At 67.1% G+C, this 55,213-nt stretch carries 46 protein-coding genes and 1 rRNA gene (1 of these 47 running past the window's edge); 38 read left to right on the top strand and 9 right to left on the bottom strand.

Annotation, left to right across the window (positions count from 1 at the left end; genetic code table 11):
* The 8 genes from rrf to EAX62_RS13015 all read left to right on the top strand — a co-directional run.
* A 5S ribosomal RNA gene (gene rrf, locus EAX62_RS13050) occupies positions 1-87 on the top strand; the annotation flags it as partial.
* Positions 88-171: 84 nt separating this feature from the next.
* Entirely contained in the window at positions 172-2,838 is a 2,667-nt protein-coding gene (locus tag EAX62_RS16565) for a hypothetical protein (protein ID WP_147454105.1), read from the top strand.
* On the top strand, positions 2,835-3,827 hold the full coding sequence (locus EAX62_RS13035) for an HAD-IIA family hydrolase (RefSeq protein WP_121902129.1): 993 nt from the start codon (positions 2,835-2,837) through the stop codon (positions 3,825-3,827). The genes EAX62_RS16565 and EAX62_RS13035 overlap by 4 nt, the downstream gene beginning before the upstream one ends.
* A 20-nt stretch (positions 3,828-3,847) precedes the next feature.
* Entirely contained in the window at positions 3,848-4,063 is a 216-nt protein-coding gene (locus EAX62_RS17180) for a hypothetical protein (RefSeq protein WP_233557946.1), read from the top strand.
* Positions 4,060-4,776 (top strand): TlyA family RNA methyltransferase, encoded by a 717-nt coding sequence (locus EAX62_RS13030; RefSeq protein WP_233557945.1) that lies wholly within the window; start codon positions 4,060-4,062, stop codon positions 4,774-4,776. Before EAX62_RS17180 ends, EAX62_RS13030 begins: the two co-directional genes overlap by 4 nt.
* 4 nt (positions 4,777-4,780) lie before the next feature.
* Complete coding sequence (locus EAX62_RS13025; protein ID WP_121902127.1) at positions 4,781-5,692, top strand: NAD kinase; 912 nt, start codon at positions 4,781-4,783, stop codon at positions 5,690-5,692.
* Positions 5,686-7,359 (top strand): DNA repair protein RecN, encoded by a 1,674-nt coding sequence (gene recN / locus EAX62_RS13020; RefSeq protein ID WP_121902126.1) that lies wholly within the window; start codon positions 5,686-5,688, stop codon positions 7,357-7,359. The genes EAX62_RS13025 and recN overlap by 7 nt, the downstream gene beginning before the upstream one ends.
* 387 nt (positions 7,360-7,746) lie before the next feature.
* Positions 7,747-8,313, top strand: coding sequence for an isochorismatase family protein (locus EAX62_RS13015; RefSeq protein ID WP_121902125.1), 567 nt, complete (start codon positions 7,747-7,749; stop codon positions 8,311-8,313).
* A 7-nt stretch (positions 8,314-8,320) separates the two neighbouring features.
* Here the strand turns inward: EAX62_RS13015 and EAX62_RS13010 are convergent, their stop codons facing one another.
* From EAX62_RS13010 to EAX62_RS12995, 4 genes are read right to left on the bottom strand one after another with little or no spacing between them, the layout of a single operon-like run.
* The gene (locus EAX62_RS13010) at positions 8,321-9,364 is read right to left on the bottom strand and encodes an ATP-dependent DNA ligase (RefSeq protein ID WP_199711283.1); all 1,044 of its coding nucleotides are present in this window, start codon (positions 9,362-9,364) and stop codon (positions 8,321-8,323) included.
* Complete coding sequence (locus EAX62_RS13005) at positions 9,361-10,221, bottom strand: 5-oxoprolinase subunit C family protein (protein ID WP_121902123.1); 861 nt, start codon at positions 10,219-10,221, stop codon at positions 9,361-9,363. The genes EAX62_RS13010 and EAX62_RS13005 overlap by 4 nt, the downstream gene beginning before the upstream one ends.
* Complete coding sequence (locus tag EAX62_RS13000) at positions 10,218-10,847, bottom strand: 5-oxoprolinase subunit B family protein (RefSeq protein ID WP_121902122.1); 630 nt, start codon at positions 10,845-10,847, stop codon at positions 10,218-10,220. Before EAX62_RS13000 ends, EAX62_RS13005 begins: the two co-directional genes overlap by 4 nt.
* Positions 10,844-11,584, bottom strand: a complete 741-nt coding sequence (locus EAX62_RS12995; protein ID WP_121902121.1) for a LamB/YcsF family protein — start codon at positions 11,582-11,584, stop codon at positions 10,844-10,846. The genes EAX62_RS13000 and EAX62_RS12995 overlap by 4 nt, the downstream gene beginning before the upstream one ends.
* A 94-nt stretch (positions 11,585-11,678) precedes the next feature.
* On the opposite strand from EAX62_RS12995, the gene EAX62_RS12990 reads away from it, so the two are divergent.
* From EAX62_RS12990 to ilvC, 27 genes are all read left to right on the top strand, one after another.
* On the top strand, positions 11,679-13,325 hold the full coding sequence (locus tag EAX62_RS12990) for a CTP synthase (RefSeq protein WP_325048831.1): 1,647 nt from the start codon (positions 11,679-11,681) through the stop codon (positions 13,323-13,325).
* Positions 13,322-13,957: an NUDIX domain-containing protein gene (locus EAX62_RS12985; RefSeq protein WP_121902120.1), complete on the top strand. Its 636-nt coding sequence runs from the start codon at positions 13,322-13,324 to the stop codon at positions 13,955-13,957. Before EAX62_RS12990 ends, EAX62_RS12985 begins: the two co-directional genes overlap by 4 nt.
* Positions 13,954-14,874, top strand: coding sequence for a site-specific tyrosine recombinase XerD (locus tag EAX62_RS12980; RefSeq protein ID WP_121902119.1), 921 nt, complete (start codon positions 13,954-13,956; stop codon positions 14,872-14,874). Before EAX62_RS12985 ends, EAX62_RS12980 begins: the two co-directional genes overlap by 4 nt.
* A gap of 220 nt (positions 14,875-15,094) precedes the next feature.
* A complete protein-coding gene (locus EAX62_RS12975; protein WP_121902118.1) occupies positions 15,095-16,765 on the top strand; it encodes an ABC transporter substrate-binding protein in 1,671 nt (556 codons plus the stop codon).
* A gap of 58 nt (positions 16,766-16,823) precedes the next feature.
* Positions 16,824-17,792 (top strand): ABC transporter permease, encoded by a 969-nt coding sequence (locus EAX62_RS12970; protein ID WP_233557944.1) that lies wholly within the window; start codon positions 16,824-16,826, stop codon positions 17,790-17,792.
* A 9-nt stretch (positions 17,793-17,801) separates the two neighbouring features.
* Entirely contained in the window at positions 17,802-18,755 is a 954-nt protein-coding gene (locus EAX62_RS12965; RefSeq protein ID WP_121902116.1) for an ABC transporter permease, read from the top strand.
* On the top strand, positions 18,752-19,615 hold the full coding sequence (locus EAX62_RS12960) for an ABC transporter ATP-binding protein (RefSeq protein WP_121902115.1): 864 nt from the start codon (positions 18,752-18,754) through the stop codon (positions 19,613-19,615). Before EAX62_RS12965 ends, EAX62_RS12960 begins: the two co-directional genes overlap by 4 nt.
* Positions 19,616-19,617: 2 nt before the next feature.
* Complete coding sequence (locus tag EAX62_RS12955) at positions 19,618-20,490, top strand: ABC transporter ATP-binding protein (protein WP_121902114.1); 873 nt, start codon at positions 19,618-19,620, stop codon at positions 20,488-20,490.
* Between the two features lie 244 nt (positions 20,491-20,734).
* On the top strand, positions 20,735-21,577 hold the full coding sequence (locus EAX62_RS12950; protein WP_121902178.1) for a ParA family protein: 843 nt from the start codon (positions 20,735-20,737) through the stop codon (positions 21,575-21,577).
* Positions 21,562-21,975 (top strand): hypothetical protein, encoded by a 414-nt coding sequence (locus EAX62_RS12945; RefSeq protein WP_233557943.1) that lies wholly within the window; start codon positions 21,562-21,564, stop codon positions 21,973-21,975. The genes EAX62_RS12950 and EAX62_RS12945 overlap by 16 nt, the downstream gene beginning before the upstream one ends.
* An 11-nt stretch (positions 21,976-21,986) precedes the next feature.
* On the top strand, positions 21,987-22,829 hold the full coding sequence (locus EAX62_RS12940; RefSeq protein WP_121902112.1) for a segregation and condensation protein A: 843 nt from the start codon (positions 21,987-21,989) through the stop codon (positions 22,827-22,829).
* A complete protein-coding gene (gene scpB, locus EAX62_RS12935) occupies positions 22,826-23,386 on the top strand; it encodes an SMC-Scp complex subunit ScpB (protein WP_121902111.1) in 561 nt (186 codons plus the stop codon). Before EAX62_RS12940 ends, scpB begins: the two co-directional genes overlap by 4 nt.
* A gap of 14 nt (positions 23,387-23,400) precedes the next feature.
* Positions 23,401-24,138 (top strand): pseudouridine synthase, encoded by a 738-nt coding sequence (locus EAX62_RS12930; RefSeq protein WP_121902110.1) that lies wholly within the window; start codon positions 23,401-23,403, stop codon positions 24,136-24,138.
* 35 nt (positions 24,139-24,173) lie between these two features.
* Positions 24,174-25,196, top strand: a complete 1,023-nt coding sequence (locus EAX62_RS12925; protein WP_233557942.1) for an FKBP-type peptidyl-prolyl cis-trans isomerase — start codon at positions 24,174-24,176, stop codon at positions 25,194-25,196.
* Positions 25,197-25,440: 244 nt separating this feature from the next.
* Complete coding sequence (locus tag EAX62_RS12920) at positions 25,441-26,391, top strand: helix-turn-helix transcriptional regulator (RefSeq protein ID WP_121902177.1); 951 nt, start codon at positions 25,441-25,443, stop codon at positions 26,389-26,391.
* The gene (locus EAX62_RS12915) at positions 26,388-27,329 is read left to right on the top strand and encodes a helix-turn-helix transcriptional regulator (protein WP_121902108.1); all 942 of its coding nucleotides are present in this window, start codon (positions 26,388-26,390) and stop codon (positions 27,327-27,329) included. Before EAX62_RS12920 ends, EAX62_RS12915 begins: the two co-directional genes overlap by 4 nt.
* Positions 27,330-27,373: 44 nt before the next feature.
* Positions 27,374-27,559, top strand: coding sequence for a hypothetical protein (locus EAX62_RS12910; protein WP_121902107.1), 186 nt, complete (start codon positions 27,374-27,376; stop codon positions 27,557-27,559).
* Positions 27,560-27,617: 58 nt separating this feature from the next.
* Complete coding sequence (locus EAX62_RS12905) at positions 27,618-27,926, top strand: twin-arginine translocase TatA/TatE family subunit (RefSeq protein WP_121902106.1); 309 nt, start codon at positions 27,618-27,620, stop codon at positions 27,924-27,926.
* 2 nt (positions 27,927-27,928) lie between these two features.
* Entirely contained in the window at positions 27,929-28,801 is an 873-nt protein-coding gene (gene tatC, locus EAX62_RS12900; protein ID WP_121902105.1) for a twin-arginine translocase subunit TatC, read from the top strand.
* A 12-nt stretch (positions 28,802-28,813) separates the two neighbouring features.
* Complete coding sequence (locus EAX62_RS12895; protein WP_121902104.1) at positions 28,814-29,761, top strand: diacylglycerol/lipid kinase family protein; 948 nt, start codon at positions 28,814-28,816, stop codon at positions 29,759-29,761.
* Positions 29,762-29,778: 17 nt separating this feature from the next.
* Complete coding sequence (locus EAX62_RS12890) at positions 29,779-32,532, top strand: DEAD/DEAH box helicase (protein ID WP_121902176.1); 2,754 nt, start codon at positions 29,779-29,781, stop codon at positions 32,530-32,532.
* A 13-nt stretch (positions 32,533-32,545) separates the two neighbouring features.
* A complete protein-coding gene (gene hisF / locus EAX62_RS12885; RefSeq protein ID WP_121902103.1) occupies positions 32,546-33,307 on the top strand; it encodes an imidazole glycerol phosphate synthase subunit HisF in 762 nt (253 codons plus the stop codon).
* 19 nt (positions 33,308-33,326) lie between these two features.
* A complete protein-coding gene (locus tag EAX62_RS12880; protein ID WP_121902102.1) occupies positions 33,327-33,743 on the top strand; it encodes an HIT family protein in 417 nt (138 codons plus the stop codon).
* Positions 33,744-33,847: 104 nt separating this feature from the next.
* The gene (locus tag EAX62_RS12875; RefSeq protein WP_121902101.1) at positions 33,848-34,336 is read left to right on the top strand and encodes an aromatic ring-opening dioxygenase LigA; all 489 of its coding nucleotides are present in this window, start codon (positions 33,848-33,850) and stop codon (positions 34,334-34,336) included.
* 251 nt (positions 34,337-34,587) lie between these two features.
* Positions 34,588-36,330, top strand: coding sequence for an acetolactate synthase large subunit (locus tag EAX62_RS12870; protein ID WP_121902100.1), 1,743 nt, complete (start codon positions 34,588-34,590; stop codon positions 36,328-36,330).
* A complete protein-coding gene (ilvN, locus tag EAX62_RS12865) occupies positions 36,327-36,833 on the top strand; it encodes an acetolactate synthase small subunit (RefSeq protein WP_121902099.1) in 507 nt (168 codons plus the stop codon). Before EAX62_RS12870 ends, ilvN begins: the two co-directional genes overlap by 4 nt.
* A gap of 71 nt (positions 36,834-36,904) precedes the next feature.
* Positions 36,905-37,936 (top strand): ketol-acid reductoisomerase, encoded by a 1,032-nt coding sequence (gene ilvC / locus EAX62_RS12860; RefSeq protein WP_121902098.1) that lies wholly within the window; start codon positions 36,905-36,907, stop codon positions 37,934-37,936.
* Between the two features lie 87 nt (positions 37,937-38,023).
* On the opposite strand, the gene EAX62_RS12855 is transcribed toward ilvC, so the two are convergent.
* A complete protein-coding gene (locus EAX62_RS12855) occupies positions 38,024-39,781 on the bottom strand; it encodes an ABC transporter ATP-binding protein (protein WP_121902097.1) in 1,758 nt (585 codons plus the stop codon).
* A gap of 414 nt (positions 39,782-40,195) precedes the next feature.
* On the opposite strand from EAX62_RS12855, the gene EAX62_RS12850 reads away from it, so the two are divergent.
* Positions 40,196-43,375, top strand: coding sequence for a glycoside hydrolase domain-containing protein (locus EAX62_RS12850; protein ID WP_199711282.1), 3,180 nt, complete (start codon positions 40,196-40,198; stop codon positions 43,373-43,375).
* Here the strand turns inward: EAX62_RS12850 and EAX62_RS12845 are convergent.
* The 3 genes from EAX62_RS12845 to EAX62_RS12835 are packed head-to-tail and all read right to left on the bottom strand — an operon-like array spanning position 43,369 to position 48,592.
* Entirely contained in the window at positions 43,369-44,799 is a 1,431-nt protein-coding gene (locus EAX62_RS12845) for a sulfatase family protein (RefSeq protein ID WP_121902095.1), read from the bottom strand. The genes EAX62_RS12850 and EAX62_RS12845 overlap by 7 nt on opposite strands.
* Complete coding sequence (locus EAX62_RS17400; protein WP_325048830.1) at positions 44,796-45,074, bottom strand: hypothetical protein; 279 nt, start codon at positions 45,072-45,074, stop codon at positions 44,796-44,798. Before EAX62_RS17400 ends, EAX62_RS12845 begins: the two co-directional genes overlap by 4 nt.
* On the bottom strand, positions 45,071-48,592 hold the full coding sequence (locus tag EAX62_RS12835) for a glycoside hydrolase family 38 N-terminal domain-containing protein (RefSeq protein ID WP_121902094.1): 3,522 nt from the start codon (positions 48,590-48,592) through the stop codon (positions 45,071-45,073). The genes EAX62_RS17400 and EAX62_RS12835 overlap by 4 nt, the downstream gene beginning before the upstream one ends.
* A 167-nt stretch (positions 48,593-48,759) precedes the next feature.
* On the opposite strand from EAX62_RS12835, the gene EAX62_RS12830 reads away from it, so the two are divergent.
* Both EAX62_RS12830 and EAX62_RS12825 read left to right on the top strand, forming a co-directional pair.
* Positions 48,760-51,993, top strand: a complete 3,234-nt coding sequence (locus EAX62_RS12830) for a glycosyl hydrolase (RefSeq protein WP_121902093.1) — start codon at positions 48,760-48,762, stop codon at positions 51,991-51,993.
* A 163-nt stretch (positions 51,994-52,156) separates the two neighbouring features.
* Positions 52,157-54,760 carry a glycosyl hydrolase gene (locus tag EAX62_RS12825; protein WP_158600673.1) on the top strand — a complete coding sequence of 868 codons (2,604 nt, stop codon included), beginning with the start codon at positions 52,157-52,159 and terminating at the stop codon, positions 54,758-54,760.
* 69 nt (positions 54,761-54,829) lie between these two features.
* Here the strand turns inward: EAX62_RS12825 and EAX62_RS12820 are convergent, their stop codons facing one another.
* On the bottom strand, positions 54,830-55,213 hold the end of the coding sequence (locus EAX62_RS12820; RefSeq protein WP_121902091.1) for a glycoside hydrolase family 28 protein. 984 nt of this gene lie beyond the right edge of the window; 384 of the gene's 1,368 nt are visible here — the last part of the coding sequence; its start codon lies beyond the right edge, outside the window — the gene reads right to left on this strand; it ends in the stop codon at positions 54,830-54,832.

Raw genomic sequence — 55,213 nt, 5'->3', positions numbered from 1 at the left:
GGTCCCATCCCGAACCCGGAAGTTAAGCCTCTCAGCGCCGATGGTACTGCAGCGGGGACGCTGTGGGAGACTAGGACGCCGCCGGACTTACAAAATACCCCCTGGTAACCCCAGGGGGTATTTTTTTTGCCCACTTTTGGTGGGTGGCCCCACTTTTGAGAGAATCGACACATGCCTTCTTCTGACTACCCCTCCCGCGACCGCAACGAGCGTCCTCAAAGACGAGATGACGCCGGCCACGGCCGCCCCAGTGGGGGTGATGGAAGCTCCGAGCGCCGTGGTGGCTCAGGTGATCGCCGCGAGGGTGGATACCAGGGGCGCAGCGATGACAGTCGCAGCTCGGGTGATCGCCGCGAGGGCGGTTACCAGGGTGGGCGCTCCGACGGACCCCGTCAGGGTGGATACCAGGGTGGACGCTCGGACAGCCGTGGTGGCTCAGGTGACCGCCGCGAAGGTGGATACCAGGGTGGACGCTCCGACGGACCCCGTCAGGGTGGATACCAGGGTGGACGCTCCGACGGACCCCGTCAGGGTGGATACCAGGGTGGACGCCCGGACAGCCGTGGTGGCTCAAGCGATCGCCGCGAGGGTGGATACCAGGGGCGCAGCGATGACAGTCGCAGCTCGGGTGATCGCCGCGAGGGCGGTTACCAGAGTGGGCGCTCCGACGGACCCCGTCAGGGTGGCTATCAGGGTGGACGTTCCGACAGCCGCGGTGGATCAAGCGACCGCCGCGAAGGCGGCTACCAGGGTGGACGCTCGGACAGCCGGGGCGGATCAAGCGACCGCCGCGAAGGCGGCTACCAGGGTGGACGCTCGGACAGCCGGGGCGGCTCGAGCGACCGCCGCGAAGGCGGCTACCAGGGTGGACGCTCGGACAGCCGGGGCGGCTCGAGCGACCGCCGCGAAGGCGGCTACCAGGGTGGACGCTCGGACAGCCGCGGTGGCTCGAGCGACCGCCGCGAAGGCGGATACCAGGGCGGACGCTCCGACGGACCCCGTCAGGGTGGCTACCAGGGTGGACGTAGCGACAGCCGCGGTGGCTCAAGCGACCGCAGAGAAGGCGGCTACCAGGGCGGACGCTCCGACGGAGCCCGTCAGGGTGGCTACCAGGGTGGACGCCCCGACGGACCCCGCCAGGGTGGCTACCAGGGTGGACGCTCCGACGGAGCCCGTCAGGGTGGCTACCAGGGTGGACGCCCCGACGGACCCCGCCAGGGTGGCTACCAGGGTGGACGTAGCGACAGCCGCGGTGGCTCAAGCGACCGCAGAGAAGGCGGCTACCAGGGTGGACGCTCCGACGGACCCCGTCAGGGTGGATACCAGGGTGGACGCCCCGACAGCCGCGAGGGCGGATACCAGGGTGGACGCTCCGACGGACCCCGGCAGGGTGGCTACCAGGGTGGACGTTCCGACAGCCGTGGTGGCTCAAGCGACCGCCGCGAGGGCGGATACCAAGGCGGACGCCCCGATAGCCGCGGTGGCTCAAGCGACCGCCGCGAAGGTGGTTACCAGGGCGGACGCTCCGACGGACCCCGTCAGGGTGGCTACCAGGGTGGACGCTCCGACGGTCCCCGCCAGGGCGCGTATCAGGGTGGACGACAAGACGACAGTCGTGGTTCAGGTGATCGCCGTGAGGGTGGCTACCAGGGACGCAGCGACGACCGCCGATCCGATCGTCGCTTCGATGACACCCACGAGGTGTACGTGCCCAAGCCCGGCACGGCAGCTGCCGCCGACGAGCCCGAGACACCTCAGGACTTCGACCCGAAGGCGTTGCCGTTCCCTGTCCGCGCTGAGATGCGCGGACTTCCCAAGGAACTTGCACACACCGTCGCAGCGCACATTTTTGCTGCCGGCGAACTGATCGACATTGATCCTGAACTCGCGTACAAGCATGCGGAGGCGGCACGTCGTCGCGCCGGACGCCTGCCGGTGGTGCGCGAGGCTGCTGCGGAGACCGCCTACGCGGCTGGCCACTTCGACGTGGCCCTTCGTGAGTACCGTGCCATCCGGCGCATGAACGGTGGCGACGAACTCGTCCCCGTCATGGCCGATTGCGAACGTGCGCTGGGCCGTCCGCGCGAAGCGCTGGAACTTCTGGCGAGCATCAAGCCGCTGGACGAGACACTGCGCGTTGAATGCCTCCTTGTGGAAGCGGGCGTTCGTGACGACCTTGGGCAGAGGGCCGAGGCACTGCGCATCCTGAAGGCTGCCATCGCGGAACGGCTCGGTTCACGGGACTCGCAGGCTCGCCTGCGGTATGCCTACGCAAACCTCCTGGAGGAGGGTGGGAACACCGAGCCTGCAATCGAGTGGTTCAACAACGCTTCGCAGCTCGATCCGACAGGTGAGCTGAACACGGCTGACCGCATCGCCACACTCGAAGGCGTCACGTTGCCGGAATCCATGGGACTCGAGGACGAGGAGTTTGACGAGGACGAGGAGTCCGACGAGGACGAGGCCGGGGACGAAAGCGTTGGTGAGCAAGATGACGAGTTCGTTGGGGAATCTGACGCCGCTGACCCGTATGAGGTTGCTGACGAGTCCGGGTTTGCCGACGAGTCCGGGGTTGTCGAGGAGTTTGAGGTTGCCGAGGAGTCTGAGGTTGCTGACGAGTCTGCGGTTGTCGAGGAGTCTGCGGTTGTCGAGGAGTCTGAGGTTGTCGAGGAGTCTGAGGTTGCTGACGAGTCTGCGGTTGCTGACGAGTCTGCGGTTGTCGAGGAGTCCGGGGGTGCTGACGAGTCTGAGGTTGCTGACGAGTCTGAGGTTGCCGAGGAGTCTGAGGTTGCTGACGAGTCCGACGTCGCTCCGGTCACGCAGGAGGACCAGGCGTGACCAGACTCGTCGATGCCCATGATGCGGCGTTGTTCGACCTCGATGGTGTGATCTACCTCGGGCCCCACGTGATCGACGGCGTGACCAGCACGCTGTCGGAACTCCGTGCAACGGGGATCAAGGTGGGATTCGTCACCAACAACGCTGCCCGCACACCGGAGGCGGTCGCTGCGCACCTCGTGGAACTGGACATCGAGGCTGTGGGCACGGATGTTGTCAACAGCACGCAGGCCACCGTCAGGATGTTGCAGGCGGACCTGGAGCCCGGCTCCTCCGTACTGGTGGTGGGGACCGAGGCGCTGGAGTCGCAGCTGCGCGAAGGTGGTTTCCACCCGGTGCGTTCCCTGCACGACCATCCGTCTGCCGTGGTGCAGGGCTATCACCCGGCCATCGAGTGGAACCAACTCGAGACCGGGGCCATAGCCGTCCAGAATGGCGTCCCGTGGTACGCCACCAATCCGGACATGACCAGGCCAACGGAGCGGGGCATCCTTCCCGGGTGCGGCTCGCAGGTGGCCGTCATCCGGGCATGCGTCAACGTCGAGCCGCGCATGGCCGGAAAACCGTACCGGCCGCTCATGGACGAGACCGTGCTGCGCCTCGGGGCCGACCACCCGATCTTCGTCGGTGACAGGCTCGACACGGACATCATGGGCGCCAACGCCGTGGGGATGGCGTCGCTGTTCGTCTTCACGGGCGCCCACGGCAAGGCCGACCTCGTTGCCGCTGATGAATCCAGCCGGCCCACGCACATCGGGTTCGACGTCACTGCCCTGCTGCAGCCCACCCGCGTCGTCGACACCCTCGATGACGGCCGCGTGCGCTGTGGGCACCAGGTGCTGGACGTGTCCTCGGGTCAGGTCGTTGTGCTCGAGGACCCCGTGGACGTCGAGTCGCAGCTGGATGCGCTGTGGGCGACACTGCACGCCGTTTGGCATCTGGGATGCACCGCCGATGCCGTGCTGGACCGTCTCGACCTTCTCCGCTGATCGGGAGGACACCAGTGACCATGGACACGCCCTCACCGATGCAGGCCGCACCCGCCGGGGTGCGGCGGCAGCAGGCCGTGCACGATGCCATGGCCTCCGTCGATGGCATCACCGAGCTGCCCGTGGCCGAACAGTTCCAGCGCCTCGACGAGGCACAGCAGGTGCTCTCGGCCGTGCTGCAGAAGTCCTCCGACATCCCGCAGCCCGGGATCCCCGGCGTTGCCAACCGACCGTGAGGCTTGATCTGGCGCTGGTGTCGCGGGGCCTGGCGCGTTCGCGGAACCACGCAGCCACGCTCATCCGCACGGGGAGGGTGAGTGTCGACGGTGCCGCGGTGACACGGGCCTCTAGGCTCGTCACCGACCAGAGCGTGATCCACGCCGACGCCGACCGCTGGGTCTCGCGCGCCGCACTCAAGCTACTGGGGGCGCTGGAGGAGTCGGGAACCCCCGTCGGTGCCCGGGTGCTGGATGCCGGCGCCAGCACGGGAGGATTCACGCAGGTGTGTCTGGAGCGTGGCGCGGAACGGGTGTACGCCATTGACGTGGGGCATGACCAGCTCGTGCCCGAACTCCGCAGCGACCCGCGGGTGGTGGTGAGGGAGGGGTTGAATCTACGCAACCTCGTTCTCGACGACGTGGACGGGGAACCCGTGGACCTCGTGGTGGGTGACGTCTCCTTCATCTCCCTGACCCTCGTCCTGGAACCGCTGCTGTCGGTTCTGGCGCCGGGTGGATCCGCGCTGCTGCTCGTGAAACCACAGTTCGAGGTGGGCAGACACCTGCTCGGTGGCGGCGGTGTGGTCCGGGATCCGGCGCTCAGACAGGCAGCCGTGGACGCCGTCGTGGACGCCGCGATGACTCTGGGGTGGGCATGTGACTGGTGGGCGGAAAGCATACTGCCGGGCACCTCAGGCAACGTCGAGTTCTTCGTTCGCCTGACTGGATAGGCTGGTGGGCGTGGAGAATCGACGCGTGGCCGTGCTGCTGCACCCTGAGAGGGCTGAGGCGCTGCACGCAGCGTGTGAGTTCATGCAACGCATGCACGAGGCGGGGTTCGCCATTCTCACCTTCGCCGACGACGTGGACCGCATGCGAGACCTCGTGCCGAAGGCCCTGATCGAGGCCATCGATCACGACCCCGCCGAGCTGGCCGTGGTCTTCGGTGGCGACGGGACCATGCTGCGCGCCGCCGAATGGGCCCAGCCGCTCGGCGTGCCACTGCTGGGCGTGAACCTGGGACACGTGGGGTTCCTCGCCGAGCTGGAGACCTCCGACATGCACTCACTCCACACGTCGGTGATCACGCGCCAGTACCACGTGGAGGAACGCCTCGTCCTGCAGGTGCAGGTCTTTGAGGCCAACGGCTCAGCCAAATGGGATTCGTTCGCCGTCAACGAGGTGTCGCTCGAGAAACTGGCCCGCGAGAAGATGTTGAACGTCCTCGTGAGCGTCGACCAGCGACCGTTGTCCCGATGGGGCTGCGACGGCGTCCTCGTGGCCACCCCGTCCGGATCCACCGCCTACGCCTTCTCGGCGGGCGGGCCGGTCATCTGGCCGCAGGTGCAAGCCATGCTGCTGGTGCCCCTGTCCGCGCACGCTTTGTTCAACCGCCCCATGGTGCTGGCACCCTCCTCCGAAGTGCAGCTGGATCTCAGTCACGACCAGACACGCGGCGTCATCTGGTGTGACGGGCGGCGCAACGTGGAGGTGGTCTGCGGCGACGTCATCCTCGTCACCGCCAAGGACACCTTCCTGCGGATTGCGCGCCTTTCTGAGCAGCCGTTCACCACGAGGCTGGTGAAGAAGTTCGACCTTCCGGTCGAGGGATGGCGGAGACGACCGGACGAGACCGCCACATGCTGACGGAACTCAGGCTTACCGGGTTCGGGGTGGTGGAGGAGGCCGCGCTGCAGCTGGGGCCCGGACTCACCGCCCTGACGGGGGAGACCGGCGCGGGCAAGACGATGATCGTGGCCGGTCTGGGGCAGTTGCTGGGCGCCCGGGGAGACGCCGGAATCGTGCGACGCGGCAGCGAACGGGCCCTCGTGCAGGGCCGGTGGCAGGTGCCGCCGTCAGTCGTGGCGCAGGTCGAGGACCTCGGCGGCGACGTCGACGACGGTCAGGAACTCGTGACGCAGCGCCAGGTCAGCGCGCAGGGCCGGTCCAGGGCCATCATGGGGGGCGCTCCCGTGCCGGTGTCCGCGCTTGGTCAGGTGCTCGACCAGCTCGCCACCATCCACGGCCAGTCGGAGCAGCAAAGGCTGTCCACCCCGGAGCGTCAACGGGAAATCCTTGACGCCTGGGCCCGGCCGGCGGAGCTGGAGGGCTACAGACGCGATTGGGCGGAACGCCGCGCAGCGGCCGCGGAGCTGGAGAGTCTCGTCGACCAGGCCATGGCCCGGGCCCGGGAAATCGACATGCTGCGCTTCGGGCTCGAGGAGATCACCGCCGCCGCGCCCGAGCCGGGTGAGGACGATGCACTGGCGAGCGAGGCCACACGCCTCATGGACGCCGATGATCTGCGCCACCTTGCAGGGGCGGCGCAGAAGGCGTTGAGCGGCGACGACGACGACTTCGACGTGCCCAGCGCCGTCGGCCTGCTGGGGGAGGCACGCAAGGCGATCGCGGCGCTCGCTGAACGCGACGGACTCGCCAGGGAGCTGTCGCAACGGGTGCAGGAGGCGCAGTACCTGCTGGACGACGTCGCCGTGGGTGTGGCCGGGTACGTCGCCGACCTGGTGGCGGATCCGGCGCGGCTGGAGGCCGTCGGTCAGCGCCGCGCGCAGCTCGCTGGCCTGATGCGCAAGTACGGCCCCGGACTGGGGGATGTCATCGACTGGGCCGCCCGGGCCGCGGAGAGCCTCCAGAGACTGGAGGGGTCCGACGGTCGGATCGAAGAACTGCGCGCACGGATCGCAGCGCTCGATGAGCGGTTGACGGCGGCCGCCCTGAGCGTGTCCGCGGATCGTCGACGCGCCTCCGAGCAACTGTCGGGGCTGGTGGAGACCGAGATGGCGGCGCTCGCCATGCCCCACGCCTCCCTGACGTTCGTCCTGACCCCCATCGAGCAGGGGCCGCACGGGGCCGACCGGATCGAGTTGATGTTCACGGCCAACCCCGGCAGCGCCCCGGCTCCGCTGGGGAAAGTGGCCTCCGGGGGAGAGCTGTCCCGCGTTCGGCTGGCGCTCGAGGTGGTGTTGGCCGGGGCTTCGGAGGACCACACTTTCGTCTTCGACGAGGTCGACGCAGGCGTGGGTGGGGCCGTTGGTCTGGAGATCGGCCGTCGGTTGCAGCGCCTGGCCACCACGTCCCAGGTCATCGTTGTGACCCACCTGGCCCAGGTCGCGGCCTTCGCCGACGCCCATTTCGTGGTGGCCAAGGCCAGCGACGGGCAGGTCACCACCTCCGACGTGCGTCAACTCGACGACGCGCAACGCCCCGCAGAACTGGCCCGCATGATGGGAGGCTCTGGAGAGTCCGTGGCCGGCGTCGACCACGCCATGGAGCTCTGGTCCGCGGCCCGTCGCTGACCAGCGGACCCGCCCGCTCCCACCGATGTCTCCAGTCTGTGACGATGGCACCTGAACCGCGCATCAGCACAGGTCGCCTGGTGCGTGACCTCGTGGGGCGCGAGAACGCTCGCGCTGCGCGGCCCGACTCCGCGTTTCTGGGGGCTGTCCTGGAGACTCCCTCATCGCTACGTCGCCTCGTCTGGTTCTGTGGCACTGCGGCGGCGACGGTGGCCGTTTCATGCCCGACGCTGTCATCGCCCGGTCGGCCAGCCACACCTGAGCGTCCACCGGCCGGGACGGATGCCCGACGTGAGAATCCGGTCACGCCATGACTTGCCGGCGGCGTGCTGCTGGCTAGGGTGGCTGTTGGAGACCCAACATCTCTGACATCTGCAAGGAGAAGACATGACCCGTGCCCTCATCGTCGTCGACGTCCAGAACGATTTCTGCGAGGGAGGCTCCCTGGCCGTGCCCGGAGGTGCCGCGGTGGCCGAGGCCATCGACGACCTCCTGGCCGAGGACCACGGCTACGACCTCGTGGTGGCCACCCGGGACCACCACATCGACCCCGGCGCACACTTCAGTGAGCACCCGGACTTCGTCGACTCCTGGCCCCCACACTGCGTGGTGGGCACGGAGGGCGCGGAGTTCCACCCGAACCTGGGCTTCCGCGACTTCGACGCCATCTTCGACAAGGGTGAGTACTCCGCCGCCTACTCCGGTTTCGAGGGTGCCGACCATGACAGCGACGATGTCAGCCTTGAGGACTTCCTCAAGGAGAACTCGGTCACCGACGTGGACATCTGCGGGATTGCCACCGACCACTGCGTGAAGGCCACGGCCCGCGACGCCTTCGAGGCAGGGTTCGACACAACCGTCCTGCTGACCCTGACGGCGGCCGTCACCCCCGGGAACGTGGACGGGCTCGTCGAGGAATGGAGCGACACGGGCATCTGGGTGTCCCAGGGCTGAGCGAGACTCACCGGCCGGTGGCGAACACCTCGGCGAGGTCGTAGGCGACCGCCACATCCACCTGCTCCAGCAAGCAGGAGGTGGGGTCGCGGTCGGGGCGCCACCGCACGAAGCTGACGGCGTGGCGGAACCGGTGGCCCTCCAGTTGGTCGAAGGCCACCTCCACCACGAGGCTGGGCTCCAGCGGCACGTAGCTGGCGTCCTTCTCCGCCGAGAACCGTGAGCGGGTGGAGGTGAGTGCCGGCTCGATGTCGGCGATCACGAGGGGTGCGAGTTCGCTCACCAACTGTCGGCGCATCTCCAACGGGAAGCCGACGATGCCGCCCACCCGGGCCAGCTCCCCGTCCGCGTCGTACATCCCCAGCAGCAGGGAACCGACGCCGTCGCCCCCCTTGGCGATCCGGTAGCCGACGACAACGGCCTCAGCGGTGCGCTTGTGCTTGATCTTCAACATGCTGCGCCTGCCCTGCTCGTACACGCCGTCGACAGCTTTGGAGACCACGCCGTCGAGTCCGGCACCCTCGAAACGAGTGAACCAGTCCCCGGCCAGGCCGCTGTCGCGGGTGTAGGCGCTGAGGTGCAGGGATGGGTGCGGATTCGGGGCGAACAGCGTCTCGAGGACAGCCCGGCGGGACTCCCAGGGCTGTCCCGTGAGATCGTCGTCGCCGAGTGCCAGGACGTCGAAGCACACGAACTCCGCGGGGGTCTCCGCGGCCAGGCGCGTGACCCGGCTCTCGGCAGGATGGATGCGTTGGGCCAACAGGTCCCACGACAGGTGCTGAGCGCCCGGTTCGCCGGCGCGGACGATGATCTCGCCGTCCAGGATGCAGCGCTGCGGCAGGGTGGCCATGGCTGGCACCAGTTCGGGGAAGTACCGGGTCAGGGGCTTCTTGCCGCGGCTGCCCAGCACGATGTCGTCGCCGTCACGGGAGACGATGCATCGGAAGCCGTCCCACTTGGGCTCATGGATGAATCCGCCCGTGGGGATGGCGGCGACGGACTTCGCCAGCATCGGGGCGATGGGCAGTTCCAGCGGCAGCATGTGAGTCATCGTCGCACGGTGGTGATGTGCATGCTGAGTCTTTGGCCGGGACGGGCCTGCGCGATCGTGTCGCAGGAGGTGTCGTCGAGGACGGCGACGACGGGGTAGCCGCCCGTCACGGGATGGTCGGCCAGGAACACCACGGGGTGACCCGACGGGGGCAGCTGGAGCGCGCCACGGACCATGGGTGCGCTGGGCAGCTCGGTGCCGACCCTGAGGGCTCGCCGGGGCAGGGCCCGCCCCTGCAGCCGCACACCCACCCGGTCGGAGTCCGGTGACACCTGCCAGTGCGTCGCGTCCAGTCCGTGCAGCAACCAGTCCATGTGCGGGCCGGGCTGGGCCACCAGGTACAGCGCATCCGGGGACGGCCGCTGCGCCGGGGCGGCGTCGACGGTGGGCCGGACCGGACGGGCGCCCGCCGGCAGCACCATCCCGGTCCGGAGAGGCTCTGGCCCCAGGCCGGAGAGCGTGTCTCGAGACCTGGATCCCAGTACCGGTTCCACGGCCACGCCACCGGAGACGGCCACATACGCCCGGAGACCCGCCGTGCTGAATCCCAGCCGCAGCCGTTGGCCTGCACGCAGGGCGACGGGCCCCGCCCAGGCGATGGCCCGCCCATCCACTCGCGCTCCGCAGTCGGCACCCGTCAGCGCCACCCACGTGGCCTGGGTGGCGAGCAGTTCCAGGCCCCCGAGGAGCACCTCGATGGTGGCGGCGCCGGCGTCGTTGCCGAGCAGTGCATTGGCGAGGCGGTGGGACTCCCTGTCGGCGGCGCCCGAGGGGGAGACGCCCACGTGCATCCAGCCCGGGCGCCCCAGATCCTGGATGGTGGCCAGGGGGCCCACCGCGGTGACGTGCAGGTTCACGGCAGCGCCCGGAACTGCACGCGCATGCCGGGACGCAGCAGCGCAGGCTCAGCCATGGAGGCGTCCCACATGGCCGAGCGGGTGTGGCCGATGAGCTGCCAGCCGCCGGGGGAGCGGCGCGGATACACGGCGCTGTAACCATCGGCCAGCGCAACAGCCCCCGGGGGGACGATGGTGCGCGGCTCCTCGCGGCGGCCGACGCGCAGCCGGGCGTCACCGTCGGCCAGGTAGGCGAAGCCGGGGGCGAAACCGCCGAACGCCACGGTCCACGGGGTGCCGGTGTGGGCGGTCACGACCTCGTCGACGTCGAGCCCGCAGGCGCGTGCGACGAACTCGAGGTCAGGTCCGTCGTAGGTCACCGGGATCTCGACCGTCCTCCCGTCGGGGGAGTCGCGCGGTGGCAGGTCCGTCAGAGCTTCCAACATGTTCCGCAAAGCCTCGGCGTCGGAGGGGGACGCGGCGGTCACGAGCACGCTCCGGGCGGCGGGTACCACGTCCACGATCCGGGCCCATGCCCCACCCCCGTCGACCCGCAGCAGGCGCAGCGCAGCGTCGAGGGAGCGCACCCCCGTGGCGTCCTCCATCTCCAGGAGCCACGCCCGTTGGCCGTAGGGCAGGACCCTCATGCGAAGGGGACCACGTCGACGCCGGATGCCAACAGTGCGGCGCGGACGGCGGTGGCCAGGTGCACGGCACCGGGCGTGTCACCGTGCAGGCAGATGGACTCCACCGACACCTCGACGACGGAGCCGTCGACCGCCACGACCCGACGCTCCGTGGCGATCATCAGCGCCTGCGCCACCACCTGCGCCGTGTCGCGCAGCACGGCGCCGGCAGCGGTGCGGGGTACCAGGGTGCCGTCGGGCCTGTAGGCGCGGTCCGCGAAACCCTCGGCCACCGGGTGCAGTCCAGCGTCCTGGGCCAGGCGGAGGAACAGCGAGTGGGGCGGTCCGAGGACGGGAAGGCCGGGAGCGAACTGTGCCACCGCCCGCACCACCGCTGCCGCGTGTGCGGGGTCGGTCATCACGGCGTGGTACAGCGCACCGTGGGGCTTCGCGTACACCACAGGGATGCCCACCTGTTGCGTCGCGGTGGACAGCATCCGCAGCTGCCCCAGCACCTGCCGCTCGAGATCCGCCGGGGCCACATGCAGTGCGACGCGCCCGAAGTTGAGGCGATCCTCGTACGAGGGGTGTGCACCGACCCGCACCCGGCGTCGCCGTGCCGCGGCGCTCGTGGTGTGCATCGAGTCACTGTCCCCGGCATGCCCGCCACAGGCCACGGAGCCGGAGGACACCACGGCCAGCATGGCATCGTCGTCGCCGCAGCCCTCCCCGAGGTCGGCGTTGAGGTCGATGCGCATGGCATCCAGCCTAGGTGGTGGCCGCTCGCGGGCAAGGCTGTCGTTGTGGGCACGTCGTCAACGGGACCGCTCCGGGGGTCTAAGCTGGAACCCCGTGGAGCACACGAAGATCACCAAGCATGTTTTTGTCACCGGGGGCGTCGTGTCCTCGCTCGGCAAGGGGCTCACGGCCTCCAGTCTGGGCAGCCTCCTGGTCGCGCGCGGCCTGAGGGTCACGATGCAGAAACTGGACCCCTACCTCAACGTCGACCCCGGCACGATGAACCCCTTCCAACACGGTGAGGTGTTCGTGACCGAGGACGGCGCGGAGGCCGACCTCGACATCGGCCACTACGAGCGTTTCCTGGGGGTGAACCTCACGGGCGACGCCAACGTCACCACCGGCAAGGTCTACTCCTCCGTCATCGCCAAGGAGCGCCGCGGCGAGTACCTGGGCGACACCGTCCAGGTGATCCCGCACATCACCAACGAGATCCGCGACTCCATGATGGCCATGGGTGGCCCTGACATCGACGTGGTGATCCACGAGATCGGGGGCACCGTCGGCGACATCGAGTCGCTCCCGTTCCTGGAGGCTGCCCGCCAGGTCCGCCACGAGATCGGCCGGGAGAACGTGTTCTTCCTGCACGTCTCGCTGGTGCCGTGGATCAAGCCGTCAGGGGAGATGAAGACCAAGCCCACGCAGCACTCCGTGGCCGCGCTGCGACAGGTCGGCATCCAGCCGGACGCCATCGTGTGTCGTGCCGAGTCCGAGATCAGCCAGTCGCTGAAACGCAAGATCGCGCTCATGTGCGACGTCGACGAGGAGGCCGTGGTCTCCTGCGCTGACGCACCGTCGATCTACGCCATCCCCAAGGTGCTGCACGCCGAGGGCCTCGACGCCTACGTGGTGCGCCGCATGAACCTCAGCTTCCGCGACGTGAACTGGAAGTCGTGGGACGACCTGCTGCAGCGGGTCGAGTACCCCAAGCACCAGGTCACCGTCGCGCTCGTGGGCAAGTACATCGACCTGCCCGATGCCTACCTGTCCGTGTGCGAGGCACTGCGCTCCGGCGGGTTCGCCAACTGGGCGCGCGTCAACGTCAAATGGGTCCGATCCGACGATTGCGACACCCCGCAGGGAGCGGCGCGTCAACTCGGTGACGTGGACGCCGTGCTCGTCCCGGGCGGGTTCGGCATCCGTGGAGTCGAGGGCAAACTGGGGGCGCTGCACTACGCCCGGGAGAACCTGATCCCCACCCTCGGCCTGTGCCTGGGGCTGCAGTCGATGGTCATCGAGGCGGCCCGCAACCTCGCAGGCATCCACGACGCGGGCTCCTCGGAGTTCGACCCCGACACCGAGCATCCCGTCATCGCCACCATGGCCGAGCAACTCGACATCGTCGCCGGCAAGGGGGACCTGGGCGGCTCCATGCGACTCGGGTCCTACCCGGCCGACCTGGTGAAGGGCACGCTGGCACACAGCCTCTACGGGCGGGTCCGCGTGGAGGAGCGCCACCGTCACCGCTACGAGGTCAACAACGCCTACAGGGCCCAATTGGAGGAGGCCGGGCTCGTGATTTCTGGTACCTCGCCCGACGGCACCCTCGTGGAGTTCGTCGAGCTGCCCGTGGGAGTTCACCCGTTCTACATCTCCACCCAGGCGCACCCCGAGCTGAAGTCGCGCCCCACGAAGGCGCACCCGCTGTTCGCCGGACTCATCAAGGCCGCCCTGGCGCGGCAGGACGGACAGGCCAGATGAGCATCGCAGACAAGCCGCTCCGCTGGGACGTCGTGCACCGCGACGTCCTCGGGAAGGGCGCCATCTCCAGTTTCGTCGACGACCGTGTCACGACGCCCTCGGGCGACACCGTCCAGCGCCAGTACCTGACGCACCCCGGCGCCGTCGCGGTGGTCGCGTGGGACGAGGACGCCGACACCATCGCATGCCTGCACCAGTACCGGCACCCCGTGGGGATGGAGCTGGTGGAGATCCCCGCCGGTCTGCTGGACGGCGTCGACGAGGCATGGGTCGATGCGGCCCGGCGCGAGCTCGCGGAGGAGGTGGAGCTGGCCGCACAGAGGTGGCAGGTCCTCGTGGACATCTGCCCCACCGCCGGAGCCTGCCAGGAGTCGCAGCGCATTTACCTGGCACGGGGCCTCGCGCGCACGGAACGCCCGCACGGCTTTGAGCTGGAGGGGGAGGAGCTGGAGATGTCCTGGGAGTGGCTGGACCGCGCTGCGCTTCTGGAGGCCGTCCTGGAGGGTCGCTGCCAGAGCCAGGCCCTCGTCACGGGAATTCTGGCGTTGGAGACGGCCCGGTTGGGCGGCCGACTGGAGGGGTTGCGCCCCAGTGACGCCCCCTGGCCCATCCGGAGCCGACCGAGGCCATGACCTCCGGCGACGCCACAGTTGAGACAACAGTGGCCGACTACCTCTCCCACATCCGTGTGGAGCGTGGCCTGGCTGCCAACACGGTCGCGGCGTACAGGCGCGACCTGGGGCGTTGGGTGTCATTCCTCGCCGAGCGGGGGATCACCGACATCGCCGAGGTGACCCCCGTCGAGGTGGACGAGTTCGCCCGCACCAGCAGTTCCCAGCTGGCGCCCGCCTCGGCCGCACGGGGGGTGGTGGCGGTGCGCATGCTGCACGCGTTCGCCGTCGAGGAACAGCTCATCACTTCCAACCCGGCCAAGGACGTGGCCCCGCCCACCCCGCCGCAGCGGTTGCCGAAGGCGCTGGGGGTCGACGAGGTGCGGCGACTTCTGGAGGCGCCTGACCGCGACGACGTCGTCGGCCTGCGCGACGCCGCTCTTCTGGAGCTCCTCTACGGCACCGGGGCACGGGTCTCGGAGGTGTGCGCGCTGGACGTCGACGACGCCACGGCGGCCGTGGGACGCGACGAGCCGGAGCTGCGGCTGTTCGGGAAGGGTGGCAAGGAGCGGGTGGTCCCGCTCGGCTCGTTCGCCTGCGACGCCATCGATGCCTACCTGGTGCGCGCACGCCCGGCCCTGACGAAGGGTCGCGCGGATCCGGCACTGCTGCTGAACCAGTACGGACGTCGTCTGTCACGCCAGTCCGCCTGGGCCGTGATCTCGCGGGCGGCAACGGCGGCGGGGCTGACCGGTGACATCTCGCCGCACAGCCTGCGGCACTCCTTTGCGACGCACCTGCTCGACGGCGGTGCGGACGTTAGGGTGGTGCAGGAACTCCTGGGCCACGCGTCGGTGGCCACCACGCAGATCTACACACTCGTGACCATTGAGAAGTTGCGCGAGGTTTACCTCGCGTCGCATCCTCGCGCGCTCTGACCTGCGACACCCCGCGCGCTCTGAACTGCGACACCACGCGCGCCCGCACCATCACCTCGGTCGAGGAACCCATCACGCGCGCATGAGTGGCACCCTCGAGTGACCTCGGCAACTCTCAGCCACAGGCTGCTTGACACGCCATGAGCTTTGTTGCTTAATTGAGCTAAGTAAGTAGCGGCTCTTTCGGGGTCGCCCCTATTGCAACGATGCTAGGAGTACCGTGAACTTCTCACGATCCGTTTTTCGAGTTGCCATTGCCGGGACCGCCCTGGCGCTGAGCCTCACCGCATGCTCATCAGGTTCCAATCAGCCGGGCGCCTCGAACGTCCCCAATGGGGCTGGCAAGGACGGGCCAGTCCTACAGGTGTATCGCGGGGGGAGCGGCCAGTTCGTCGAGAACTACAATCCGTTGTCCCCGACGGTCCTGAAGGATGTGGACGGACTCATCTACGAGCGTCTTTTCTTCTTCGACAACCTGCAGCCCCTCGGCACTGAACCCACCCCGGAACTGGGCAAGTCCTACAAGATCAACGACGCCGGGACCGTCGTGACAGTCCAACTCCAGGAGGGTGTCAAGTGGAGTGACGGGGAGCCGTTCACCGCCAAGGATGTCGCCTACACCTTCAACACCATGCGCGACAACGACGCCCTGAACAGAACAGGCAACACTCCCAAGGCGGAGGCGACCAGCGACACAGAGGTGACGCTGACCTTCGATGCCGCGTCGTTCGGCACTGTTCCCACCATCCTGGGTTCACCCATCGTCCCCGAGCACATCTTCTCCAAGATGGCCGACATCACGACGGACACGAACCTCAAGCCGGTGGGGACCGGCCCCATGAAGCCGGGTGACTTCACCGCCCAGTCCTACACATACGACAAGAGCGACACCTTCCGCGAAGCCGACAAAGTCGTCCCGGCGGGCCTCCGCTACTATTCCCTCTCCGGCAACGAGGCGGCCACCAACAAGCTGCTCGCCGGCGAACTCGACTGGGCGGGAATCAATATTCCCGACGTCGAGAAGGTCATCAAGTCCAAGCCGGACCTCCACCTCCAGGACACGACCAACCAGCAGGTCATCCTCACCACGTGCTCGAACGCGAAGCTGGGGTGTACCGGACCCCAGACGAGCCCGGCGGTGCGCCACGCCATGGCTGCCGCGATGGACCGTGACCAGATCAACAAGTTGGCGTACTTCGGCCGTGGCGTACCCATCTCACCGACCTTCGGCGTGGTGCCCCGCGACAACGACCTGATCGACAAAGCGTTCCCGACGATGCCGATGACGGCAGACCCCGCCAAAGCCAAGTCTCTTCTGGAGGCGGACGGCTGGAAAATGGGCTCTGACGGCATCTACGCCAAGGGTGGCGAAAGGCTGAGCATGGCCGCGGTGGTCACCTCCGGCTATACCGATTACATCTCCGCCCTTGAAGTAATGAAGCAGCAGTTCAAGGAGGCGGGCATCGAGATCGTTCCCCAGCAGCAGGCCAACGCCGAGGTCACCAGCGCCCGAGGCCTCGGGAAGTTCCAAGTGGCCATCGACTCAGTGTTCGACGGTCCTGTCGCCGACCCGTACTACATCTACAGCAACTCGTTCAACTCCGCCAATTTGGTACCCGTCGGTGAGTCGGGGAACCCCTATGGCAACACGAGTAAATTCTCCAACCCCGAGGTGGATGCCGCCGTCCAGGCAGCTGGTGCCACCCAGGACGTTGCTGAAAAGGCCAAGCAGTACGCCATCATCCAGAAGATCATCGTGGAGGACATGCCGTTGGTCCCCATCATCAACAACAAGGGCTTCGTCATGTACAACGATTCGATCTACACGGGATGGAAGCTCTACGCCGCAGGCGGCGCCGAGCAAACCCTCCTGCAGCTGAAGCTGAAGTAGAGCGACACGATGGTACGGACGCGGACAGTGAGGCATTGACATGGCTCTCCTCAGGAAATTGGGATTCTATCTAGTTGCGCTGTTCGCGGCCGTGACCTTCAACTTCGCCATCCCGCGGCTCCTGCCCGGGAACCCGGTGGACATCCTGCTCGGCAAGCTCACAGTGGCGGGCCCGGTGTCACCGGGGACACGACAGGCGCTGGAGGTGCTCTTCGGCAGTGACACCTCGACGCCCATCTGGCAGCAGTACATCGAGTATCTCAAGAGCATCGCCACCGGGGACTTCGGTGTGTCAGTCACTTACTTCCCCACACCCGTGGTGGACGTGATCACTTCCGCACTCCCATGGACGTTGGTCCTCGTCGGCCTGACCTCGTTGATCACCTTCATCGTGGGTGTGTCGCTCGGAACCGTCGCGGGGTGGAAGCGGGGGACCTGGGTGGACTCGATCATCCCTGCCACCACCATCCTCCACGCCCTGCCGTACTTCTGGTTCGCCCTCGTCCTGGTGTACTTCCTGTCGATCCAACTGGGCTGGTTCCCTCTGAGTGGCGGCTACAACGTTCGCACGTCGTCACCCGGCTTCAACGGCCCCTTCATCCTCAGTGCCCTCTATCACGCGGTACTGCCGGCACTGACCATCGTTGTCAGCTCGATCGGGGGGTGGATTCTGGGTATGCGCAACATGATGGTCTCCACCTTGTCCGAGGACTACGTCGTGACTGCCGAGGCGAAAGGGCTCAGCCCGAGGCGGGTCATGGTCATGTATGCCGCGCGCAACGCCTCGTTGCCCTCGTTCACAGGGTTTGCGATCTCCCTCGGATTCATCGTTGGTGGGTCCGTGGTGATGGAGCAGGTTTTCTCCTATCCGGGGATCGGAAATGCGTTCCTCCTGTCCGTCCAGAACAACGACTACGCCCTCATGCAGGCGCTTTTTCTGATCATCACCATCGCGGTGCTTTTCACGAACCTGATCGTCGACCTCTTCTACTCCGTTCTCGACCCCCGTACCCGGGCCCACAGGTAGGCGGCCACCATGACATCCGAGATCATCAACGACAGTTCCGCCATCCGGGAGGAGGGTGTCGACGACCTCATCCGCCCCCGAGAACCCACGAGTTCGGACGGTCGCCTGAAACGACTACTCACCAAGAAGTTCATCATCGGCGCGGTCGTCGTCCTCGCCATCGTCCTTTTCGGTGTCGTCGGTCCATTCTTCAGCCAGGATCCGCGCGCCATCAACAACATCGGCCTCACGCCCCCCAGCTCTCAACACCTTCTCGGGACCACCCAGATCGGCGCGGACATCCTTGCCCAGCTGGCCTATTCCACACGTGGATCTCTCATCGTGGGCGTCTCCGTGGCGGCGCTGACGTTGTTTCTTTCGGCCTTCTTCGGCATCTTGGGGGCCTACATCGGTGGTGTCGTCGACGACGCGTTTTCTCTGTTCACCAACGTCATGCTGGTCATACCGGGCCTTCCTCTGGTCATCGTGATCGCGAGCTACATCCAGAACAAGTCCGTGTTCCTTGTCATCATCGTGCTCGCACTCACGGGATGGGCGGCCGGGGCACGCGTCCTGAGATCCCAGACACTGTCGGTCCGCAACCGCGACTACGTGCTCGCGTCGCGCGTGTCAGGGGAGAAGACCTGGCGTGTGATCGCCGTGGAAATCCTGCCCAACCTGTTGCCTGTGATGTCATCGGGCTTCGTGTTCTCGACACTCGGGGCGATTCTCGCGGAGGCGGGCCTGTCATTCGTTGGTATTGGCGCCACGGGTGCCCTCACGTGGGGAACCATGCTGTCCGACGCGAGCAACGGCCAGGCACTGCTGTTCGGCGCCTGGTGGTGGTTCGCTCCTCCGGGGATTCTCATCGCCATCCTCGGTGCCGGTCTCTCCTTGATCAACTTCAGTCTCGACGAGGTCATCAACCCCAGACTCCGGGTCCACAAGATGCCGAAAACGGAAAAGAAGGTGACGGCGTCATGAGTGAGAAGACCCCCGTGTTGAGCGTCAGGAGCCTCAGCGTCGACTACCTGGGCGATCGAACGGTTCACGCCGTCAGGGATGTCAGCTTGGTCGTCGGACGGGGAGAGATCGTGGGACTGGCAGGAGAGAGCGGCTGTGGAAAGTCGACTTTCGCCTACGGCGTCAACCAGTTGCTCCGTCCCCCGGCCCTCATCACGGGCGGCGAGGTGGTGTTTCACGACAGGTCTGGACAAGACATCAACGTCCTGGAGTTGGAGAAGAAGGACCTGCGTGCCTACCGCTGGGACAAGGTCTCCATGGTTTTCCAAGGAGCGATGAACTCACTCAACCCCGTGACCTCCATCCGATCCCAAATGGCTGACGTGTTCACCACCCATAGGCCCGACATGAGTAGGAAGGACCGGCTGGCGAGGTCGCGGGAGTTGCTGGAACTGGTCGGCGTTGATCCTGGTCGACTCGGCAGCTATGCCCATGAACTATCCGGCGGCATGCGGCAGCGAGTGATGATCGCCATGGCACTGGCGCTCAACCCGCAACTGATGATCATGGATGAGCCGACGACCGCACTGGATGTGGTGGTGCAGCGAGAGATCCTCACGGAGATCATGCGGCTGAGGGAGGAGCTGGGGTTCGCGGTGATATTCATCACACACGACCTGCCCATGCTGCTGGAGATCAGCGATCGGATCGCGATCATGCGCGCTGGTCAGATACTGGAACTCGGCACCGCAGAGGACATCTACTTCGACGCACAGAACGACTACACCCGCAAGCTACTGACCTCCTTCCCCAGCCTGACCGGCGAGCGGGGAGATTTCATCCGCGGTAGTGCTTCCGACAGAGAGACGGCGGTGATCTGATCATGACAACGCTACAGGTCAAGAATCTGTGCAAGGACTTCCGCCTGCGCTCTGGAATGAAGACCAGCATCCTCTCGGCCGTCAAGGACGTCTCCTTCGAACTTGTTCCGGGCCGGACGATCGCACTGGTTGGACAGAGCGGCAGCGGGAAGTCCACCGTCGCCCGGATGATCGCACAGCTGGAACGACCCACGTCCGGCGAGATTCTCCTGGACGGAAAGCCGGCCGCCACTCGCGGCGGAGGTCTGAAGAGGTACCGGGAGGAGGTGCAGATGGTGTTCCAGGACCCGTTTGCCTCGCTGAACGCCTTTCACCGCGTGGGGCACCATCTGGAACGGCCCATCATTCTCCACAAGATCGCATCGGGTCGGGAGGCAGTGCGGGCCAAGGCCATCGAGTTGCTGGAGCGAGTCCAGCTGACACCCGGCGAGGACTACATTGACCGTCGTCCGCACGAACTCTCTGGTGGGCAGCGTCAGCGTGTGGCCATCGCCCGGGCGCTTGCTCCGTCCCCATCAGTCCTCATTGCTGACGAACCCGTCTCCATGCTTGATGTGTCGATCAGGTTGGGAGTGCTGAATCTCCTCGCCGATCTGCAGCGGTCGGAGAACCTCGGGGTGCTCTACATCACGCATGACCTGGCGACTGCTCGGCACTTCTCCGACCACCTGATGGTCATGTACAAGGGCGAGGTCGTGGAGGAGGGCACGCCCGATGACGTCATCCTCCATCCGCAGGCCGAGTTCACGCGCAAACTCACCATGGCCGCGCCCGAACCCGCACGCAACGAGCGCTTCCTCAGGGCCGCCAAGAACTACCCGCCCCGCACCCAGGGCAGCACGGCTGTGGAGGATCAGCCCCGCGGCGTTGCCTGATCCATGAACCAGGGGGCGGGGGAGTCCTGGTGGGACAGACTCCGTCGCCCTCTGCCACTCCCTTCTGACAGCGGAGCGATCTGCTGCATGTCCGCGCACTCTTCACGCATGTCGCGGGATAGGGTGGGCACAAGTCGACATGGAGGTAACGCAAGTGACCGATGAGGGTCTTTTCGCAACAGAGAATGCCGGGTTCGACGTACCCAACGCGCCCGCGTCGTCGACCCTCGTGGACACAGGGGTGATGGGGCCGACAGGCCGGCCGCTGCCACACCTGCCGCAGCCACCGCCTCCCGCACCGGGCCGCCGCATGCAGGCCGAGATCATCGCCATGTGCAACCAGAAGGGTGGCGTGGGTAAGACCACCACCACCATCAACCTGGGCGCGGCGCTCGTCGAGCTGGGGTACAAGGTGTTGCTGGTGGACTTCGACCCGCAGGGCTCCCTGTCCGTGGGGCTCGGCGTCAACCCCCACACGCTCGGCCTGAGCATCTACAACCTGCTCCTCACACGTGACCACACCCCCCACGAAGTCATCCACCCCAGCAGCGTCGAGGGCATGGACATCCTGCCCAGCAACATCGACCTCTCGGCCGCCGAGGTGCAGCTCGTCAGCGAGGTGGCCCGCGAGCAGACGCTGATGCGTGTCCTCAACAAGGTGCGGGGTGACTACGACTTCATCCTCATCGACTGCGCGCCCAGCCTCGGACTGTTGACCATCAACGCCCTCACAGCCAGCGACTGGGTCCTGATGCCACTGGAGTGTGAGTTCTTCGCGTTGCGCGGCATCGCCCTGCTGACGGACACCATCGCCAAGGTCAGCGACCGGCTCAACCCCGACCTCAAGGTGCTCGGCATCCTGGGCACCATGTACGACTCGCGCACCCTGCACGGCCGCGAGGTCCTCGAGCGGGTGGTGCAGGCCTTCGACGAGCAGGTGTTCCACACTGTCATCCGCCGCACCATCAAGTTCCCGGAGACCACGGTGGCGGGGGAACCCATCACCACGTACGCCTCCGCCTCACCGGGTGCGGACGCGTACCGGCAGCTCGCCCGGGAGGTGCTGACGCGATGCCAAAGCCTGTGAGCAAGCGGGCGTCCCTGCCCGGCGCTGCCGAGTTGTTCCGCACCACCCAGACCAACCCGGCCTTCGACGAGCCGCGCCGCTCTCGCGTGCAGCCCGACCAGCCGTCGGAACTGCACACGACCCCCATGGCTCCCCAGTCACCCGGCTCATCCAGCGAGGCAGAGCAACCGCAACCCCCCCAGGCGTCGGGTCGGGTTCGCCACGACCAGAAGATCACCGTCTACTTCTCCTCGGAGGAGCTCTTCGCCCTGGAGGACGCCACCCTTGACTGCAAGCGTCGTCACGGCCTGAAGGTGGACCGTGGTCGGTTGGTGCGCTCCGCCGTCGCGCTGGCACTGGCTGACCTGGCCGAGCGTGGCCCGGACTCCGACGTTGTGGCGGCGCTGCGGGCGCAGTGACCAGGAGCCCTGTGAGCACCAGAAAAAAGAAGGGCGCCGACCGGGCCGAACGCACCGACCAGGTGGCCGGGTTCGACGTCCACCTCAGCAACTTCGAGGGTCCCTTCGACCTGTTGCTACAGCTCATCGGCCGTCATGAGATGGACGTCACCCAGGTGGCGCTCAGCAAGGTCACCGACGAGTTCATCGCCCACGTCCGGGCGGGCGGCAAGGAGTGGGACCTCGACAAGACAAGCTCCTTCCTCGTGGTGGCCGCCACGCTGCTGGACCTGAAGTGCGCCCGTCTGCTGCCCGGCGGGGAGGTCACCGACCCAGAGGACCTGGCCGCCCTGGAGGCTCGCGATCTGCTGTTCGCCCGCCTGCTGCAGTACCGCGCGTTCAAGAGATTGGCCTCCTGGATCGAGTCCCATGTCGACGCGGCCAGCCTCACGCACTGGCGCCCCGGAGGCATCGAGGAGCAGTTCCGCCATGTTCTGCCGGAGGTGGAACTCGGTGTCTCGGCCGCCGATGTGGCCCGGCTCGCCGCCGCCGCCCTGACCCCCAAACCTGTGCCGCACGTCGACCTTGCTCACCTGCACGGTGCCCAGGTGAGTGTGGTGGAGCAGACGGCGCTGGTGGCATCCATGCTCCGCGACAGTGGGTCCTCCACGTTCCGGGGCCTGACAAACGGATGCGACCGACTCACCGTCGTGGTGCGCTTCCTCGCCATCCTTGAACTGTTTCGCGCCCGGCAGGTGGCCTTTGAGCAGGCGGGGCCGCTCACCGAACTGCACATCCGCTGGGTGGGCGGCGAGGAGACGAGCCTGCCCGACGTGGACGAGTACGACACCCAACCCGAGCTGGAGGACGCATGAGTCTGACACGACCCATCGAGGCGATGCTGCTGATGGCCACCGAACCCGTCATGGCCGCAGACCTCGCGGCGGCGCTGGAGGTGCCGGAGGTGGAGGTGGTTGCGGCCCTGCGGGAGATCGCGGACTTCTACGACGACGGCCGGCGCGGGATCGAGCTACGGCGTGTCGCCGGTGGTTGGCGGTTGGCGACGGCTTCCGACCTCGCCGACGTCATCGAGGCGTGGGTGGTGGCCGACCAGCGTGCCAAACTCAGCCAGGCGGCACTGGAGACCCTGTCGGTCATCGCCTACCTGCAGCCCTGCACCCGCGGGCGGATCGCGGGTGTCCGGGGCGTCAACGTCGACGGCGTGGTCCGGACCCTGCTGGTCCGCGGACTCATCGCGGAGGCGGGGGAGGACCCCCACACCGGGGCCATGGCGTTCGCCACCACAGGACTTTTCCTGCAGAAACTGGGCCTCGATTCGCTGGACGAATTGCCCGACTTGGCACCTTTGCTGCCCGACGCCGTAGCCTTGGAAGCTGAGCTCGGCCAATTGGCCGACCAGCAGACGAATTGAACGAGGAGGCACACATGGTCGAAGAGACCGAAGGTGTGCGGTTGCAGAAGGTGTTGGCGGCAGCCGGTATCGCCTCTCGCAGGGCCAGCGAAATCATGATCGACAAGGGCCGGGTAGAGGTCAACGGCAAGGTCGTGACCGAGCAGGGCATGCGTGTTGACCCGGAACGCGACAAGATCCGCGTCGACGGCTCCCGCATCCCGCCGCCGCGGCGACACATCTACGTCGTGCTGAACAAGCCGCGCGGCGTGGTCGCCACCCTGGAGGATCCGGAGGGCCGTCCCACCCTCTCGGACTACCTGCCACGCACCCGGGAGCGGTTGTTCCATGTCGGTCGCCTGGACACCGAGACCGAGGGTCTCATCATCCTCACCAATGACGGAGAACTCGGCCACAGGCTGTCCCACCCGTCCTACGAGGTGAGAAAGACCTACATGGTCGAGGTGGCCGGCAACATGGACAACAAGACGTTTCGCCGGCTCGAGAAGGGACTGCGCCTCGAGGACGGACCGGTGAAGCCCGACAAGCTGAAGCTCGTCTCCCGCACCGAGACCCGCTCCCTGCTGAACGTGACGCTCCACGAGGGCCGCAACCGCATCGTGCGTCGCATGATGGAGGCCGTGGGCCACCCCGTGGATCGCCTGTCGCGCATCGGGATCGGTCCCGTGCGGCTCGGGCAGTTGCCCGTGGGCCAGACCCGTGACATCACCCCCGAGGAACTGGGTGCACTCATGGACCTGGTGGGGCTCTGACGGGACACACGGGGACCTCGGGTACTATTCCCCCCGTGCGTTTTTCTTCGATTGCCCCCCGCCTTGCCGTCGCCTCCCTTGTTGCAGCCGTTGGTCTCGGCCTGAGTTCGTGCGGAACGGCCACCACCACGCCCGAGCCCGGCGCCAGCGAGTCGATGGTGGCTCCGGCCTCGCCGTCGGCGGAGGTGTCCGCCTCGCCCAGCGCGTCGGCGTCCCCGCTGCCGTCCATCACCCCGTCCACGGATCTCTCCGCCATCACGGTGAGCGACACCGACAAGCCCGAGGTCACCGTCAAGGCCCCGTGGGGCATCGACAAGACACAGGCCAAGGTGCTGCGCCCCGGCGGGGAGCAGAAGCTCACGGAGAACAGCACCGTGACGCTCAACTATGTGGGCATCAACGGCCGCACCGGTAAAACGTTCGACAGCTCCTATGACAGGGGCGCTCCCGCCACGTTCCAGCTGCAGCAGGTCGTGCCCGGGTTCGCCAAGGGCCTCACCGGGCAGTCCATCGGTTCCCGTGTCCTGATCGCCATGCCCAGCGAGGACGGGTACGCCGACGGCAACCCGGGCGCCGAAATCGAGAAGGGCGACAGCATCTTGTTCGTCGTCGACATCATCTCCGCCAACTTCGAGGACGCCACCGGCGCGGTCGTGGCCCCCGTTGCGGGACTGCCCACCGTCGTCCTGACCGCTGGTAAGCCCGAGCTGACCATCCCCGCCGGCGCCACGCTGCCGACCGAGCTCGTGGTGCAGCCGCTCATCAAGGGCTCCGGCGCCCCCATCACTGCTGAGGACACCATCCAGGTGAAGTACCGCAGCTGGGACTGGGCCACCGGCAAGCTCGTCGAGGATGCATGGCAGCCGCAGCAGGGACCGCTCAACACCCTCATCGAGGGGTGGAAGAAGGGCCTGCCGGGCCAGACCACCGGGTCTCGCCTGATGCTGGTCGTGCCCCCGGAGATGGGCTACCCCGACGGCAACACCGACATGGGCCTGGAAGCCGGCCAGACGCTGGTCTACGTCATCGACGTCCTCTACGCCACCAAAGAGGGCTGAACATCGCGCGGGCGTGTCCGGCGACACGTCCCGCTCCGTCGAAAACGTCGGCTGCTGCGCACACGGAGCGTTGCGTTGCCTGAGTGGCGTCCGGTGGAGATCGCACCACAGTGTGGTCCGTTCCCTGAGGGCGGCTGGTGAGGAGCCAACCAGGCGCGTATCGGAGGGCGGCGACACGGTCTCGTTGTCCGTGGCCCGGTGGACGCGTGCGGTAGCCTGCCGCGCAGGAAGGGAAGTGCAACGGGTGTCGAAGGCAAAATCAGAGCGGCTCGTCAATCTGCTGATCATGATGCTCAGCGCGCGCGGGTACGTCACCAAGCACCAGATCCGCTCCACCATCGAGGGGTATCGTCACCAGTCCGACGGCGCCTTTGAGCGCATGTTCGAGCGGGACAAGGAAGAACTGCGGGCCGCGGGTGTGCCGATCGCCACCGGCTCCAACGAACCGGACCTGGACATCGAGGCCGGCTACCGCATCGAGCGCTCGGACTTCGAGTTGCCGCCGGTTGCCTTCACACCCGAGGAGTTGGCGGTCCTGGGCGCCGCAGCCTCAGTGTGGCAGGACAGCGTGGCGGCCCAGCAGACGGTGGATGCGCTGGAGACGTTGCGCGCTGCGGGCGCCGACCCCGACCCTGAGCGACTCATGACCCTGCGCCCCCGCATTCCCGCCGAGCCCGGCTTCGACGCCGCCCGTGAGGCACTCCTGGCGCGCCGCGAGGTGCGGTTCGACTACCGCGGCCAGCCGCGCCAGGTGCAGCCGTGGCGGCTCTCGCAGCGCCGGGGCCGGTGGTACCTTCTCGGTTTCGACCTGCAACGCTCCGCCCCGCGCAACTTCAAGCTCAGCCGTGTCACCTCCGACGTGGCCGCCGTGGGCCCCACCCACGCCTACGAGGTTCCACCCGCCGACGAGCTTGCCGGACTCGTTCGTTTTGACGGCGACAGGGACGGCGCATTCGCCGTTGTGGCCCTGCGCGACCAGATGGGCGGTGACGTGCGACGCATGGCGCAACCAGCCACCTGGGATCACCCACTTCCTGAGGGCTTCACGGCCTGGCGACTGGAGTCTCCTCGACCGGAGATCCTGGCAGCCGACATCTGCGAACTCGGACCCGACGCCATCTGCCTTGCCCCACAGGAGCTGAGGGACATGGTGATCCGCCAACTGCAGGGAATCGCCGACAGGTGGGAAGCATGAAGTCCTCGGAGCAGTTGACGCGGCTCCTGAAACTCGTCCCGTACCTGCAGCAGCACCAGGGCATCTCGGTGGGGGAGGTGGCGCAGCACTTCGGGGTCGCCCCGCGCCAGGTGGTCAGCGACATCGAGGTGCTGCAGTTCTGCGGTCTCCCCGAGGGCTTCCACGGCGACCTGTTCGAGGTGGACATCGACGAGGTCCGCGACGCCGGACACATCTTCTTCCGCAACGCCGACGTGCTGGCCCGCCCCATGCGAATGCGACTGGAAGAGGCCACGAGCCTGCTCGTGGCGCTGGAGGTGGTGGTGGAGACCTCCGGCGGTTCCGAGGCGGCACTGAGTGCGCTGGCGAAGCTGCGGGACGTCCTCGGCGGTGTCGATCCAGCGGTGTCGGTGGCCGTCGCCGCTGGGGCGCCCGAGCACAGGCAGGTTCTGCAGGCGGCCATTGACGCACGACGAGTGGTGGAGATGACGTACCTGGGGTCGGGACGCAGGAGTGCGTCGCGTCCGGAGGTGGAACCCATGCGGCTGCGCGTCGTGGATGGCTTCGCCTACGTCGACGCGTGGACTCCGGCCCGATCTGACTGGCGCTCGTATCGTCTCGACAGGATTGAGGCGCTCCACATCACGGATGCCACGTTCACACCCCGGGAAGGACTCCCGGAAAACGCCACGTCCTGGTTCGACGACGTCGCGCAGCGTCTGGAGTTGGAGCTCACCCCCGACGCGGACTGGGTGGCGGAGTACTACCCCGTGACGCATCGACACGCCGGAGCAGATCACATCTGGGTAACGTTTCCCGTGGCGTCGCCGCAGTGGGCGGTCTCCCTCTTGCTGCGGCTCGGTGACAGCGTCACCGGGGTCTCCGACGGCAACGTCGCACAGGCGGCGGCCGGGGAGGCGCGGGCAGCCCTGGCCCACTACGCCGACCCGCCCGACTGATCACCGTTCGCCGCAGCGATGCCCGCGGGGTACCATTTCGTTTCGTGATCTGGGTTCTCGTTTTCGGTGGTGTCGCGCTGCTCGGTCTGGTGACTGCGGTCTCCTATGCCGTGTGGCTGGCACACAAGACGTCCGACCTGTACAGCGAAGTACGCATGCTTGGTGTGCGCGCCGAAGAAGCCGGCGAACTCCTGGGGCGCATACAGCTCCCCACCGGGAACCACGACTAGAATCACCTTTGTGCAGTACTAGCCCGGGTGCGGTCCCGGGGAAAGAGGTTTAGAGGACATGCCAGGTCCCACAGAATTGCTCATCATCCTGGGAATCGCGCTCCTGCTGTTCGGCGGCTCCCGCCTCGCCGGTCTCGGCAAGGGCGTCGGTCGCTCGATTCGTGAGTTCAAGACCGAGGTCAAGGCCGTCGACGGCGACAAGGACCCCGAAGTGGTGGACGCCGAGATCGTTCAGCCCGAGACCCGCCCGGAGACCGAGCAGGAACGACGCATACGCGAGATCGAGGCGCGCGAGCGTGACCTGAACGCCCGCGAGACCGCGGCGCGTGAAGCAGCACGCCAGCACGACCTCGGGACCGGGATCTGAACATGGCCACCACTGCCACTGAGCCCGACGCGAAGCCGCGTCGGCTCAGCTGGCTGCGTCCACCGGCGGCGTCCGAGGACGGCACCATGGCGCTCCTGGACCACCTTCGTGAGGTGCGTTACCGGCTGACCATCTCCGTCATCACCATCGTGCTGGCATCCCTGGCCGCCATCGTCTTCTACAGCCAGCTGATCTCCTTCATCCTCTACCCCTACAACCAGGCTGTTGACGCCATCCGCGCCAGCAGGCCTGACGCCGAGTTCCTGATCGTGAACAACGGCGTGATGAGTCCCCTGACCCTCGGGATCATCGCCTGTGGGGTGGCAGGAATATTGATCGCGTCACCCGTGTGGATCTATCAATTGTGGGCCTTCGTGGCTCCGGGTCTGGTCTCCAAGGAGAAGAAGTACGCCGCAGGGTTTCTGGGCGCTGCCGTGCCGCTCTTCCTGATGGGTTGCACGCTCGGGTACTTCATCTGGCCCAAGGGCATCACCGTGATGTTGAGTTTCACACCCCGGGGGCTGGACATCACCAACCTTCTCGACATGGCGAGCTTCCTGTCGCTGGAGATCAAGATCATTCTGGTGTTCGGCGTCTCCTTCCTGTTGCCCGTCGTCCTGGTGGCGCTCAACCTGGCCGGTGTGGTCAAGGGCCACCAGTTGGTGAAGTCACGCAAGTTCGTGATCTTCGGCACCTTCGTCTTCGCCGCCGTGGCCACCCCGTCGACGGACCCCGTATCCATGCTGGCGTTGGCGCTGCCCATGACGGTCCTGTACATGATCGCCGAGGCCATCTGCCTCATCCTGGACAAGCGCAAGGGCATCACGGCGGACGTCGTCGCCGATTGGTCCATCGACGTCAACGACGGCAAGTGATCGACCGTTTCCATGGGAGAACTGGCCAAGCCGCGGCTCTACACACTCGTCGTGAACGAGGGCTCGGGGGGCGGCCGATCCGGCCGTGAGCTGCCCAAGGTGGCACGGGGACTGCGCGACCGGCTGCCCACCGCAGAGGTGCAGGTCATCACGTCCTGCTCCTGGACCGACGCGGAGAAACTGATCCGCACGGCCGCCCTCTCAGCCCGCCCGGGTGACGCCGTGCTGGTGATGGGTGGCGACGGCATGGCCCATCTGGGGCTCAACGCCTGCGCCGGCACCGACGCGACCCTCGGCATCATCCCGGCCGGCACCGGCAACGACTTCGCCCGAGGCGTTGGCGTGCCCAAGGACCTGCCCCGCGCCGTCGACGCCATCTGCGTCGGTGCCACGCGACGCGTGGACCTGTCGCACGTCTCCAACGAGGCCTACCCGTCGCGTTATGTGGGGGCAGTGCTGTCCACCGGCTACGACGCGCGCGTCAACCGCGCCACCAACGACATCTCTTTGCGGTTCGGCAGCCTCAGCTACGGCTGGATCGCGTTGCGGGAACTGATCCACTTCTCCCCGTTGCAGTACCGGATACGGATCGACGGCGTCCTGCGCATCCAGGAAGCCATGATCGTGGCCGTGTGCAACACCGGCATGTTCGGGGGCGGAATGCAGATTTCCCCACAGGCCGACCCCGCCGACGGCATGCTCGACGTCACCATCGTCGACCCCGTCTCCCGCTCCACCCTGTTGCGGTTGCTGCCGCAGATGTACTCCGGCAACTTCGCCCGTCATCCGGCGGTGCAGCAGTTCCGCGCCCGCGAGGTGGAAATCGCCGGCGACGGCCTGTTCTGCATGGGCGACGGCGAGGAGCTGGGCGACGTGCCCGTGACGGTGACTGCCGCGCCGGGCGCGCTGAAGGTCTTCGTCGACGCCGCGCACAGCGCCGCTGCTACCGTGAAACAGTGAGCACCCAGCCCCCCAACCTGTCTCCGCACGTGGCCGAGTTCGCCCGCGACTACCCGTTCGGCCTCGATCCCTACCAGGTTCAGGGCTGCGAGGCCCTCTCCGGTGGGCACGGTGTCCTCGTGGCCGCCCCCACGGGTGCCGGCAAGACAGTCGTGGGTGAGTACGCCGTGTGGCTCGCCATCCAGCAGTCGCGGAAGTGTTTCTACACCACCCCCATCAAGGCGCTGAGCAACCAGAAGTACCACGACCTCGTGGAGCGATGGGGCTCCGACCGCGTGGGCCTGCTGACGGGTGACAGCTCCGTCAACCCCGAGGCGCAGATCGTGGTGATGACCACCGAAGTGCTGCGCAACATGATCTATGCCGGCTCCACGACCCTGCACAACCTCGGCTACGTGGTGATGGACGAGGTGCACTACCTCGCCGACCGCTTCCGTGGCGCCGTCTGGGAGGAAGTCATCCTCGGACTCGCGGCCTCGGTGTCGATCGTCGCCCTGTCGGCCACCGTCAGCAACGTCGAGGACTTCGGCGAATGGCTCCGCACAGTCCGCGGCGAGTTCGAGGTGGTGGTGTCCGAGCGTCGGCCGGTACCGCTGTTCCAGCACGTCATGGTGGGGCGCCGACTCGTCGACCTGTTCGACGGTGTCGCGCCCACAGCGCAGGAACTGCCCAGTGCCAGGGCCGCCCGCGTCAACAAGGAATTGCTGCAGGTCAGCAAGGGTGAGGCCTCCCGGGTGCGTGACGACTCCCGCAACCCCCGTGGACGCTCCGGGCGGGGCAAACCCGGCGGTGGTGGCCGTGGCTCGGGCCAGTACGGCGGTGCCACCCATCCCCGCTTCGCCGCCAAGCCCACCCGGCGCGACGACATGGCCCGGGTCCTGTCCGAGGCCAGGCTGCTGCCTGCCATCTGCTTCATCTTCTCGCGCGTCGGCTGCGACGCCGCCGTGCAACAACTGCTCCACTCCGGCGTGCAGTTGACCAGCAGGCAGGAGGCCCGCCTGCTGGGAGAGATTGCTGACCGCCACACCGCCGGCCTGTCCCTGCCTGACCTGGACGTGCTCGGGTACGAGGACTTCCGCCACGCGCTGTGCGCCGGCATGGCCGCCCACCACGCCGGACAACTACCGGCGTTCAAGGCCATCGTTGAGGAAGGCTTCACCACGGGTGCGCTGAAGCTGGTGTTCGCCACGGAGACCCTTGCGCTCGGCATCAACATGCCGGCCCGCACCGTGGTACTCGAGAAGCTCGTCAAGTACAACGGCGAGGCCCACGTCGACATCACGCCGGGGGAGTACACACAGCTGACGGGGCGTGCGGGACGCCGAGGCATCGACACCGAGGGCCACGCCGTCGTCCTGTGGCAGTCGGGGATGGATCCGCGGGCAGTGGCAGGGCTGGCGTCGCGTCGCACCTACCCGCTGCGCTCGAGCTTCGCACCCAGCTACAACATGGCCGTCAACCTCACCTCCTCCATGGGCCGGGTCCGGGCCCGTGAAATTCTCAACCAGAGCTTCGCGCAGTTCCAGACGGACAAATCCGTGGTCACCTCCTCACGGGTGGGGCGGCAGCTCACGGAGGAACTGGCGGACGCGCAGCAGGCCATCGAGTGCCACCTTGGTGATTTCATGTCCTACGCCCTGCTGCGCGACGAGATCTCCGAGCTGGAGTCCTCCAGCGCCAAACAGCGCCGCGCCCAACGAGCCGGGGACATCGCCGACGCTGTCTCCTCGCTGGTGCCGGGCGACATCATCCATGTCGCGCGCCAGGGCTGGAGCGTCGTGCTGGGCATCGGTCAGAAGGCGCAACGCGACTCCGTGCCGTGGGTGCAGGTCATCGCAGGCGACCACACCGTCATGCGGCTGCAGCCCCACGACCTCACGGGCCCTCCGCTGCCGGTGGCACGCGTACGGGTGCCGAGGCGCTTCAGCGTCCGGGACCGCACGGAGCGGCGCGCGCTGCTCTCCGCCATGTCGAACAAGTTGGAGAGCATCGACCCGGACGCGCCGGAGAACTCCGCCCCGCCCACGGATGAGGCGCAGATGGAGCGGATCGCGCACCTGCGGCGGCAGGTGAAGGCGCACCCGTGTCACGCGTGCGAGGACCGGGAAACCCACGCGGTGGCCGCCGCGAGAGTGTTGCGGCTGGAACGCGACCGGGTTCGCACCGAATCCGACATGGCCACCCGCACCAACTCGCTCGGCACCCAGTTCGACAGGGTCTGCGCCGTACTCGAAGAGCTCGGCTACCTCGACGGCGACGAGCTCACTGACGCCGGACGCATGCTGCGCCGCATCTACAACGAGCTGGACCTGGTGGCCGCCGAGTGCATCCGCCGCGACACCTTCGCAGGGCTCGACGCCCCGCAACTGGCGGCCGTGCTGTCCACGATGTTGTACGAGTCCCGCCCGTCCCGGGACCAGATCACGCCCCGCATGCCCGACGCCGCCAGCGAGCGCGCCCAGTCCGAGCTGCGTCAGGTGTGGCGCGAGGTGGGGCAGTTGGAACGCAAGCACCGGCGTGATCGTGGACGGGAGCCCGACATCGGGTTCGCGGAGGTGTCGTGGCGCTGGGCCAGCGGGCAGGAGCTGGCCAAGGTGCTGGCACACGGACAACTCTCCGCCGGCGACTTCGTGCGCTGGGTCCGCCAGGTTGTCGACTTCGCAGGTCAGCTCGCGCAGGCCGCAGGACCCGGTGACCTGCGCCGCACCTGCCTCAGCATCGTGGACAGGATGAGACGCGGCGTCGTGGACGTCGACCTGGAAGAGGACTGAGTAGGGTGGCCCCATGGCCGTTTCGCTGCGCGTGATCCCCTGTCTCGACGTCCACGACGGACGGGTCGTCAAGGGTGTGAACTTCGAGAACCTGCGGGACGCCGGCGACCCCGTCGAACTGGCGGCCACCTACAGCGCAGCGGGCGCCGACGAGTTGGTGTTCCTCGACATCTCCGCCTCCTCCGAGGGCCGGGCCACCACCCGCGACATGGTGTCCCGGTGCGCGGAGAGCGTCTTCATCCCGCTGACCGTCGGCGGGGGAGTGCGCAGCGTCGAGGACGTCGACTCCCTCCTGCGGTGCGGCGCCGACAAGGCAGGAATCAACACCGGTGCGCTGGAGCGCCCCGACGTCATCGACGAGATCGCCGCCCGCTTCGGCAACCAGGTACTCGTGTTGTCCCTCGATGCCCGCCGCGAAGAGGGCATGCCCTCGGGTTTCGGGGTCACCACCCACGGTGGGCGCAGGTCCGCAGGGCGTGACGCCATTGAATGGGTCCGTGACGCAGTGTCACGCGGTGTGGGTGAGGTGCTTCTCAACTCGATGGACGCCGACGGCACCACCTCCGGCTTCGACCTGGAGATGATCCGTGCCGTGCGCGCCGTCGTCGACGTGCCGCTCATCGCCTCCGGTGGTGCCGGCACCGCCCAGCACTTCGTCGAGGCCGCCGACGCCGGAGCTGATGCCGTGCTTGCCGCCAGCGTGTTCCACTACCAGAGCCTGACCGTGGCAGAGGTCAAGGACGCCCTCCGCGCCGCCGGCCACACCGTCCGATGAACTGAGAGGAACCACCGCGATGACCGAGTGCCTTTTCTGCAGGATCATTTCCGGAGAGATCCCCTCCAAGCAGGTCTACGCCGACGACCTCTCCTACGCCTTCCTCGACGTGGAGCCCTGGCAGGAGGGTCACACGTTGGTGGTCCCACGCCGCCACGTGGACCATGCACTCGTCGACGCCCACGTCCTGGCCGACGTGGCCCCCGCGCTCCTTGCCGTGAGCAACCTGCTGCGTGACCGGCTGGGCGCCACCGGCTTCAACATCCTGACCAACGTCGGCCCCGATTCCGGTCAGGCGGTGTTCCACGCCCACGTCCACGTGCTGCCCCGGCACGCCGACGCACCCGGAATCAGCAACATGCGTGGACTCATCCACCGGGACCTCGACGAAGTGCACGCCGTCCTGATGGGGCCGGGCGGGTCCGGACGCGCTTAACCCGGGGCGTAGGCGACAGGGTGGAAACTCTGGTCTACCATCGGTGCCGCAAGGCTCTCTCGACATCTCGTCGGAGGCGAACGAACAACGAATCGGAGCCAGAAATGAAGAACGTCAAGGTCGTGGGCATGCTGTCCCTCATCGCAGGAATCATCATGATCGTCGCCGGCGGCATCACCTACGGCGCCGTCAGCCAGCAGCTTGCTGCCGAGAACATCGTGGTCCCCGACGACGCCGCCTTCCTGGGCGGAGACAAGGTGGATGGGCCGTTCTCGGCGTACGCGCAAGCCGACATCATCAACCATCACGCGCTGGAAGCATCCGAGGGCAAGACCTACGCCGAGCTCGGGGCACTCTCTGGCGCGGCCAAGGCCGCCGGCGACCAGGAACTGGCTGACAAGTACCAGGGGCAGCGCGACACCGTCATGACCGCCTCCTTCCTCCGTGCCTCGCTCTTCACGTCGGTGCTGGCGTTCGGCGTCGCGGCCCTGGTCATCGGGCTCGGCGTCATGTTCGGGCTGATCGGCTGGGCGTTCATGGGCATCCGCCCCGCGGCCCGCGTGGACGTTCGCGACGACGCCATCGCCGTCTGATCCCACGTGCGCAATGGGACGGGCCGAGCGCGAGACGCCTCGGCCCGTCTCATCATGCAGGACAGCTGCGGGGGTGCTTGACACGATTGCGCCCTCTGGGCCATTGTGAACCCGTGATCACCAGCCAAGGACTCGTAATTTTCTGAAGCGTTTCGCGAACTGTTCCAGCGAAACGCTCCCTCGCGTGCCATACCGGCGCCGAGGGTTTTTTGTTGGCCGGAGATCACAACCCATGACCCGAAGGGAGAGCCATGTCGGACATCGACAACCAGCTGTTGACAGGTGCGCAGGCGCTTGTTGAGTCTCTCGAACGCGTCGGTGTCGAAGTAATGTTCGGCATCCCCGGCGGGGCCATCCTGCCGGCGTACGACCCGCTCTACGACAGCAGCATCCGCCACATCCTGGTCCGCCATGAGCAGGGGGCCGGTCACGCGGCCGAGGGCTACGCGATGGCCACCGGACGGGTCGGCGTCTGCATTGCCACCTCCGGGCCGGGCGCCACCAACCTGGTGACCCCCATCGGCAACGCCTACATGGACTCCACGCCGATGGTGGCCATCACGGGGCAGGTGAACTCCAGTTCCATCGGCACCGATGCCTTCCAGGAGGCTGACATCCGGGGCATCGTGATGCCCATCACCAAGCACAGCTTCCTCATCAAGCGGACGGCTGACATCCCGCTGGCCATCCGGGAGGCATTCCACATCGCCTCCACGGGACGGCCCGGCCCGGTGCTGGTGGACATCGCCAAGGACGCGCTGTCCGGTTCGGCACCGTTCGTGTGGCCCGAGGAACTGGACCTGCCCGGGTACAAGCCCACCACGAAGCCGCACATCAAGCAGATCCGTGCTGCCGCGAAGATGATCATGGAGGCACGCAAGCCGGTCCTCTACATCGGTGGCGGTGTGATCAGTGCCCGTGCCCACGCCGAATTGGCCGAACTTGTGGAGCGCACCCAGATCCCCGTCGTCACCACGCTGATGGCGCGGGGTGTCCTGCCGGATTCCAACGAGCTCAACATGGGCATGCCCGGAATGCACGGCACGGTCGCAGCCGTCGGTGCCCTGCAGAAGGCAGACCTGCTCATCGCCATCGGTACCCGCTTCGACGACAGGGTCACGGGCAAGCTGGACAGTTTCGCCCCGTTCGCCAAGGTGATCCACGCCGATATTGACCCCGCGGAGATCGGGAAGAACAGGGCCGTGGATGTCCCCATCGTCGGCGACTGCAAGGAGACAATGCGGCTCCTCAACGAGGAACTGACGGGCGTCGAGCCGCCTGCCATCGATCCGTGGCGCACCATGCTGAAGGGCATGCGTGCCAAGTACCAGCCCCACTGGGACGAGGCACCCGACGGTCGCCTGTCGCCGCAGGAGGTCATCCAGCGGATCGGGCAACTGAGCCCCCCGGACACCATCTTTGTGACGGGCGTCGGGCAGCACCAGATGTGGTCCGCCCACTACCTGCCGCACGAGCAGCCCAACAAGTGGTTCAACTCCGGCGGCGCCGGAACCATGGGATTCTGTGTCCCTGCCGCCATGGGCGCCAAGGTGGCGGCACCGGAGACCACGGTGTGGGGCATCGATGGTGATGGTTGTTTCCAGATGACCAACCAGGAACTCGTCACCTGCGCGCTCAACAACATCCCCATCAAGATCGCCGTGATCAACAACCATGCCCTCGGAATGGTGCGCCAGTGGCAGAGCCTGTTCTACAACGAGCGGTACTCCAACACCGACCTGCACACCGAGTCCATCCCCAATTTCCAGATGCTCGCGGAAGCCATGGGCTGCGTCGGGCTGAAGGCAACGAACGAGGAGGAGATGGAGGTCGCCATCAAGCGGGCGCTCGAGATCAACGACCGCCCCGTCGTGGTGGAGTTCGTCGTCCACAAGGACGCGATGGTGTTTCCGATGGTGTCGGCAGGCACCAGTAACGATGAGATCCAAGTGGCCCGCGACATGGCCCCAGAGTGGGAAGACGAACTCCTGTGAGTACACACACGCTGAGCGTCCTGGTCTCCAACCGGCCGGGCGTCCTCACCCGCATCGCCGCATTGTTCTCGCGCCGCGGCTTCAACATCGAGTCCCTGGCGGTCGGCCCCACCGAGCGGCCCGAAGTCAGCCGCATGACGGTGGTGGCCAACGCTGAGGACGGCGCTGCCCTGGAGCAGATCGTCAAGCAGCTCAACAAGCTCATCGAGGTGCGCAAGGTGTTGGAGCTCGGCCCCAACACCGTGCGTCGCGAGATGGTGCTCGTCAAGGTGAAGGCCGACGTGCACACCCGCAGCCAGATCATCGACGTGGTCAGCCTGTTCCGCGGCAAGGCCGTCGACGTGTCGGCCGAGTCCATCACCATCGAGGCCACGGGCAGCAGCGAGAAGTTGGCCGCGCTGTTGGAGATGTTGTCCTCCCACGGCATCCAGGAACTCGTCCAGTCTGGCCAGGTGGCACTGGGCCGTGGCGCGAAGACGCTGGCCGAGCACAAGTCCAAGTAACGTGCGGGGGGCGAGCCCCCCCGTGGACCCCCAGACGGGGGCTCCCATCCCAATGAAGGAGAAACCACACAATGGCAGCAGAGATGTTCTACGACTCCGACGCCGACCTGTCGATCATCCAGGGTCGCCAGGTCGCCGTCATCGGCTACGGCTCGCAGGGTCACGCCCACGCGCTCAGCCTGCGCGACTCCGGCGTCGACGTCCGCGTGGGGCTTCGCTCCGGTAGCCCGTCCGCCGCCAAGGCCGAGGCCGAGGGCCTGCGGGTGGTGTCCGTCGCCCAGGCAGTCGAGGAGGCGGACCTCATCATGATCCTCGCCCCCGACCAGGTGCAGCGGAAGGTCTACGCCGAGGACATCGAGCCCAACCTGGCTCCCGGCGATGCCCTGTTCTTCGCGCATGGCTTCAACATCCGCTTCGGCTACATCACGGCACCCGAAGGTGTCGACGTGTGCATGGTCGCCCCCAAGGGTCCCGGCCACCTCGTGCGCCGTGAGTACGCCAACGGCCGCGGCGTGCCCGCCATCGTGGCCGTCGAGGTGGATGCCTCAGGGGGCGCCTGGCCGCTCACGTTGAGCTACGCCAAGGCCATCGGTGCCCTGCGTGCGGGTGGCATCAAGACCACCTTCACCGAGGAGACCGAGACCGACCTGTTCGGCGAGCAGGCCGTGCTGTGCGGGGGTGCTTCCGCGCTGGTGCAGGCCGGGTTCGAAACCCTCATCGAGGCCGGCTACCAGCCCGAGGTGGCCTACTTCGAGTGCCTCCACGAGTTGAAGCTGATCGTCGACCTCATGTACGAGGGCGGCATCGCCAAGCAGCGCTGGAGCATCTCCGACACCGCCGAGTACGGCGACTACGTGTCCGGACCCCGCGTCATTGACGAGCGCGTCAAGGCCAACATGAAGGACGTCCTCACCGACATCCAGACCGGTGCCTTTGCGAAGCGTTTCATCGACGACCAGGACGCCGGCGCCCCCGAGTTCAAGGAACTGCGCGCCAAGGGCGAGCAGCACCCCATCGAGGCGACGGGCCGCGAACTCCGCAAGCTCATGAGCTGGGTCGACAAGTCGGACTCCGACTATGTCGAGGGCTCGGCTGCCCGCTGACCCTCCACCACCGACGAAGGCCCCGACGCATCGTGACCACGAGCACTGCGTCGGGGCCTTCGCCTGTCCCTCGGGTACGCGGGGGTGTCAGGTGCTGAGCCCCTGAAGCTGGCTGTAGGCGCCGCGCCCCGCCAGGAGGTCCTCGTGGGTGCCCTGTTCCACGAGACGGCCGTCCTGCATGACGACGATGCGGTCGGCCCCCTGGATGGTGGTGAGTCGGTGGGCAACGACGAAGGTGGTCCTGCCCTCCATGAGACGGGCCAACGCCTCCTGCACGAGGCGTTCGGAGGCTGTGTCGAGCGCCGATGTGGCCTCATCGAGAACCAGCACCCGTGGGTCACGGATGAGAGCCCGCGCAATGGCCAGACGCTGTCGCTGACCGCCTGAGAGTCGGGCGCCGCGCTCACCGATCACCGCCTCGAGCCCACCCATCTGCTCGACGAAATCGAGGGCGTTGGCGTCCCGGAGCGCCTCACGGACCGTATCGTCGCTCAGGTCGTCGTTGCCGTAGGTGACGTTCGCCCGCACGGAACCCTCGAACAGGAAGGACTCCTGCGGGACGACCGCGAGGTGACGGCGGTAGGTGCGCAGGTCGAGTTCCCCCATGTCGCGACCATCAAGAAGGATGCGACCGCGTACCGGTGTGAGGAAGCCGATCACCATGTTCAGCACCGTCGACTTGCCGGAGCCGGAGGGCCCCACGAAGGCGATGGTCTCACCGGGTCGCACCTCGAGGTTGAGCCCTGAGATGGCATGCTCGTCGGGGGCATCCGAGTACGCGAAGGTGACGTCCTCGAAGCTGAAGGAGCCTCGGACCGCGCCGGCGTCGGCCTTGCCGGCGTTCCGCTCGATATCTGGTTCCGTGAGCACCTCGCCCATCGAGCGCACGGACTCAAGCCCCTTGGCGATGATTGGGGCCAGTGAGAGTAGCGCCGTGACGGAGCCCGTGAGTGACATGAAGTAGCTCGACAGCATGACGACGTCACCGGCTGACACGTCGAAGGTACCGGTCCATGCCACCCAGGCGGCTCCGACGAGGCAGAGCACTGACAAGAGCTGGAACACGACCCATGAGAGTGCGCCGAAGCGACCGTTGACGACGTCCAGGCGGATGCCGGCCTCGCGGACGCCCAGCAGCGACTGGTCCACGCGGGCCAGTTCGTCGGCCTCGAGCGCGTGGGCCCGGGTGATCGGCACGAGGTGGGTCATCTCGCTGACACGGGCGGACATCTGCTCCACCTGGGTGCGGAAAGCCCGGTTGCGGGCCGTCATGCGTGTTCGCATGGCCACGATGAGTGCAGCCGAGGCCGGCACCGCGAGCGCGAACACGATGAGGAACTCGGGGACCCGTATGGCGGTGATGACGATGGCGCCGATCAGGGTCGTGATGGCGGCGAGACCGGTGTCGATGCTCTGCCGGGTGCCCTCCACCACGTTCTCGACGTCGCGAACGATCTTGGCCTGCAGCACGCCCGGACTGATCCGGCGGTGGTAGCCGATCGAAAGTTCCTGCAGACGCCGAGCCAGGGCCATGCGGAGGTCGGTCTCCACCGTGCGCACGGACTTGGACAGCGCTCGGATGAAGACCTGCGACAGCGGCAGGTTCACGGCCACGAGTACGCCCATGAAGCCTGCGGCCAGCCACAGCTCGGACAGTGGTCGGTGCTGGACGACGATGTCGATGACGTCAGCGGTGAGCACCGGCATGACCCAGACGGGTGAGTGTTTGATGACGAAGGCGAGCGCGCCGATGGCGAGCCTTCCCCGTTGGCCGGCAAAAAGTGCAACGAGGGTTCGCAGGGGTCGGTCCCCCTGGTAGGTGTCCTCGAGCAGTGGTGGTGACATGGTGAGCGACTTCCTGACGATTCCACGCGCGCGCCGCGACGGCCCTGCGCATGTGGGGTGGGTCCCTTGGGGGCGTGGCGATGACTCCCGCTGCTGAACGAGGGTGCGGGTTGACCGCTTTCCACCCATCCGGGAACGCAGTGAACCCAGAACCGCAGACGCCCCAGCAGCTACGATACGTTAACGAACTAAGTTCGACCGTACCGCGCGAGACCCCTTCACTCCAACCGGGGTTTCCGGCGGCCTCCGGTCTGAGGGCGCCATGACCAGCTACCTGCATCCGCAGATCGACGCGGACCCGGCCGGTAGTCGCTGCGCCAGGTGTCTGCTGGCACTCGAGCTGGTACCCACTCTGCTTCAATGATCGACGCGCCCCCACCCGCTGGGCCAGAGCCCAGGAAGAGGATGAACCCCGTGACACTCCAGCCAGCACTCGGCCCACAGGATCCTCCGTCGTCCCGGCCACGGGCTGGGTGCCTCGGCGGCCGCGTCCATCGCTACGAGTTTGATCCGGCGGGGGGCCTGCTGCGCCTCGACCTGCCCAACGGTGCCGTGGAAGCCGCACCCGGAACCGTCATCGACTGGGCGTTCTACGCCGACGGCCCCGCCGCCGTCCACGCCCCCTGGGCGGCTCTCGCAGTCACCGTCGACGTGCGCTTTGCCGATGGCACCCGGCTCAGCGACGACCCTCAGGTGCGTGACCGCTACGATTTTGCCCTCACCGCCGACGACCAGTTCGCGGCACGGTGGAGCATGCCGGAGCAGTGGAACGCCAACAGTGTCTCCCTGGCACCGCGCGAGGGCGAGTCCGGCGTGGTGGAGGTGGTCCTCGGCTCGTCGTCGCTGCGAGACCACGACCTCGGGCTCGTGAGCGGTGTCGTCGAGGTTGTTGTGCGGGAGTGGGTCCGGCCGGAGTCACCAAGCCCTGCCGAGCATGTCGACACGCGACGCGGCACCCACTCCGGCGACCGCTTCTCACGGGGCAACACGCTGCCACTGGTGGCGGTGCCCCACGGTTTCACTTTCATCACGCCCGCCACTGACGCATCCGACTCCCGCTGGCCGTACAGGCCGTTCGTCCACGACGACCCGGACGGACGCCGGCTGGAGGCCGTCCAGTTCTCGCACCAGCCGAGCCCATGGATGGATGACCGGGGTGTCGTACAACTCATGCCGTGGGGCGGGCGACCAGTGTCCACCAGGGATGGGCGTCGGCGGTGGATGGTGGACGGTACGGAGGTCGCCGCGCCACACCGGTGGTCGTCGGAGCTGGACGGCGGGCTCGCTGTCCAGGTGACCGCCACCAGCCACGCGGCCGCCTTCCGGGTTGTCGGTGTCGACGACCGGGCGGTCGTGGGGTTCGTGATCGACCAGATGGAGGACACCGGTCAGCTCCGATTCACCGCCCCGGACCGCTTCGAGGGATGGGTGCCGGAAGCACCCGAGCAGGGCAACCAGCCGCGCACCTTCTTCGCCGGACGGGTACTCACACCGGTGACGGGTCACGGTCATCTGGACGATGCGGGCCACGGCAATGTGGCGGGGTTCGTCGCGGGCGTCGGCGCCGTTGAGGTGCGTGTCGCCATCTCCTACCTCTCGACGGAGCAGGCCCGGCACTCCCTGGCACTCGAGGCGGCTGACGATGTCAGCTGGGACGAACTGGCCGGGCGGGCGCGAGACGAATGGGACAAGCTGCTGCATCGGGTCGTCGTGCCGCCCCTGGCCCCGGGGGAGTACGCACACCGGGGGTTGGCTGACGAGGAGCGCCGCGCGATTCTTGCCCACTCGCTCTACCGGCTGCACCTGTATCCGAACACCTCCGCGGAGAACCTCGCTACCTCCGAGGTACCCGTGTGGCGGTTCGCGGACCCCATGGTGCCGGCTGGAGTTCACACCTCGCAGGTGACGGGTGCGCCGGTGTGCGACGGCGACCTCGTGGTCAACAACGGCTACTGGGACACCTACCGCACCGTGTGGTCCGCTCTGGCGTTGTTGGATGCACCCCTGACGGGCCGTCTGGTCGACGGAATCCTTGAGCAGTACCGGCGAGGTGGATGGATGGCGCGATGGAGCGCACCGGGGTACGAGGACTGCATGGTGGGTACCTCCAGCGACCAGATCTTCGCGGACGCCCAGCGGTGGGGTGTCGGACTCGATGCAGGCACCGCCCTCGAGAGCGGTTGGCGCAACGCGTGTGAACCGGCGCCGCACCCGGACCGGGGTCGAAGTGGTATCGGGACCGCCCGGTTCACCGGCTTCGTGTCCCGTGACGTTCATGAAGGGATGAGCTGGAGCCTGGAAAATGCCATCAGCGACGCAGGCCTCGGGCGCCTGGCAGGGCGTCTCGCGGAGCAGACGGACGATCCGCGCCTCGAAGCCTTCGCCCGCTATTTCCGCAACCGGTCGCTGGCGTACAGAACTCTCTTCGATCCCGGGCACGGGTTCTTCCGGGGGCGACTGGCTGATGGGTCGTTTCCCGACGAGGACTTCGACCCACGCACATGGGGTGGCGACAACGTGGAGACCAACGGGTGGGGCATGTCGGTCACCGCAGTCCACGATGGTGCGGGACTGGCGGCACTGTACGGCGGACCTGCCGGGTTGCGCACGCACCTGGACGCCCTGTTCACGGAACCGGAAACAGCGGACCAACGGTTCGCCGGCAGCTACGGGACGGTGATCCACGAACAGAGAGAGGCCCGGGCCCAGCGCTCCGGCCAGTGCGCCATCTCGAACCAGCCCGCCCACCACATCCCCTACATGTACGCGTTCACCGACCAGCCCTGGCGGGCGGGCGCGACGGCGCATTCACTGGCCGCGCGGTTGTTCGCCGGCAGCATGATCGCCCAGGGTTTCCCCGGCGACGAGGACAACGGCGAGATGAGCGCCTGGTGGCTGTGGGCCGCACTGGGCCTGTACCCCGTGGAGCTTGCCTCGGGCGAGTTGTTGATCGGATGCCCTCTGCTCGATGACGTCGAGGTGCACCGGGACGGCGGACAGCGGCTGCGGATCCGCTCGACACGATCGCGACAAGGTGCGCGTGTGCTGGTTGGCGCTCGACTCAACGGCGTCGCGCTGTCCCGGTGCTGGCTGCCTGTGGATGCCCTGCAAGGGGATGCGCTGCTGGAGCTGACCTTCGCCCACGAGGACGAGAATCCCGTGGGAATGGGCTCAGACCTGTCCGCGCCCCGGGCCCACCACCCTGACCTGACGGGCTCTCGCGCTGGGGCGATCGCTTCCGATCCCGGTATCGCAGCCAGCGCGCTCTTCGACGACGAGGCACTCGCCGGGGTTTCCCTGACGCCGGGGCAGTGGGTGGGGTGGTTCTTCGACGAGCCCGTGGGCGTGACGGACGTGACGCTGACGGCTGCAGGGCCCGCCGCCGTCGGCTCCCTGGTGTGGGAGGTCAGCGTCGACGGAGAGACGTTCACCACGGTGCGAACCACGCACGACGAGGCGTTGCTCCCACATCGGACGACCCCGTTCCGGCTCGGCGCGACCGGGCTCTGGCAGGCGGTGCGCGTCTGCGCGATGTCACCCGTGGCTCTGTCCCAGATTGAGCTCTTCGCCCTCGACGACGTGGCGGCTCAGTAGGGCCAGGTGCGGGGGAGTGGCCGCTCGGATTCCAGCAACCGCTGCAGCAGCAGCCGCCGGTGCTCCGCCAGCGTGTCGGCGTGGTCAGGGTCCGCCGCGACGTCGACGTGGCCACCGGGATCGGAGACGAGGTCCCAGAGGCATTCGGTGCCGTCGGCGTGGATGAGGTAGCGGTAGCGCGGCGTGCGGACCGAGCGCCAGCCGGCGTGCTCGGTGACGGCGATGGCGGGGCGGTTCAGCACCTCGTCGCGCAGGGCCGGGAGCAGCGAGTGCCCCTGCAGCGTGCGGGGTACCGGAACGGCCGAGGCCTCCAGCAACGTCGGCAGAAGGTCGATGAGCTCGACGATGTCGGTGACCCGGCGGCCGGGGGAGACCACCCCGTCGGGCCAGCGGATGATGAGGGGCACGCGGGATACCGGGTCGTCTGCGGGGTACCCCTTGGAGAACCGGAGGTGGTCCCCGAGCCATTCGCCGTGGTCGGAGACGAACACCACGATGGTGTTGTTCGCCCGCCCCGCGTCCTCGAGGTGGGCCAGGATCCGGCCGATGTGGTGGTCGACCTCGCTGATGGCCGCGTAGTAGCCGTGACGGACCATCCGGATCTGCTCGTCGCTGGGCCCCTCGGCGTCCTGCCCGGTGCGCTCGGCGGCGGAGAGGTCGGGCAGCGGCAACCGGTCGCGGTCGTACAGATCGAGGTAGGACGCCGGCACGTTGAACGGCGCGTGGGGTGAGAAGAAGCTTGCGATGGTGAGGGCCGGCTGGCCCGGGACCAGGGCGGCGAGGTGGTCGATGGTGCGGGTGGCCACCCATGCGGTGTGCGTGAGTTGCGGAGGGTACGGGAACTCGTGGACTGCGTCGAAGTCGCTGCGGGGGGCCTGGTCCGCGCCGTGGATGCCGTCGTGTTCCCCGAAGGTTTCCTGCCATGTCCTTGCGGCCGGAGGGAGGCCAGGACTGAGACCCTCCAACGCTGCGGGGTCCTGGGTGCGGACCCAGGCGCGGTAGTCGTCCTCGTAGACACCCGGCTCGTCGGAGAGCACCAACTCGTCGAACCCGTAGGACGGGTGGGGGCTTGCGTGGTCCCGGTTGGCGTGCGGCTGGAAGTGCAGCTTTCCGATGTTGGCCGTGGAGTATCCGCGGCGGCCGAGCACGGTGGCGATCGTCTCGGTCTCGGGAGGCACGGGCACCCCCATGTGGGTGATGCCGAGGTCGGAGGGGTAGCGACCGGTGAGCAGCGACGCCCGGCTCGGCATGCACACCGGGGACTGTGCGACGGCGTGGTCGAAGTGCACGCCGTCCGCGGCCAGGGCGTCGAGGACCGGCGTGAGGGCGGGTGAGCCGAGGCACCCCAACGCATCCCAGCGCCACTGATCGGTGTAGAGGATCAACATGCTGGGGGGCTGTGGCAGTCCTGACTCACCGGTCATGCCGTGGTGACCTCCGGTTCGACGGCTGCCCACGAGAGCGCGGGAGGCATCCGCATCACGGAGGGTCCGTCGATCGCGACGGGAAGCGCGACAAGGCCGACGGGCTGTTCGAGGACGTCGCGACGGAAGCCGTGCTCGTCGGCCTCCGGATGGCCGTGTTCATAGATGCCGGTGCAGACGCAGCACCCCATGTGCCCAACGAAGGAGCCGAAGAGGCGGGGTGGGACCGGACCGACGAGGAAGTCACGGTCGACGGTGATGCGGGCTGTGGTCATGACGCGTCCCTTCTGGTGAGCGGGACCAGGGCGTCGCCCCAGCCGCGCAGGTTGACGGTGACGGCGCCGGGATCGGCGCCGCCCTGCGTGCTGCGCAGACCGTCCGGGACCCGGAGGGTAACCGTTCGGGCTTCTGCCACGAGGTTGACCACCCGCAGGGTGAATTCGTCGGGGTCGTGGCCCTGCCGCAGTTGCACCTCGGTGTCAGTGTCGGCGCCGAGGTCGAGCAACGACCCCTCCATGTAGGCGGCGGTGCCCCCGGGGATGTACCTGTCGAGGGGCAGGATCTCGGCGATGGCGGCCCCCACCCGCGCCGTCCGGGCGAAGCGGCTTGCAGCGGACGGGGAGAAGGACTCGGCGACGCCGAACCGGTACCGGAACGCCACGGTCCCCTCCTGCATGGGAGGGGTGTTGCACGGCCAGAAGTTGTTCATCACGAAGGAGAAGAGATGGGAGTTGCCTACGGTGAACTCGGATGCCCAGGTGCCGCGCACCAGGTCGCCGGCAGACCACAGGGGGGCGTCGATGGCGGTCCAGTGGATTGCACCCCCCGATCCGTCCAACGCGATGGCATTGGTCAGTGCACCCCACTCGTTGGATGCGCCCGGGGCGTGGTCCCGTGCGGGTTCCACCCACCCGAGTTGGCGGTCGTAGCGCAGCACAGGATCCGCGTCGGCGAACGGGAAGGCGACGTAGACCGCCTCCATGTCGTGGCAGGCCGCCTTCGTGAATTCGACCTCGAGGTCCATCTCGTTCGCATCCCTCCGCAGCAGCAGATCCATCCGCACTGCATCCAGTCCGTTCCCGCCCCCCAGCCAGCGCAGGCGTGCGCCGTCGAAGGTCTCCTTGACGCCGATGAACTGCAGATGGGGGGACTCCTCCACAAGCGCGGACGGGATCACCCCGGTGCCGTAGTTCTCGATGAACTCGCTCCGCAGTCGCTCGTGGGTGTGGATCTCCGGCAGGACGGAGAAGTCCTGCGACTCGTGCGAGGCGCGTCCCGCAGCGCGGATGAGCTGACCCAGCCGGATGTCAGCACCCGTGTCCAGGAGTTCGCGACCGGAGGACCCGTGGATCAGGCTGCGTGGCAGCGATGTCGCCGGATCCAGCGTGAGGCTCCAGTTGCCAACGGTGATCGTGGCGTCCGCGGCTCGTGCCGTGTAGGTGGCGTGCGGCTTCTCAGAGATCTCGTGGCTGTTGGTTGACTCGCCGCCGGGCAGGGTGCGCAGTGCAGAGGTGATGGGCAGGAAACGGTAGGAGTGCGGTGCCATGGCGCGCAGCGTGAGCCGGCACCTGCGCATCCCCGCGCAGTCGGACAGCGTCTCCACCTGGATGGGCCCGTCCGCGTCGACGAGTTCCACGCGGTCGGGGAGGTCGATCTCGGCGTCCAGATCAGCCGTCCACGCATGTGGATTGAAGACCAGGAACCCGGCGCCGGTGGCGCCGAGGACCTCGGCGAGCTGCGACAGGTGCCGATTCTTCTCATCCCCGGCGACTCGTTCGGCGTCGTGGACGAACCGGGCCTTCCAGTCGAGCTGGTCCGCCACGGGGAACGCGTGGGGGTGGGAACTGCCCCGCGACCACGTGATGGTGTGTTCCGCCCCGACGGCCAGACCGTTCCAGGCCCGGTCGAGCTCGTGCCGGTTGGTCCTGTAGCCGGCATCGTGTGCGGAGACGGCAGCGCCCAGGGTTTCCGTGGCGGGGAGCAGTGCCTGTGTGCGGCGGTAGCGCCCGAACTCGGCAGCGGCCGCTCCTGCGCCGTCCTCCCAGAAGCTGCCACCCTCGCCCTGCCACACCGGAAGCCTGTCGTACAGGGGTTCGACGGCGGCGAGGTATTCGTCGAAGGTGGAGACGCGGAATCGGGGATAGCTGAAGACCGCGTTCCAGCGTTCGACGAATCCGGTGTCCCCGTCGGCTATGTCCTCGTTGTCAGCATGGGTGCCGATGACGGCGAGGTCCGTGGGTAGGTAGTCCTCGCGTTCGAATCGGACCAGAAACCGCTCGAGACCGTTCACGCCACCGGCGATGGACTGCGGGTCCCCCGCGAGGAACCGCAGCTGGGAGTAGTGGTCCGCGAAATGAGCGAGGACCTGGTTGCCGTCGATCCCTCGCCAGCGCACGGGGGAGGCCAGGTGAATGTCATCGCTGGTGCGTGTGGCGGCGCGACCATGGTTGGCCATCCCGACGAAACCGTCGATGCCAAGTGCCTTCAGCACCCCCGGGAGGGCACTCGTGCAGGTGGGCACGTCGGTGAGGTTTGCATACCGTGTGTTGGTGCGGTTGGAGCGCGGCAACGTCAGGGCAAAATCGGTGGAGTGGTACAGCTCCTCGAGACTCGTCAGGCCCGTGAGTGCGTTGCTGTGCAGGGCGTTGACGCCCAGGTCTCCCCGGCTGATGGCGTCCATCATGCGCTGCACCTGGCGTGGCGGCCGGGTCCGGGTGTATTCGCGGGCGATCACACTGCCGTCGACGGCGAACCTGAAAGTGGGGTCGCCATCCATGATGTCCAGCGCACGGTCGATGTTGCGGCAGTGGAGTTCCAGGATCTTGCCCTGCGTGTCCGTGAACCCGAGATCGAGGTGCACGTGCGGGATCAGGTGCAGGTCCCACTTCCGGCGCGGGGTGAGTTCCACTGCACACACGAGCGTGTCACCCGCGACGCGCACGGGAACCGGCTCATCAAAGGCTGGAGCTGCGAACCGCCAGCGGAACTGGCCGAAGTCGCGGTCGGTCGGCACGGCGGGCACCGGCAGTTCGGGACCGTGGTGACCCCAGTGCACCGTCAGGCCCACCGGGGCAGGGGCGCCGGCGGGCCAGGTCACGTCCAGATCGACGAGCGGGCGGTCGCCCTCAGGGGTGGCCACGAAGAATGGCGTGGCGTTCACCGTGACTGAAGGCCCGTCCGTGAGGGGTTCGGACGCGTGCAGGGAGATGCGGTTCCACCGCAGGTAGGCGCCGAACCATGACCCGTAGGTGTCCCGGGCCAGGGGCAGTTCCTCACGGGGGGCGCGCAGCACGTCATGTGTGGCGCCGTTGCGGTCGCCGATGGCTGAGGCTTCGTCCACCACTGTGGAGACGTCCAGGCTGTGCTCTCCCGGTGACAACCATGCCGCGGGGAGTGACACCTCCACGGTCCCCGGGCCCGCCACCGGGCCGGGCTCGCCGGTAACCGACCGGTCGTTGCGCTCCACGATCGGGTGGAAGATGCCCCGGTGGTGCCCGTCCAGCACCACCTCCAGGTCCGGGCAGGGGCCCCTCTCCGCGGAGAAGTTGAGCCGGAGGACGGCGTCGGTGGCCTCGCCCACGGTGAAGTGCACGCGAACGCGATGGGAGGACATGCCCCCGGTTGCGTCGAACACGCCCGGGTGGACGGCGGGTAGTGCGCCCCCGGTGGGCGTTGAGGGATCCTGTGCCGCACAGCGGATGACGGCTGTGTTCACCCCGTCACACAGCGTCCACGGGCCTGCCGCGGGAGGAGCTGAAGCGGGTGTGAGGGTGAAGAGTGTGGTGTCAGTCATCGGTGAATCGGTCCTCCGAGTGGTGGGGGTCACGGCAGTCCTTGCCAGGTGGCGCCGATCCCAAACATACTTGATCAAGTTATCAAAGTTAGCTTAGAGTGGGTAGTGCCTTCCACAGTCGGGAGGCCGGGGCCTGTGCCCGAGTAGCTCGTTCAACGGAGAACCGCATGACAAACATCCGCAATGGCCCACGCCAGCGGGGCAGGGGCGTGCTTGCGATGGCCGCCGCTGCCGCACTCGTGGTGTCGGGCGCCATCGGCGCCAGCATGTCCCAGAGCGTCGCCCACGCCGCGCAGCCGGAGCCGGGCATCGCCAATATCGTCGACACCTCCGCCACGCCGGAGACGAAGTCCCTGTGGTCCTACCTGAACGGCACTCGGGGCGAGGGCGTCCTCTTTGGCCACCAGGGTGACCTGGACAATGGCGTCACATTCTCCACACCGGATGGGGTGAAGTCCGACGTCCATGCCGGCACCGGTGACTACCCAGCCATCATGGGGATCGACACGCTGAGTCTGGAGGGGTCCGTGGGCCCGGGAAAGCCGACGAACACCGACGCCGAGAACGTGGCTGCCGTCGCCAACGGCATCAAGCAGGCACACGGCGCGGGCGCCATCGTGACATTCAGCACCCACATCAACAACTTCGTCACCGGCGGCAGTTTCAGCGACAGCACCGGGCGCGTGGTCAGCCACATCCTGCCCGGAGGTGACAAGAACGCCGCGTTCAACGCCTATCTTGACCGGATCGCCGCCACGGCGGATGCCTCCGTGGACGCCGAAGGCAACCTCATCCCCATCATTTTCCGACCCTTTCACGAGAACACCGGCTCCTGGTTCTGGTGGGGAGCGGCGCAAACGACTGCGGGTGAGTACAAGGAACTCTTCCGCTACACGGTGGAGTACCTCCGCGACACCAAGGGCGTGTCGAACTTCCTCTACGCCTTCTCCCCGAACGGCACCTTCGCCGGTGACAAGGCCCTGTATCTGGCCACCTATCCGGGTGACGAATGGGTCGACGTCATGGGCTACGACGGCTACGAAAGCAACAACGACGCCAATGACTCCAATGCCTGGATCGGGGGGACCATCGTTGACCTGAGGATGCTCTCGGACCTGGCGGACGAGCACGGCAAGATCGCCGCGTTCACCGAGTTCGGGCGCAACGGTGAGCGCACCATCAAGGAGACGGGCAACAAGAGCCTGAACTTCTACTCCGATCTCCTGACCGCGATGAAGAACGACCCGAAGGCCAAGAGGATGGCCTACATGCTCACGTGGCAGAACTGGGGAATGGACCAGTTCTACGTCCCCTACCCCGCCTTCGGTTCCACACCCGAGCACGAGATGTTCCCGGATTTCACGGCCATGTACGACGACCCCTACTCGGTCTTCGCCAGCAACATCCCCAGCGACGCACTCACGCGGGACGTTGAGGCGGCACCGGCACAGCCGACCCTTCGCCTGGTCTCCCCGGCCGACGGTGTGCGCGTGACCACGCCGAGCGTCACCGTTCGCGCCAAGGCCACCCTCAAGGTGCCCACCCGCGCGTGGTTCACCGTCTCCGGCGATGCCGTGGAACACGAGCTCACACTGGGGGCCGACGGCTACCACTCCGCCGCGTGGAACATCGGCGAGGACGGCCTCACGAACGCGACCGTTCAGGTCACCGTCCACGCCGCCTACGCCACGGGCGACCCCATGGAGGCGACCGCCTCCATCGTTCTCGGCTCGACACCGGAGCTGCCCGTGGGAACCATCGACGACTTCGAGGGGTACGGGGATGACAACGCACTCCGGGCGGCCTACTCCTTCAACAACACCCCGTCCTCCGCGCTGGCGTTGGGCACCGGCGCCGCCGGGTCCCAGGGTGTGGGCTACGCCTACGACTTCACCGCGCAGGAGTACCAGGGCTTCGGCAAGGTGCTCGAGAGCGGGCAGGACTGGTCGGCGTTCAACCGATTCAACCTGTGGCTCGATCCTGACGGCTCCAACCAGAAGCTCGTGCTGCAGATGAAGGCCGGCGGCCAGACCTTCGAGTACTACCCGTCCCTGGCCGGCACGGAGCCCCAGAACCTGTCGATCCACTTCTCCGACTTCCGTCCCCCGCCGTGGGACAGCGCGAACAAGGACAAGCGACTCACGCAGGAGCTCATGAAGTCGGTCAGCGAGTTCTACGTCTACATCAACAAAACCGACAGCTACACCACACCCGGCAGCATCGCTCTGGACAACCTCCAGGCTGTTGCCGGCGAGGGTGAACCGTTGCCCGGGGGGCCCGTGACATCCCCGTCCCCGTCCCCCTCTGCCACGGTCACCACGCCGCCGGTTGGCGCCACCAGTATCGACAACTTCGAGTCCTACGCCGACGACGCCGCCCTGCAGACGGCGTGGAACCGCAGGAACAACCAGAGCGACCTGTCGCTGGTGGCCCCCATCTCGGGCACGGGCACCCAGGCCATGAAGTTCGCGTTCGACTTCTCCAGCGTGACCTACGCGGGCGTCGCCCGCAGCCTCACGGCGGACTGGTCAGGCTCCGAGCGCATCACCGGGTGGATGCTGCCGGACGGCTCCAACCAGCAGGTGGTCATGCAGTTCAAGGCCGGCGACGTCAGTTACGAGGTGTACGCCTCCAGCGGGGGCACCGAGCCCGTCGAGTTCTCTCTGGCGGTGGCGGATGCGGTCCCGGCTTCGTACCAGAACCTCGACCCCACACGTCGGCCCTCGGCCGAGGAGTTGAAGTCCGTCACGGAATTCGCGATCTTCATCACGAAGGCCTCGGATGACAAGGTGATCGGTGCGATCGTCCTCGATGACCTCAGGGTCACCGGGGCGAGCGGACCGGAGCCAACCCCGTCCACGTCACCCACCGCCACGGCCACGCCTTCTCCGACTGCGACGGCGACGAGCGCGCCCACGGGGACTGGGACGGTGATGCCCACCGTGACCGCGACAACAACCACGACGGTCACGGCGACGCCGCCGTCCAGGGGTGATGTGTACACGACGCCGGGGTATCACAGCGTGAATGGTCGCAAGTGGTTCACCACGTGTGAGTCGTATTCGATGACGTGGCGCTGTACCACGGAGATCTGGGCGACCCAGGTGACCCATAGCGGTGGGAAGTTCGTGAAGGCCACCGGTTGGTTCTTCAACAACCTGACGTACCTGCCGTCGGCGCGGGCCGGGTGGGCCAAGAACCCGTTGGGTCACACGGGTGCGTGGACCAGTGCGGAGGGTCGTCAGTGGCGCACTGAGTGTGACACTGCGGCCACCGGTGGCAACGGGTGTCGCAGCTACATCAGGGCGACGGTGGTGGATTCCACGCGGTCCTCCAACGGTGTGTGGCGCTACGCCATGGTCAACAAGTGGGTGTTCAACAACATCGTGCTGTTCTCCTGAGCCCAGCGCAGCCGCAGAACGGGGCGGGTCCGGCACACGCCGGGCCCGCCCCTTTGATCTCGAAGTTCCTTGATTAACTTATTGAAGTTAGCTTACTGTGGAACCGTCGTCCGATCGGGACGGCCGGGGTGATACCCCAGTCGATCGTTCAATGGAGAAGCGAATGACATCAATCCGCAGTGGTACGCGCCGTCGAGGCACAGGGATACTGGCCCTCGCCGCCACCGCAGCCATGCTGGTCTCCGGCGCCGTGGGCGCCGGTCTGTCCAGCACCACGGCCCAGGCTGCACCTCCGCCCGAGGGGGTCGTCAACATCGTCGACACGCATGCCTCTCCGGAGACCCGCTCCCTGTGGTCCTACCTCAACGACACCCGCGGCCAAGGCATCCTCTTCGGGCACCAGCACGACATCGACAACGGTCTGACCTTCTCGGAGCCCAACGGCACCAACTCCGACATCCACGCGGGCACGGGCGACTACCCAGCGGTGTTCGGCTGGGACACGTTGATCCTGGAGGGTCTCGAAGGTCCGGGCAAAGCCACCAACACGGACTCCCAGAACGTGACAGCCTTCGCCGACGGCCTGAAGCAGGCACACCGGTTGGGTGGAATCAGCACCATCAGCGCCCACATGCGGAACTTCGTCACGGGCGAGAATTTCAACGACAACCGGGGACGTGTGGTCAGCCACATCCTGCCGGGAGGCGACAAGAACGCCGAGTTCAACGAGTATCTTGACCTGATCGCAGACACCGCGAAGGCCGCAGTGGACGACAACGGGAAACTGATCCCGATCGTCTTCCGCCCCTTCCACGAGAACACCGGTTCATGGTTCTGGTGGGGTTCCTCGCAGACGACCCCGGGGGAGTACAAGGAACTGTTCCGCTACACAGTGGAGTACCTGCGCGACACCCAGGGGGTGTCCAACTTCTTGTACGCCTTCTCGCCGAATGGCAACTTCGGCGGGGACGCTGAGCGCTACCTGGCCACCTACCCCGGCGACCAGTGGGTCGACGTCATGGGCTATGACGCCTACGAGAACAGCAACGAGCCGGACAACTCCGACACCTGGATCAACAACGCCGTCACTGACCTCGCGATGCTGTCAGATCTCGCTGACGAGCATGGCAAGATCGCCACCTTCACCGAGTTTGGCCGCAACGGCGACCGCACCATCAAACCCACCGGTAACAAGAGCCTCACCTTCTACACGGACCTGTTGAAGGCCATCAAGGCCAATCCCAAGGCCAAGAGGATGGCCTACATGTTGACCTGGTCGGACTGGGGTCAAAACGAGTTCTACATCCCCTACCCCGCCTACGGCAACGTGCCCGAACACGAGATGTACCAGGACTTCCTCGCGTTCTACAACGACCCCTACACGGTTTTCGCCAGCAACATTCCCGCAGACGCGTTGACACGCGAGGCGGAGGCGGCCCCCGCGCAGGCCACCCTGCGGCTTGTGTCGCCGGCTGACGGTGTGCGCGTCACCGAGGCGCAGACCACAGTGCGGGCGAAGACCACGGTCGATGTGCCCACCAAGGTCTGGTTCACCGTCGGGGACGACGCCACAGAGCATGCACTCTCGCTCGACGCCGAGGGCTACTACTCCGCGCTGTGGAACATCGCTGCCGCGGACCTGTCCAACAAGACGGTGAGCATCACCGTCCACGCCACCTACACCGCAGGTGACGCGCGGGACGTGACGTCCTCGATCGTGCTGGGTGCAGCTCCTGAACTGCCCGTCGGTGTCATTGATGACTTTGAGGGCTACGGCGACGACGCCGCCCTGCAGGCGGCCTTCGCCTTCAACAATGTCCCGGCAACGTCGCTGACCCTCGGGGTCGGCGAGTCGGCCTCGAAGGGTGCAATTTTCTCTTACGACTTCTCGGCGCGTGACTACCAGGGCTTCGGCAAGGTACTCACCGGCGGAGGTCAGGACTGGTCGGCGTTCACCCGCATGAACATGTGGTTGGACCCCGATGGATCCAACCAGAAGTTGGTCCTCCAGATGAAGGCCGGCGGCAAGACCTTCGAGGCGTACCCCTCGTTGGCCGGCACGCAGTCGACTGACGTGTCCATCAGCTTCAGCGACTTCCGGCCACCACCGTGGGACACCCAGAACGCTGACGTCCGCGTGACGCCGGAGTTGCTGAAATCTGTCACCGAGTTCTACGTGTTCATGAACAAGACCGACAGCTATTCCACACCTGGCAGCATCGGGTTGGACAATCTTCGGGCAGTCGTCGACGGGCCCACGCCGTCGCCCACCCCATCCGCCACGGCGACGGCGACGAGCGGTCCCACGGCCACCGCCACCACCACCGTCACGGTGACGCCCAGGCCGCCCTCCGGCGGTGATGTGTACACGACGCCGGGGTATCACAGCGTGAATGGCCGCAAGTGGTTCACCACGTGTGAGTCGTATTCGATGACGTGGCGCTGCACCACGGAGATCTGGGCCACCCAGGTCACCAACGCCGGTGGGAAGTTCGTGAAGGCCACCGGTTGGTTCTTCAACAACCTGACGTACCTGCCGTCGGCGCGGGCCGCGTGGGCCAAGAACCCGTTGGGTCACACGGGTGAGTGGACCAGCTCGGAGGGTCGTCAGTGGCGCACCGAGTGCGACACCGCCGCCACGGGTCGCAACGGCTGCCGCAGCTACATCTGGGCAACAGTGGTTGAGTCCACGAGGGCATCCAGCGGGACCTGGCGCTACGCCATGGTCAACAAGTGGGTCTTCAACAACATCGTGCTGTTCGCCTGAAACCTTGGGCAACACTTGAAGGGGCGGGTCCGGCAGCAGCCGGGCCCGCCCCGTTGAGTGTGCCGCGGCTCAGGCGTCGATCGGCTGACGGTCGCGGACCATCGCGGACCATCGGCTCGGGTCGGCGGAGGTGCCGCGGACGTCGCAGCGTCGCACGTCCTCCACTGCCACCAGTTCAACGGCATGCCGCAGGTCGGGGGAGCGGTGACCCTCGGGTTGAGCGAAGACCACTTCGCAGTCGCGGAGGCTGACGTCCGACACGTGCTCCACGTGGAAGCCGCTGGTGGTGTGCGGGACGACGTCGTTCGCCAGGTTCGGGCGCAGGTCCCAGAAACCGCCGGGGCGACCGCTCCACCGGTCGATCTCCACCCGCACGCCGTCGAACACGAGACCGCTGATGCAGCCGGGGTCATCCGAGTGGACCACCACGCCCCCTTCGCTGCGGGCCAGGAT

Source organism: Tessaracoccus antarcticus (assembly GCF_003688855.1).
GTDB classification, from domain to species: domain Bacteria; phylum Actinomycetota; class Actinomycetes; order Propionibacteriales; family Propionibacteriaceae; genus Arachnia; species Arachnia antarctica.
This window is presented reverse-complemented; position numbering and strand designations above follow the sequence as displayed.

Bases quoted from the DNA above. Each gene is read 5' to 3' on its own strand.
- recN (WP_121902126.1), top strand. From the start codon at position 5,686: ATGCTGACGGAACTCAGGCTTACCGGGTTCGGGGTGGTGGAGGAGGCC.
- EAX62_RS12875 (WP_121902101.1), top strand. From the start codon at position 33,848: ATGAAGAACGTCAAGGTCGTGGGCATGCTGTCCCTCATCGCAGGAATC.
- ilvC (WP_121902098.1), top strand. From the start codon at position 36,905: ATGGCAGCAGAGATGTTCTACGACTCCGACGCCGACCTGTCGATCATC.
- EAX62_RS12845 (WP_121902095.1), bottom strand. From the start codon at position 44,799: ATGACCGGTGAGTCAGGACTGCCACAGCCCCCCAGCATGTTGATCCTC.
- EAX62_RS12825 (WP_158600673.1), top strand. From the start codon at position 52,157: ATGACATCAATCCGCAGTGGTACGCGCCGTCGAGGCACAGGGATACTG.
- EAX62_RS12895 (WP_121902104.1), top strand. From the start codon at position 28,814: ATGGGAGAACTGGCCAAGCCGCGGCTCTACACACTCGTCGTGAACGAG.
- EAX62_RS17400 (WP_325048830.1), bottom strand. From the start codon at position 45,074: ATGACCACAGCCCGCATCACCGTCGACCGTGACTTCCTCGTCGGTCCG.
- EAX62_RS12950 (WP_121902178.1), top strand. From the start codon at position 20,735: ATGGGGCCGACAGGCCGGCCGCTGCCACACCTGCCGCAGCCACCGCCT.
- hisF (WP_121902103.1), top strand. From the start codon at position 32,546: ATGGCCGTTTCGCTGCGCGTGATCCCCTGTCTCGACGTCCACGACGGA.
- EAX62_RS12980 (WP_121902119.1), top strand. From the start codon at position 13,954: ATGACCTCCGGCGACGCCACAGTTGAGACAACAGTGGCCGACTACCTC.
- EAX62_RS12930 (WP_121902110.1), top strand. From the start codon at position 23,401: ATGGTCGAAGAGACCGAAGGTGTGCGGTTGCAGAAGGTGTTGGCGGCA.
- EAX62_RS12960 (WP_121902115.1), top strand. From the start codon at position 18,752: ATGAGTGAGAAGACCCCCGTGTTGAGCGTCAGGAGCCTCAGCGTCGAC.
- EAX62_RS12965 (WP_121902116.1), top strand. From the start codon at position 17,802: ATGACATCCGAGATCATCAACGACAGTTCCGCCATCCGGGAGGAGGGT.
- EAX62_RS17180 (WP_233557946.1), top strand. From the start codon at position 3,848: ATGGACACGCCCTCACCGATGCAGGCCGCACCCGCCGGGGTGCGGCGG.
- EAX62_RS12905 (WP_121902106.1), top strand. From the start codon at position 27,618: ATGCCAGGTCCCACAGAATTGCTCATCATCCTGGGAATCGCGCTCCTG.
- EAX62_RS12830 (WP_121902093.1), top strand. From the start codon at position 48,760: ATGACAAACATCCGCAATGGCCCACGCCAGCGGGGCAGGGGCGTGCTT.
- EAX62_RS12835 (WP_121902094.1), bottom strand. From the start codon at position 48,592: ATGACTGACACCACACTCTTCACCCTCACACCCGCTTCAGCTCCTCCC.
- EAX62_RS13015 (WP_121902125.1), top strand. From the start codon at position 7,747: ATGACCCGTGCCCTCATCGTCGTCGACGTCCAGAACGATTTCTGCGAG.
- EAX62_RS12955 (WP_121902114.1), top strand. From the start codon at position 19,618: ATGACAACGCTACAGGTCAAGAATCTGTGCAAGGACTTCCGCCTGCGC.
- EAX62_RS12945 (WP_233557943.1), top strand. From the start codon at position 21,562: ATGCCAAAGCCTGTGAGCAAGCGGGCGTCCCTGCCCGGCGCTGCCGAG.
- tatC (WP_121902105.1), top strand. From the start codon at position 27,929: ATGGCCACCACTGCCACTGAGCCCGACGCGAAGCCGCGTCGGCTCAGC.
- EAX62_RS12870 (WP_121902100.1), top strand. From the start codon at position 34,588: ATGTCGGACATCGACAACCAGCTGTTGACAGGTGCGCAGGCGCTTGTT.
- EAX62_RS12915 (WP_121902108.1), top strand. From the start codon at position 26,388: ATGAAGTCCTCGGAGCAGTTGACGCGGCTCCTGAAACTCGTCCCGTAC.
- EAX62_RS12985 (WP_121902120.1), top strand. From the start codon at position 13,322: ATGAGCATCGCAGACAAGCCGCTCCGCTGGGACGTCGTGCACCGCGAC.
- EAX62_RS13010 (WP_199711283.1), bottom strand. From the start codon at position 9,364: ATGACTCACATGCTGCCGCTGGAACTGCCCATCGCCCCGATGCTGGCG.
- scpB (WP_121902111.1), top strand. From the start codon at position 22,826: ATGAGTCTGACACGACCCATCGAGGCGATGCTGCTGATGGCCACCGAA.
- EAX62_RS12880 (WP_121902102.1), top strand. From the start codon at position 33,327: ATGACCGAGTGCCTTTTCTGCAGGATCATTTCCGGAGAGATCCCCTCC.
- EAX62_RS12995 (WP_121902121.1), bottom strand. From the start codon at position 11,584: ATGCGCATCGACCTCAACGCCGACCTCGGGGAGGGCTGCGGCGACGAC.
- EAX62_RS16565 (WP_147454105.1), top strand. From the start codon at position 172: ATGCCTTCTTCTGACTACCCCTCCCGCGACCGCAACGAGCGTCCTCAA.
- EAX62_RS13000 (WP_121902122.1), bottom strand. From the start codon at position 10,847: ATGAGGGTCCTGCCCTACGGCCAACGGGCGTGGCTCCTGGAGATGGAG.
- EAX62_RS12855 (WP_121902097.1), bottom strand. From the start codon at position 39,781: ATGTCACCACCACTGCTCGAGGACACCTACCAGGGGGACCGACCCCTG.